Consider the following 57,671-nt stretch of genomic DNA (forward strand, 5'->3'; position numbering starts at 1 on the left):
GTCTCCCACCTATCCTACACAAACCGAACCGAATATCAATACCAAGCTATAGTGAAGGTCCCGGGGTCTTTTCGTCCTGCCGCGCGTAACGAGCATCTTTACTCGTACTGCAATTTCGCCGGGCCTGTGGTTGAGACAGCAGGGAAGTCGTTACGCCATTCGTGCAGGTCGGAACTTACCCGACAAGGAATTTCGCTACCTTAGGATGGTTATAGTTACCACCGCCGTTTACTGGGGCTTAAATTCTCCGCTTCGCCACCAAAGTGACTAACAGGTCCTCTTAACCTTCCAGCACCGGGCAGGCGTCAGTCCATATACATCGACTTATCGTCTTCGCATGGACCTGTGTTTTTAGTAAACAGTCGCTTCCCTCTATTCTCTGCGACCACCACCAGCTCAAAACCAGTCTGTCACCAGCAGTGGTCCCCCTTCTCCCGAAGTTACGGGGGCATTTTGCCGAGTTCCTTAACCACAGTTCACCCGATCGCCTTAGTATTCTCTACCTGACCACCTGTGTCGGTTTGGGGTACGGGCCAGATGGAAACATCGCTAGATGCTTTTCTCGACAGCATAGGATCACCAACATCCCCCAACAAGGGGTACGCATCACGCCTCACCCACCATGCACAGCGGATTTACCTACCATGCGGGCTACACGCTTACACCACAATCCACTCAGTGGCTCGGCTACCTTCCTGTGTCACACCATCGCTTGGCTACTACCAGATCAGATCCCACGCATCCACACCAACAACAATCCAAAAGACTGCCATCAGGCTTCAGGGCGGTTAGTATCACTGATTCACCACGGGCGCTTCCATCCGGGTACCAGAATATCAACTGGTTGTCCATCGACTACGCCTGTCGGCCTCGCCTTAGGTCCCGACTCACCCTGGGAAGATTAGCTTAACCCAGGAACCCTTGGTCATCCGGCGGATGAGTTTTTCACTCATCATTCGCTACTCATGCCTGCATTCTCACTCGCACACACTCCACCACAACGATCACTCGGCGGCTTCACATTATGCACGACGCTCCCCTACCCACCCACACACAAAMRTRTGAGYGCCGCGGCTTCGGCGGTGTACTTGAGCCCCACTACATTGTCGGCGCAGAACCACTCGACCAGTGAGCTATTACGCACTCTTTCAAGGATGGCTGCTTCTAAGCCAACCTCCTGGTTGTCTTCGCGATCCCACATCCTTTTCCACTTAGTACACGCTTAGGGGCCTTAGCCGGCGATCTGGGCTGTTTCCCTCTCGACTACGAAGCTTATCCCCCGCAGTCTCACTGCCGTGCTCTCACTTACCGGCATTCGGAGTTTGGCTGATGTCGCTAAGATGTTGGTCCCGCTAAACCATCCAGTAGCTCTACCTCCGGCAAGAAACACACGACGCTGCACCTAAATGCATTTCGGGGAGAACCAGCTATCACGAAGTTTGATTGGCCTTTCACCCCTACCCACAACTCATCCCCTCAGTTTTCAACCTAAGTGGGTTCGCGCCTCCACAACCTCTTACAGCTGCTTCACACTGGCCATGGGTAGATCACTTCGCTTCGGGTCCAGGACATGCCACTCATTCACCCTCATTAGGATTCGGTTTCCCTACGGCTACCACACACGTGTTAACCTCGCGACATGCCGCTGACTCGCAGGCTCATTCTTCAAAAGGCACGCCATCACACCACACAAGGGCGCTCTGACGGATTGTAAGCACACGGTTTCAGGTACTATTTCACTCCCCTCCCGGGGTACTTTTCACCATTCCCTCACGGTACTCATCCGCTATCGGTCAACTTAAGTATTCAGGCTTACCGGGTGGTCCCGGCAGATTCACAGCAGATTCCACGAGCCCGCTGCTACTCGGGAAACACAACCATTACCACACACACACTTTCACCTACCGGGCTCTCACCGTCTACGGCGGGACATTCCAATCCACTTCACCTAGCATGCGCGACTATCACGTAACCAAGAACCGGCAGATCCTCGACGTTATGCTCCCACAACCCCACGCACGCAACCCCTGCCGGGTATCACACGCACGCAGTTTAGCCATCATCCACGTTCGCTCGCCACTACTAGCGGAATCACAATTGTTTTCTCTTCCTACGGGTACTGAGATGTTTCACTTCCCCGCGTAACCTCCACACCACCTATACACGTTCAGTGATGGGTAACCGCCCATAACGACAGCTGGGTTTCCCCATTCGGACACCCTCGGATCAACGCTCGTTTGACAGCTCCCCGAGGCCTATCGCGGCCTACCACGTCCTTCATCGGCTTAAGTTGCCAAGGCATCCACCGTGTGCCCTTACAACACACACAAAAAACACTTACAAGGCAAAATCAAAAAATAAAGATGCTCGCGTCCACTATACAGTTCTCAAACAACACACCCCACACACAATCACCAACCACCATCACGGCCAGCAACCCCACATGGAGCAAGAAACAACACGCCACACACAAAGCGACAAGTGCTGTTCCAGACACCCAACAATGCACCAACGCACCCTTTTCTYWAAGCAGTGTGAAACACCAAACAATTTCTTTCCATGCCTTACCGTCTGCTGCAACCCCACCACCACTTGGTGAGGGTGTGCATCCACCCAAAAACAATGCGTGTTCCACACAAAAAAYAATAAACTCCTTAGAAAGGAGGTGATCCAGCCGCACCTTCCGGTACGGCTACCTTGTTACGACTTAGTCCCAATCGCCGATCCCACCTTCGACAGCTCCCTCCACAAGGGTTAGGCCACTGGCTTCGGGTGTTACCAACTTTCGTGACTTGACGGGCGGTGTGTACAAGGCCCGGGAACGTATTCACCGCAGCGTTGCTGATCTGCGATTACTAGCGACTCCGACTTCATGGGGTCGAGTTGCAGACCCCAATCCGAACTGAGGCCGGCTTTCAGCGATTCGCTCACCCTCACAGGCTCGCAGCGCGTTGTACCGACCATTGTAGCATGTGTGAAGCCCTGGACATAAGGGGCATGATGATTTGACGTCATCCCCACCTTCCTCCGAGTTAACCCCGGCAGTCTCTCATGAGTCCCCACCAWAGTGTGCTGGCAACATAAGACAAGGGTTGCGCTCGTTGCGGGACTTAACCCAACATCTCACGACACGAGCTGACGACAACCATGCACCACCTGTATACAGACCACAAGGGAAACTACATCTCTGCAGCGATCCTGTATATGTCAAGCCCAGGTAAGGTTCTTCGCGTTGCATCGAATTAATCCACATGCTCCGCCGCTTGTGCGGGCCCCCGTCAATTCCTTTGAGTTTTAGCCTTGCGGCCGTACTCCCCAGGCGGGGCGCTTAATGCGTTAGCTACGGCACAGAAGACGTGGAAGTCCCCTACACCTAGCGCCCACCGTTTACGGCATGGACTACCAGGGTATCTAATCCTGTTCGCTCCCCATGCTTTCGCTCCTCAGCGTCAGTTACTGCCCAGAGACCTGCCTTCGCCATCGGTGTTCCTCCTGATATCTGCGCATTTCACCGCTACACCAGGAATTCCAGTCTCCCCTACAGCACTCAAGTTATGCCCGTATCGCCTGCACGCCCGGAGTTAAGCCCCGGAATTTCACAGACGACGCGACAAACCACCTACGAGCTCTTTACGCCCAGTAATTCCGGACAACGCTCGCACCCTACGTATTACCGCGGCTGCTGGCACGTAGTTAGCCGGTGCTTCTTATACAGGTACCGTCACAAAAGCTTCGTCCCTGTCGAAAGAGGTTTACAACCCGAAGGCCGTCATCCCTCACGCGGCGTCGCTGCATCAGGCTTCCGCCCATTGTGCAATATTCCCCACTGCTGCCTCCCGTAGGAGTCTGGGCCGTGTCTCAGTCCCAATGTGGCCGTACACCCTCTCAGGCCGGCTACCCGTCGACGCCTTGGTAGGCCATTACCCCACCAACAAGCTGATAGGCCGCGAGCTCATCCCCAACCGAAAAAACTTTCCACCATCACACACTAAAGGATGGTCCTATCCAGTATTAGACCCAGTTTCCCAGGCTTATCCCGAAGTTGAGGGCAGATCACTCACGTGTTACTCACCCGTTCGCCACTCGAGTACCCAAGCAAGCTTAGGCCTTTCCGTTCGACTTGCATGTGTTAAGCACGCCGCCAGCGTTCGTCCTGAGCCAGGATCAAACTCTCCATAAAAAATCAGCCCAAAAGCATCAAAAAAATGACAGAGCCAAAACCTAGCAACCAGTAAAAACTGGCAAAAAACACGATCATGGCGCATCCGACGAGGAAAAACCACCACAACCAAAACAGTTCATATTTACACAGCCAACCACACAAACACACACGTGCAAGCGCAAGCTGCTGGTACACACAAACAACAAACACCACAACACAACCACCACACAGTGACAGAAAAATGCCATGGCGCATGAAAAAAACACTTAAAAAAAGTACATTGGCACACTATTGAGTTCTCAAACAACACCACCACAACCACCAAACCGCACAAAACCGTGCAACCAGCTGCCGTAGCGACCCCGATAAATTTACACACCCCACACCAAACACACAAACCCCCAGGCCAGAGCATTAAAAGAGGGTGTTGCGAAGACACCGCAACACCCTCAGAAGGGACTCACCGCCTATTTAACGGCTACTCACCAGGTACACGCTCTACCTGCGCCCCCAAAGCAGTGAGGTTCTCAACGAAGTGCGGGTACCCACGATCGATGTGATAGACGTCGTGCACTTCGGTAACACCATCGGCGCACAAAGCCGCCAGAACCAAACCCGCCCCAGCCCTAATATCGGAGCTCCACACAGGCGTAGAGCTCAACTGTTTCTGCCCACGCAACACCACATGGTGCCCATCCACTGACGCGTCCGCACCAAGACGCAGCATCTCATCCACAAAGCGGAAACGCGATTCGAAAACGTTCTCTGTAATAACGCTCATTCCGTCAGCGACCGCAGCTAAACCAATCGCCATCGGCTGCAAATCCGTGGGGAACCCCGGAAAAGGCAAGGTCTGATAGTCCACCGCGCTAGCCCGACGATCCATTACCACCCTAAAACCATTCTCGTACGTCTCGACCTCTGCTCCGGCAAGCCTGAGCTTTTGCAGAGGCAAATGGAGATGCTTGGGCGAAATACCGCCGACGGTCACATCTCCCTGAGTCATCGCCACCGCATAGGCCCAAGTACCTGCAACAATGCGATCCCCCACGACGTCATGCTCAGCGGGATGCAAACGATCTACGCCTTCAATAGTGAGCGTGTTCGACCCAGCGCCGGTGATCCGAGCACCCATCTCATTGAGCAATTGGCACAGATCGACAATCTCTGGTTCACGCGCTGCGTTATCCAAGGTGGTGGTGCCCTTGCTCAGCACCGCTGCAGTCAGAATATTTTCCGTCGCACCAACCGACGGGAAATCCAACTTAATGTGTGCACCGTGCAGCTCCCCAGCTTCGGCAACAACACAACCATGCTGGATGTGGGTAGTCGCCCCAAGTTTTTCCAAGCCCGTTTGGTGCATGTCTAAGGGTCGAGAACCGATGGCGTCACCACCCGGCAGCGCAACCTTCGCGCGACCGCATCGAGCAGTCAGCGGACCCAGCACGCAAACGCTAGCACGGAACTGTCGCACAGCATCGAAGTCTGCATCCGCCTCAAGGTTGGCAGGGGTCGTAATGTGCACATCCGAACCATCGACGACAACCTCGCACCCCAAACCACGCAGAACCTCCGCCATCAGCGGAACATCCAAAATCTCCGGGCAGTTGTGCAGCGTCGTAGTGCCCTCCGCAAGAAGAGCAGCCGCCATGAGCTTAAGGACGCTGTTTTTAGCGCCACTCACCTTCACTGCTCCGCTCAGCCGAGCTCCACCAGCGACCAAAAAGCGATCTTTCACGCATCCCAGCCTAGCCGAGCCCCGCGTTTCGTGAACGCCCACGCTCCAGCCCACGCCCCGCGACGCGGCGTCAACAATGTCATTAGAATGGTTTTATGGCTGTGCATCTCACGAAAATCTACACTCGCACCGGAGACAACGGAACCACCGGATTATCCAACTTCGACCGCGTACCCAAAGACGACCCACGCCTCGTTGCCTACGCCGATTGCGAAGAAACCAACTGCATGATCGGGCAGGTTCTGGCGCTCAGTTCCCCCAATAATGACGTCGCGGAGGTCCTGCGCCGCGTACAAAACGAACTGTTCGATGCTGGCGCAGACCTGGCAACCCCCATCGAAGACAACCCCCAATACCCCCCGCTGCGAATCCTGCAAAGCTACATCGACCAGCTAGAGCACGACTGCGATCGCTTTAACGAAAAACTCGGGAAACTGGATTCGTTCATCCTGCCTGGAGGAGCACCCACCGCAGCACTGATTCACACCGCGCGGGTGGTGTGCCGCAGAGCAGAACGGGCCGCCTGGGCTGCAGTAAGGGAATTTCCCGACACCACATCCGCCCTGCCTGCTCAATATCTCAACAGGCTGAGCGACCTGCTGTTTATCGTGGGCCGGGTGGAAAACCTCGATGCCAACGGTGAATCAATGGACGTCCGCTGGGTGCCCGGCTCACACCGGCAAAACAAAACCCAACAGAGCTAAGCAGCACTGCTGGGTCGGTTGGGTCACGAACAGATTGAGTGCGGGATCAGGGAATCGCACCCATGCGGCGTGCCGCATTGACAGCTTCGTACCGGGTGTGTGCGCCGAGCTTACGCATCACCGAACGCAAGTAGCTCTTCACCGTTTCCGCCCCAATGCCCATTTCTTCCGCTGCCTCAACATTGGTGTGACCCAAAGCGACGCAGGCCAGCACATCCAGCTCGCGGGCAGAGAGCTTGGTCGTGGCCTGAATACGCACCGGCGCAACCATCTGGTCGCAGATCTCTTCAAGCTCACCGCGAATGTTGATGTCATCAATCCTGTTGCAAATCATCCGCAGACGCGAGTGGGCGGCACGGATCTGCTCCCACTCGGCACTGTTCATTACGCGACCACTGCGCTGTGCGACGGGGTGCTCGGGGTCCTGCTGCTCCAGGGCATCGGCCACAGCAAAATCTTGCTCGAGCTTGCGTGCGGTCATGGTGACTTCTTCAATCACCTTGTCGCCGAGACGCACGGGTGAATGCACGCCTACGTACAGAACGCCGCGGACACGACGGTTGACAATGACTGGCACAGCGACGATGGAATACAGCCCCTCGTCCTGAATAGCCTTGTCGTATTCGTGGCTAATGACGTTGGCACGCGTGTAATCACTAACGCCCACCGGACGGCGGGTGGCCATCACGCGTCCACCCACACCGCATCCCGACGCGATGGTGAGATTCTGTAGCGCAGGTGTCCGCAAACCCACCCATGCACCAATTTGTAGACGATCCTCGCCAAGGCATTCCGCGTACATAGTTACTGGAATTCCTGTAGCTGTCTTCAACGAAGTAAGCGCGTTTCGAATTGCTTCTTCGTCGCTTTTGACGCGTAGCGCCTCCACACGGGCCTCCTGGGTGCAATTGATCGTGATCAGCACGTTGAGTATAAACCAACTCCGGGGGTAAAGGAGCCGTTTCCAGATGCCCGATTGTTCGCCAGCAATGCCCGTTTTACCCCTCCACACCCCACCCCTACAGCAGTCCTACTACCCCTAGAATGACCGAACGGACATATATGCCCATGTAATCGGCATGTTCACCCCCTAGCACCACACCCCCTGTTCTCAGGTAAATTTCAGGCAAGTCTCGGATCACTACGCCATCCCAACCTCACAACAAGGCCCCTTCATGTGAAAAAAGTCACCTTTATTTGGGCGCCTGGAATGACTACAATCTGCTGTAGCAACATGAGCAACATAATTGAGCGCCAAACAGCGCCCGATAGTCGAGGGAACCCGGTGCAAATCCGGGACTGTCCCGCAACGGTAATCGTGTCTAAACAACACGAAAGTCCGATACCTCCATGTTGTGCCGCCCTTTAACCACAAACACGGCCACAGGCGGCCCGGCTGATGCCCGCGGACAGGCACACACGGGAAGAAATGTGCGAGCCAAAAAATTTAATAGTGACGCCCCGTGCATGCCACACATTGCCCCCTCACGATGGCACTGTGACGGCGGGTCCGCCTCCTTACCGGTGTCTGCGGCTCATACTGATACCCGGCAACAACGCACCCACCGCAACACATCAACGCGGCGTCATTAGATCGCAAAAATTTTTTGGAATTGATTCCCCCTGCCCCGCGGGCACTCAACCACCCACCAGACGCGCGCTAAAGCTAATCCTCCAAAGTGGAGCAGGGAACATAGCGGTCCGGATCCACCAACTTCAGCACTTCCTCGCCCTTACGGGGACGAGAAGAAGCAGGAATACCAACAGCGATATGTCCCGGGGGCACGTCCTTAGTCACCACAGCATTCGCCCCCACCGCACTACCAGCGCCAATAGTGATCGGCCCCAACACCTTTGCCCCGGCGCCAATAGTGACATTGTCACACAGCGTTGGGTGCCGCTTCGTCTGCGTCAACACCTGCCCACCGAGCGTCACCCCGTGGTACAGCATCACGCCATCGCCGATCTCGGCGGTCTCCCCCACCACAACACCCATGCCGTGGTCAATAAAAAAGCGCCTGCCGATCGTCGCCCCGGGATGGATCTCTACCCCGGTCAGAAACCTCGCAAGCTGGGAAATAACACGGGCCGGCCCCTTGATACCCCGCACCCACAGCGCGTGCGCGATCCGATACATCCAAATAGCATGCAGACCCGAATACACGATGGCGTTTTCTACAGCGCCACGTGCAGCCGGGTCATTATCACGTGCATTGTCTAGGTCTTCGCGCACCGCACCCACAATCGAGGCGAGTAGGTGCAGCGGACGGGGAAGCCTGACGGATCGAAACATACAGAAACTTTAGAATTCTGCGCGGATATCCTCAAACAGAGGGGTAGACACGTAGCGCTCGCCGTAGTCGCACGCGATGGTAACAATACGCTTGCCCTTGTTCTCCGGGCGCTTCGCCAACTCCAGTGCGGCGGCAATGTTAGCACCGGTGGAGATGCCACCAAGGATGCCTTCGTCTGCGGCAAGTTTGCGTGATGCAGCAATGGCATCTTCGTTGCTGATAGTCAGGACCTCGTCCAGAATCCCCCGGTCGAGCACCTCGGGAATGAAGTTCGCACCAATGCCCTGAATCTTGTGGGGACCAGCTTTCCCCGTGGTCAGCAGCGCTGATGCTTCGGGCTCCACACCGTAGACCTGCACCCCTTCACGACGCTCCTTCAGCACGCTGCCGACGCCAGTGACTGTTCCGCCGGTACCGAAGCCGGCGACAAAAATGTCGACGTTTCCATCGGTGTCTTCCCAGATTTCCTCCGCGGTGGTCGCACGGTGGATCGCGGGGTTGGCGGGATTAGCAAACTGGCGGGCCAAGATAGCACCGTCACGTTCCGCCACGATTTCATCAGCCTTATCCACTGCGCCCTGCATACCAGCGGGCCCCGGGGTGAGGATGATCTCCGCACCGTATGCCCGCAGCATGATGCGACGTTCCATCGACATGGTCTCGGGCATAGTGAGCACCACGTTGTAGCCCTTCGCTGCGCCCACCATTGCTAGCGCGATACCTGTATTTCCTGACGTCGCTTCAACGATGGTGCCGCCAGGTTTCAGGGATCCATCGGCCTCCGCGGCGTCAATAATCGCATTGCCAATGCGATCTTTGACGCTGTTCGCAGGGTTGAAGAACTCCAATTTGACGAGAATTTCGGCGTCGATGCCTTCGGTGATGGTGTTGAGTCGGACCAGGGGGGTGGACCCGATGGTCTCGGTGATGTTGTTGAGGATCTTTTCAGCCATAGTGGACAGCCTACACCATATATAGACAGATCGGTCACTAATCGGCCGTACTAGTCAGTCTACTTTTAGGCCCTCACGGGGGTAGCACAGGCATATTGTCCCAGCATGCAGGCCAATGAATTCTCCACCACCCGCCCTCATCTGGTAGATTTTAGCCGTTGGCACAACAGGGAATGCCGAACGCTCCGGCCCTACAACCGGGCGCCAGTCGGCAGCGGCCCTCGCCACTGTAAGCCCCGCACGTTTCAACGACGCCGCGTCGACACACCCACTGCCCCACCACCTGGAGGCGGGAAGGGTCCGAGGTCACACCACAGCCGGGCAAGCCAGGACACCTGCAACCAACACGCCTTATAACCACGGCTCGCGAGGTGACGAGCCACATAAGTTCCAGAAAAGAGGCAACCTCTCATGCATATTGCAGAAGGCTTCCTACCTGCCATGCACTGCGTCGGATGGGCCGCAGCGTCCGCCCCCTTCGTCATCCACGGCGCCTACGCAGTCAACAAGCAACTCAAAGAAAAGCCCGAAACCGGCCTCCTCCTCGGCGCAGCCGGAGCATTCAGCTTCGTGCTCTCCGCCATTAAGATGCCCTCCGTTACAGGCTCTTCTTCTCACCCAACCGGTACCGGCCTCGGCGCCGTCCTGTTCAAGCCCCCAGTGATGGCACTGCTCGGCGGCATCGTGCTGCTGTTCCAAGCACTCCTACTGGCACACGGCGGCCTGACCACCCTGGGTGCCAACATCTTCTCCATGGCGATCGTCGGCCCATGGGTAGCCTACGGAGTGTGGCGCGGAATGCGCGGCGCACACCTGCCGGCATCGTGGGCAATCTTCTTCGCCGCAGTTCTCGGTGATTTCTCCACCTACTGTGTCACCGCAACCCAGCTGGCACTCGCCCACCACGCAAACGGCTTCTGGAGCGCATGGTCGAACTTCCTCCTGCTCTACGCCCCCACCCAGGTGCCCCTCGCCCTTGCCGAAGGCATCGTCACCGTGCTCGTTTTCTTCGCAATGCGCACCACCGCTGCCCGCGATCTGCTCACCCTCGGAGTCCTCAAAAAATCCGAACTCACAGCAGCTACCCCCGCAGCAGCACCCGCAGCCTAAAAACAGATACAGCAAAGCGAGCACCCAATGAACAACAACAAAACCAATCCCCTGCTGGTGTGGGGCTTGATCGCCCTCACCGCACTCATCGCCGCCTTCCCCATGTTCTTTGTCAAGACCGACGGAAAGGAAGAAGCCTTCGGCGGAACCGATGACGGTGCAGAAGCCGTCGTCGAAGAACAAGACCCCGACTACGAACCCTGGTTCGATTCCATCGTCGGCGAACTTCCGGGCGAGGTCGAATCCGGCCTCTTCGCACTCCAGGCAGCACTCGGTGCGGGCCTCGTCGGCTACGCCCTCGGTAACTACAAGGGCCGCAGCCGCGCAGAACGCGAACTTGCCGCACCCACGGACACCACCAGCGCCTAAAAACGCAGTAGTCCGCTAAGGCCGCAACAACCATGAACCCTTTGGAAATCGCGGCGTCAACAAGCCCATGGGCCCAAGTCAACGTAGGTGAAAAAGCCTTGTTGATCCTGGGTCTGCTTGTTCTCGCCATAGCACTCCCGCCGTTACCCGCCCTACCGATCATCGGGGTGATCATCCTCGTGGCGGCAGCACGCGCGCAGGTCCCCTGGAAACTCTATGGTGCGCTCGTTGCAGCACCTGCAACCTTCATCATCCTGGGAATCTTCCCACTGGTAGCCACGATCACCACGCATGGGATCGAACGCATCGACGGTGGCCTTACTGACGCAGCAACCGTCCTCGGACGCTCCATCGTCGGCATGAGCGCCACCATGTTATTCGCCCTCACCACGCCGATGAGTGAACAACTACTGTGGTTCCGACGCATCCACGTGCCTGAATCCATCGTGCACGTCACCATGCTCACCTACCGGATGTCGAGTCAGTTGGTAGAAACCTCCCGCACTATGTGGCAGGCCCAAGCCCAACGCCTCGGCCACACCAACAAGCGCCGGTGGCTGCGCAGTTCTGCACATCAAATCGCCGCTCTGTTCGTGATCGCGTTCGCCCGAGCCCGAGCGATGCAGGAAGGTCTCGAATTGCGTGCTGACGCCGCGTGCTACCGCACGTTGACAGTCGCGCGCCCCGTGCGCACCCGCAACATTGTCGGCAGCATCATCATTCTCGCCCTCGTTATGGTCATAGGGCTGAAAGGAGCGCAACTATGGGGCTAGACGCCACAGAAATCCTCCGCGTCGAGGGTGTGTCTTTCGCACACTTCGACGGTCCACCTGTACTCCGCGACGTCAACCTCGCTATCAACCGTGGCGATCGGATCGCTCTGCTCGGGGCCAACGGTGCTGGGAAGTCCACATTGTTCCGACTACTGGCTGGCGCGTGGAAACCCACCGAAGGCCGTGTGCTCCTCGACGACACTGCTTTTAGCTATTCCCGTAAGGGGCGCGACACTGTCCGCCGGCGGGTACAGCTGGTGTTGCAGGAACCAGACGACCAACTCTTTGCCATGACGGTGGCTGCTGACGTGTCCTACGGGCCAGTCAACCAGGGCCTCGATGAGGACGAGGTGCGCACACGCGTGGACGCAGCGATGGACGCCGCAGAAATCAGCGATCTGGCTGAACGCGTGCCGCATCAACTGTCCTACGGTCAGCGCAAGCGTGTGGCTCTCGCAGGTGCGCTGGCGATGCGGCCTGAAGTGCTGCTGCTCGACGAGCCCACGGCCGGGTTGGATCCAGCTGGCGGCCGCCAGCTGCTGCGAACCCTTGAGCGCCTACACGAACAAGGCACAGCGGTTGTGTTGTCCACCCACGACGTCAACTTGGCGTATGCGTTCTCCGAGACCGCTGCGGTGATCCATGACGGTCAGGTGGTTGTGGGGCCTAAGGAGGACATTCTTGGTGACGCCGCGTTGATGCGCACAGCGCGGTTGGAGCTGCCGTGGGCACCCGCTGTCTCTGCCGCCCTCGGCCGGGTGGTCTCGAGGCCCGAGGAGCTCATCGGGGAAGGCTAGATGGGATCAACGAAAAAATCCCCGGAGTATGTTTACTCCGGGGATTTATTGTGGCCAGAGCCGGGATCGAACCGGCGACCTTCCACTTTTCAGGCGGACGCTCTACCGACTGAGCTATCTGGCCGTAACAAAAAATGTTACGCGACCCTGACGGGACTTGAACCCGCGACCTCCGCCGTGACAGGGCGGCGCGCTAACCAACTGCGCCACAGGGCCTTGCTAAAAGCAGTGCGCTTGTGTGGTGAGACACCGCACTATCGCACGAGTTGATAGCTTACACAGCAACACTGAAACGATCAAATTGACTGCTCAGTCATCATTTTTGCGCCAGCAGATTGCGAGCAGGAAGGCTCGAGGAAATGCGAAAACTGCAGTGTTTCCACACATACAAAAACCCGGTGCTTAACTATTGTTAAGCACCGGGCAAATTGCGACCCTGACGGGACTTGAACCCGCGACCTCCGCCGTGACAGGGCGGCGCGCTAACCAACTGCGCCACAGGGCCATATTCTTTATTTCGATCTTTGGGCCACGCACTGTTCATGCGTGGCCCAAAGACTGAGTACTCCCAACGGGATTCGAACCCGTGTCGCTGCCGTGAAAGGGCAGTGTCCTAGGCCCCTAGACGATGGGAGCACTACTGCGTTAAGCAGCTTGTAACACTATAGCCCAGCATCAATAAAGCAACAAACGCGCAGGTTGTTAACGTTTCTGGCCCGCATCTTAAGCTGTTTACAGCGGCCGATTCCCGCCCCGACGCGGACACGGAAACGTGCACAAATATCGGGTGCGCGGGCACCACACCGTCTATTTCCCCAGGTCGCCAAGAAAAGGCGGCCGCTCCACCCGATATTTGCACACACCCACCCCACTGGGCCACCCCACCGGCAGCCCATCGCCCCAGTGAAAACCAAAAAAGATGTCTCGGAACATGCTGTCAAGCATGTTCCGAGACATCACATTTGTGGGCCCTGTGGGGCTCGAACCCACGACCTGCGGATTAAAAGTCCGTAGCTCTACCAACTGAGCTAAAGGCCCAACGGCTGAATATCTTAGCACGGATGCCGACGTAGATCACAATCGGATAAAACTCAAGCCCGGGCCCGGCGAATAACACGCCAGCACCCGGGCTATTACCACGCAACTACACGCTGCGTGCGGGTTCTAGGAGGCCCTAGGACAGCTTCATGCTGCCGGTCTCCTTGAAGCGCTGATGGAAGGAAAGAGCCTCGTCCAACAGATGCGGGGTCTGCATGATCTTGCCTTCCTTGGCGGCAGCCAAGGCGCGATCGTAGTAGTCCTGCAGCATCGGGCGGTAGTCCGGGTGCGCCAGGGCAATCATCTTCTCGGCCTTCTGGCGAGGTGCTAGGCCACGGAGGTCGGCGTAGCCGTACTCGGTGATAACAACCTTGACGTCCTGCTCGGTGTGGTCGACGTGAGAGACCATAGGAACGATCGCGGAGATCGCACCGCCCTTGGCATCCGAGGGGGTGATGAAGGAGGAGATGTAGGCGCTGCGGGTGAAGTCTGCGGAACCTCCGACACCGTTCATTATGCGGGAGCCAACGACATTGGTGGAGTTGACGTTGCCGTAGATGTCAGCCTCGATGAGGCCGTTGGTAGCGATCAAGCCTAGGCGACGCACAACCTCGGGGTGGTTGGAGATCTGCTGCGGGCGCAGGATGATCGACTTGGCATACTTAGCGGCCTCGCGGTTCATCCTCCCTGCGTACTCCGGAGACAAGGAGAATGCGGTGGCGGAGGCGACAGTCATCTTGCCTGCGTCGATCAGGTCGACCATGCCGTCCTGGATGACCTCGGTGTAGGCCCTGATGTTCTCGAACTTGGAATCGAGCAGGCCGCTCATCACAGCGTTCGGGACGTTACCGACACCGGACTGCATGACGTAGCCGTCGTAGGTCAGTCGGCCAGCGCGAACCTCACCCTCGAGGAAGTCAAGGAAGTGTCCAGCGATCTGCTTGGACTGGTCATCGATCGGCTTGAAGGGTGCGTTGCGGTCGGCGGCATCGGTCTCGACAACGGCAACAACCTTGTTGATGTCAATGTCGATGTAGGTGGTACCGATGCGCTGGCCAGCTTCGGTGATCGGAATCGGCTGGCGGTTCGGCAGCGCGGCGATGCGGTAGATGTCGGCCATACCTTCGAGTTCTTCAGACTGCCAGGTGTTAACCTCGATGATGATCTTGTCCGCGGCGTCAAGGTACTCAACGTTGTTACCGATGGAGGAGGAAGGAACGATGTGGCCTTCTTCAGTGATGCGGACGGCCTCGACGATGGCGACGTCCATCTTGCCGAAGAAGCCCTGCTGGACGTACATGCCGGACTCGGAGAGGTGGTAGTCCATGTACAAGGTGGTGCCGTCGTTGATCTTGTTCCGAAGGATCGGATCCGACTGGTAGGGGGTGCGGAACTTGATGGCGTCAGCCTCGGCGAGGACACCGTCGCAGTCGGGAGCGGTGGATGCGCCGGTGAAGAGGCTGATCATGTATTCGTCACCGCGAGCGTGTGCTTCCTTAGCGCGCTCTGCGATGGCGGTCGGCAGTACCTTGGGGTAGCCGGAACCGGTAAAGCCAGAGATGCCGACGTTGTCGTTGTTGTTGACAAACTGTGCGGCTTCCTGGGCAGACATGACTTTGCCGCGCAGGGTGGCATTAGCGATGCGATCAGACATCTAATTCTCCTTCAGAGTTTTTAAAAAAGGTGCCAGGCGTGACCTAACACCCGCGTCGGTGTGATGTTACCTACCCATCAACACCTGCGTTACGACCACCACAATAGAGCAATCCCCCCCGATCTGCCATATAAGGGCAATAACCCCTCAAAACCCGCTGCACACATCCACTAATTACTCCCAAACCACCCCCATTAGGGTAGTTTCGACGCCACCTTACATCCTGTCGATTAAGTTGCCGTTGACCCTGCAGGTGGGATTGAATGACCAGGTGTTAAAGATCGGATCTTTGAGCCTGAACTCCCCAGTCGTCCTCGCCCCCATGGCCGGCGTGACCAATGTTGCTTTCCGCACGCTGTGCCGCGAACTCGAACGGGAGAAAATGGGCAGTGTCGCCGGTCTGTACGTGTGCGAAATGATCACGGCACGCGCCTTGTGCGAGCGCAATGAAAAAACAATGCACATGACGACCTTCGCCCCGGACGAAGATCCGCGCTCTCTTCAGCTCTACACCACGGATCCTCACTGGACCTACGAGGCCGCGAAGATGATCGTGGAAGAAAACCTCGCTGATCACATCGACATGAACTTTGGTTGTCCGGTTCCGAAGGTCACCCGTCGCGGAGGCGGCAGCGCTCTGCCTTATAAACGTCGCTTGTTCGCCAACATTGTTGCGGCCGCAGTCAAGGCAACCGAGGGAACCGATATTCCCGTGACCGTGAAGTTTCGGGTTGGGATTGACGCCGAGCACCATACCCACCTCGATGCAGGGCGCATCGCGGCAGAGCAGGGTGCGGCAGCCGTTGCATTGCATGCACGCACGGCTGCCGAACGCTATTCGGGCACGGCGCACTGGGACGAGATCGCGCGCCTGAAGGAGCATATGGTGCAGCACGCCGGCGAGGACTTTCCCGTACTGGGCAATGGGGATATTTTTGCCGCTGATGACGCCGCGAAAATGATGTCCCAGACCGGCTGCGACGGTGTGGTCATTGGGCGCGGCTGCTTGGGACGGCCGTGGCTTTTTGCCGCTTTGTCAGCTCAGCTTCAGGGGCTACCCATTCCGCCAGAGCCCACATTGGGTGAGGTCACCAGGATTATTCAGCGCCATGCGGAGCTTCTAGTGGCCCACGATGGGGAGAAAAAAGGTTGCCGGGATTTGCGCAAGCATTCTGGCTGGTACCTGCGTGGATTCCCGGTCGGTGGAGATGTTCGGCGCGCCCTGTCTGGGGTGAAGACGTTGGACGAGCTCGCAGACATCCTCGCCCCATTGTCCGATTCGACAGCGGTAGCTGACGATGCGGAAGGTCCCCGCGGCCGCCAGGGTTCCCCGGGCAAGGTTGTTTTGCCGGAAGGTTGGTTGGATGATCCGGAGGATGAGTCCGTTCCCGAAGGCGCCGACATCATGCACTCCGGCGGATAGCGCCCGACCAATCTCGCACCGTTAGCGGGGGTACACTTTCTCCCATCCGTGGCGGCGGTCACAGAGCCTCTGTAGTATGTGCGGTACTGGCACACCCCGTTTCACACCAGGAGACCCTCGTGACCCCACCCCAAGAGCACAACAGCACCCCCCGCGACGTCATCATTGTTGGGGCAGCACGCACCCCCCGCGACGTCATCATTGTTGGGGCAGCACGCACCCCCATCGGCCGACTTCTGGGGGCACTATCATCAGTTCCCGCCACAGAGCTGGGCAGCACCGCCATCGCCCGCGCACTCGAACAAGCGCATGTAGACCCCACCGAGGTCAACGCCGTCATCATGGGCCAGGTGCTCCAGGCAGGTGCCGGACAAAACCCCACCAAACAAGCAGCCCTGGGCGCCGGCATCCCCCGTAAGGCCCACACCGTCACGGTCAACAAAGTCTGCCTCTCCGGACTCACCGCAATTATTGACGCCGCGAGAATGCTGCGACTAGGAGACGCCGAGGTTGTCGTCGCCGGAGGCATGGAATCAATGTCCCAAGCACCACACCTGCTCAAAGGCTCACGCAGCGGCACAAAATACGGCGCCACCCAACTAGCCGACCACATGGAAGTCGACGGCCTCAGTGACGCAGGCACCGGGATCTCCATGGGAGTGCTCACCGAAGAATACCTGGACACCTACCCAGTCGACGCGTCAGAGCGTGACTCCTGCGTTGTGGATTCCCACAACAACGCGGCATCCGGCTGGGAACGCGGCGTCTTCGATCAAGAAATCGCGCCCGTGACCGTCCGCGGACGAAAGGGTGACACCATTGTCGAGCGCGACGAAGGCATCCGCGAAGGCATGACCGTGGAAGCCTTGCAGAAGCTGCGCCCCGCATTCAACCCGGACGGCGTACTCACCGCAGCACACGCCTCCCAGATTTCCGATGGCGCAGCGGCAGTAGTGATGTGCACCCGGGCTTACGCTGACGAGCACGGACTCCAACCGCTGGCAGTACTACGCGCCCACGGACAGGTCGCCGGACCGGACGCAAGCCTCCAAGCGCAACCCGGCAACGCCATCAACCAGGCACTATCCCGGCAAGGCTGGCTGGCCGAAGACCTCGACATGATCGAAATCAACGAAGCGTTCGCTGACGTCGTCGTGCACTCCGGCCGCATGCTTGGGGCGCTCGGCAGGGGCGGCGTCATCAATCCCGATGGCGGAGCCATCGCCATGGGGCATCCCATCGGAGCCAGTGGCGCGCGCCTGGCCGTCCACGCAGCACATGCGCTGAACTCGGGACGCGCTACACGCGCAGGCATCGGCCTGTGTGGCGGCGGTGGGCAAGGCGAAGCATTGCTACTGGAAGCACCCTAAAACCATCAAATCGCCACAACCCAACACTCGATAAATCCCGATAAATAAGGACTAATACATGAGCACTTTTGAGAACATCCTCATCGAACGCCGCGGACGCGTCGCACTAATCACCCTGAACCGTCCGAAGGCACTGAACGCCTTGAACAGCCAGACCATGGAGGAGCTGGTCCAGGCAACCGGCGAACTAGACGGTGACACCGGTGTGGGCTGCATTGTTCTGACCGGCAGTGAAAAAGCTTTCGCCGCAGGCGCAGACATTAAGGAAATGTCTAGCCAATCCGCGACCGAGATGTACATGTCGAACTTCTTCGCCCACTGGGAAAACTTCACCAGGGTCAAGACCCCCATAATCGCGGCAGTGTCCGGCTACGCGCTGGGCGGTGGCTGCGAGCTCGCCATGATGTGCGACATCATCATCGCCTCCGAGTCAGCCAAGTTTGGCCAGCCAGAAATCAACCTAGGTGTCATCCCCGGCATGGGCGGCTCCCAGCGACTGACCCGCGCTATTGGCAAATCCAAGGCCATGGAGATGTGCCTAACCGGCCGCATGATGGGAGCCGAGGAAGCTGAGCGCTCCGGCCTGGTCTCCCGTGTCGTGGCCAACGACGAGCTGTTGGATGAAGCGCTGAAGACGGCTGAAACCATTGCGTCCAAGTCGAAGGTGGCGGGCGTAATGGTCAAGGAAGTCGTCAACGCAGCCTACGAGATGCCCCTGGCCCAGGGCATCAACTTCGAGCGTCGTGTCTTCCACTCTGTGTTCGCCTCCGAGGACCAGAAGGAAGGCATGTCTGCCTTCGTCGACAAGCGCGAAGCCGAGTTCAAGCACCGCTAAAACACACGCTGCTTAGTGCACACACAAGCGCCCCGCCGTCGCAGTACATGCTGTACTCGCGAAGGCGGGGCGCTGCCAGTTGTAGCCTCTGTGACTTGCCGTAGCTACAACACCAACGTGCGCCCTTCGGCCCTAGCCACGCAGGCTCGGGAAGTCGCTGTCTGCAAACTCCGTGCCAGCCTTGTTAGCACCTTGGTCCTCCGCATGGATAACGTCTTCGCGCTTGCGTAGCTCAACGCGACGAATCTTGCCAGACACCGTCTTCGGAAGATCAAAGAACTCAAGACGACGGATGCGCTTGTAGGGAGCCAGCCCCTCGCGGCAGTGCTTCAGAATAGATTCGGCAACCTCCGCAGTCGGCTCGTGCCCCGGCGCCAAAGCGACATAGGCCTTGGGCACAGCAAGACGCAAGGGGTCGGGAGACGGCACAACCGCAACCTCAGCAACCGCAGGATGCTCAATCACCACGGACTCCAATTCAAACGGAGACAATCGGTAGTCAGATGCCTTGAAGACGTCGTCGGAGCGACCAATGTAGGTGAGGTAGCCGTCTTCGTCCCGCTCTGCAATGTCACCTGTGTGATAGAAGCCGTCGCGGAAGGTTTCCGCATTCTTGGCCTCGTCGCCGTAGTAGCCCGGGGTCAGGCCGACGGGACGAGGATCCAGGCGAAGGCAGATCTCGCCATGGTCGCCGATCTCATCGGTCGCGGGATCAATCAACACCACGTCCATTCCCGGCAACGGCCGACCCATAGATCCAGGCTTCAAAGGCTGGCTCGGGGAGTTAGCGATCTGGACGCTCGACTCTGTCTGTCCAAAGCCATCTCGAATGGTTGTCTTCCACGACTTTTCGACCACCGAAATTAGCTCGGGATTCAGTGGTTCACCAGCAGCAACCACCTTCTTTGGAGGGGTTTTCAATCGGCTCAGATCGGCCTGCACCAGCATGCGCCACACCGTTGGGGGCGCACAGAAAGAGCTCACGCCTTCTTCATCCATCTTCGCCATCAGAGCCGCGGCGTCGAAACGGGCGTAGTTGTACAGGAAGATAGTGGCTCCAGCAATCCACGGAGCGAAAAAATTCGACCATGCGTGCTTAGCCCAGCCGGGTGCCGCCACGTTAAGGTGCACATCACCGGGTTCTAGGCCGATCCAGTACATGGTGGACAGGTGTCCCACAGGGTAGGAGGTGTGGGTGTGCTCCACCAGCTTCGCTTTCGAGGTGGTACCCGAGGTGAAGTACAGCAGCAGCATCTCATCCGCCTTGGTCGGCTGGGAAGGAGTGAACTCCACGGGCGCGTTGAAGGAATCGTCGTAGGCGAGTGTGGGGTGCCCATCCTGCGCCGGCGGCTCTTGACCCACCTGAATCACGGTGAAGTCACCCGGCACCGCCCCGAACTTTTCCGCGTCCTCGGGGTTGGCAACAACCCAGGAGATATTTGCGCGTTCGGTGCGGTCAGCCAAGTCCGCAGGGCCCAGCATGGCGGTCGCCGGGTTGAGGACAAAGCCTCCCTTAATGCAAGCGAGCATGGTTTCCCACAGCTCGACCTGGTTGTTGAGCATGAGCATCACGCGGTCGCCTCGCTTGACGCCAACGCTGGCCAACCAGTTGGCTAGCTGCCCGGAACGTGCGGACAACTCCGCAAACGTGCGTCGTGTTTCGCTGCCGTCCATCTCGGAGATAACGAGCGCTTCGTTGTCCTTGGTCTCGGGGTCTGTGCCGAGGTGATCAAACCAGTCGAGGGCAAAGTTGAATTCTTCAAAACGGGGCCACTCGAAGTAGTCGCGGGCGGCGTCGTAATCTTCGCGCAGCTCAATGAGCTTGTCGCGGACCTCCTTGAATTTCTGTGTCGTGGGGTTCGTGGGGTTCATCGTATGCGCGGTCATTAAGACTCCCTTCCAAAGTGTGACGCGTGGCTCACAGTGTAGTGGCCGTCAACACATTGCGCTTGCGATCACTGAAAAAATTTAAAGTGAGTGCCCCCACTGGGGGTACCCACTGTGCTTTCAGACACATGAATGCTGATTCGCTTGTACACTGCAACCACGACAGCCCACACAGACTGCCGAACGGATGAACACCGCGCGCAGTTACCCAAACGAAAAGGACGGTCACACGCGATGAACGACGATCACGCCCCATTCCCAGGCCCCCACGCCGCAGCACCGCTCGCGGACTCCCCCATCAACACCGAGCTCCTTGCAAACGTGCCTTTCCCCAACGCGGACATCCTAGAAGTCGAGCGCCTGCTCTCCGAGGAAGAGCGCGCACACCTGCACAAAGTCCGTAACTTCCTCCAAACCGAGATCCGCCCAGTCGTCGGCCCCTACTGGGACCGCGAAGAATTCCCCTTCGAGCTATTGCCCAAACTAGCCGAATACGGCCTGGGCGAAATCGAATTGTCCGGCTTTTCCCGACTGCTCAAAGGCCTGCTCTACGCTGAAGTCACCCGCGCAGACGTCTCTCTGTCTGCGCTCGTCGGTATCCACAACGAACTCGTGGTTGGTGCAATCGATCAACTCGGCTCAGAGGAGCACAAAAACACCTGGCTCGACGGTCTGCGCAACTTCACCAAGGTCGGCTGCTTCGCGTTGACCGAGCCTGACCACGGTTCCGATATCGCCGGCGGCCTGGCAACCACCGCTAAGCGCACCGAGGACGGCTGGGTGATCACTGGTTCCAAACGCTGGATCGGCGGCGGCACCTTCGCCGATTTCGCTGTGGTGTTCGCCCGCGACGTCGACGATAACCACGTCAAGGGATTCATCGTTGAACTCGACCGCGACGGTGTGTCGAAGACGAAGATTTCCCGCAAGATGGGTCTTCGCATCATGCAAAACGCAGACCTCGGATTCGACAATGTCCTCGTCCCCCATGCCGCGCTTTTGCCCGGCGCAACGACTTTCGCCGGCACCAATGTGATGCTGCGGAACTCTCGTGCTTGGGTGGGCTGGCAGGCTGCTGGCGTGCAGTTGGCGATCTTCGAACGCGCACGCGATTACGTGCTCACCCGCGATCAGTTTGGCAAGAAGTTGGCGAAGTTCCAGCTGGTCCAGGAGCAGTTGGCCCGCATGGTGGGCAATGCTGCGGCGTCGATCTCGATGCTCGCGCAGGTGGCGTGGCTGCAGGAAAACAGTGGTTTTGATATGCCGCATGCTGCGTTGGCGAAGGCTACGGCTACCCGTTTTGCCCGCGAGTCTGCTTCCCTTGCTCGCGCGATGGGTGGCGGCAATGGAATCCTCACGGATTTCGAATTGTCCAAGCTTTTTAACGACGTGGAGATCCTCTACACCTACGAGGGCACGTATGAGATCAACTCCCTGATTGTTGGCCGCGCTGTGACCGGCGTATCGGCGTTTGTTTAGGGAAAGGGGTTTTGTTGTGAGTGTTCGTTCTTTGCTTGATGACGCCGCGGGGGTTTCTGCTGTCGTGACGGGTGCGGCATCCGGGTTGGGTGCCGCGACGTCTGCGATGTTGGCTGATGCGGGTGTGCAGGTGTTTGGTCTGGATCTTGAGGCAGGTATTGATAAGGTCTGCGATACTGCGCCGGAGGGTATTCGGTTTATCGCCACGGATGTGACCGATCATGCGGCGGTGCAGGAGGCTGTGGCTACTGCTGCTGCGGCTGCGCCTCTACGTCTCGCGGTGACCTGTGCAGGTATTTGCCCGAGTAAGAGAATTCTGGGGCATTCGAGTGAGCTCTTTTCCACCACGTTGGCGGTGAACCTCACGGGTACATTCAACGTGATGCAGGCCGCTGCGGCGGTGATGGCGGAGCAGGAGCCTGTGGATGCGGATGGGCAGCGCGGCTTGATCGTAACGACGGCATCCGTGGCTGCCTTCGAAGGGCAGATGGGGCAGGCTGCCTACGCGGCGTCCAAGGGCGGGGTGCATGCGTTGACCATTTCTGCCGCCCGCGACCTGGCGTCGAAGGGTATTCGTGTCAACAGCATCGCCCCGGGCATTGTGACGACTCCGATGATGGCTGGCATCACCGAGGAGTTCCGTGAGGCGTTGGAAGCCCTGGTGCCTTTCCCGAAACGGATGGCGCAGCCGGAAGAATATGCCCAGTTGGTGAAGTCTTTGGCGGATAACCCCTACCTCAATGGCGAAACTATCCGCATGGATGGTGCGCTGCGCATGCCTCCTCGTTAAGTTCCTAGCGGCCTCGGGGTGTGGCTAAAGCTCAGCCCAGGCGTGGGTCAAAGGCAGTGCCTGCAATGCTGCAGGCACTGCCTTTTCTAGTGGTAGGGCACGAGCCCCCAGTAGGGGAAGATAGCCCGCGACGTGGCGACGATGGGGCCGCAGGGGTTGTCGCTTAAGACCCTCTCTGGGTGGTATTCCTTGAGCACATTGCGGGCGCCGATGTCGCCAATGGTGTCAGAGGTTTCGCAGCGGGCCTCATCTGCCCACCACCCTGGCATGGGTGCTTCGGGGTCAAGCTTTTCCCCAAGTATCGCTGCCACAAGGTGGGTCCAGGTGCGTGCAACGGAATCACGCTGGTAGCCTCCCCCACCGATTGCCACCCATTTGCCGCCGCAGAATCGGTCCGCCCAGCGAGACATCGAACGGTAGGCCTTAGCCAAGGCATCGACGCTGACGTCGAGGTCTGTGAGGGGGTCACGCCTGTGCGCGTCCGCACCGTGCTGCGTGATCACGATCTCGGGTCGGAATTTTTGCAGCAGCGGTGGAACTATCCCGTGCACCGCGTACAGCCAGTCGATGTCGGAGGTGCCTTTGGGCATGGCCACGTTGACTGCGGTCCCGGCCGCGTGCGGCCCACCAATATCGTTGGCGAACCCTGTGCCGGGGAAGAGATAGAGCCCGGATTCGTGCACGCTGATGGTCAGCACCCTGGGGTCATCCCAAAAGGCTTGTTCCACCCCATCACCGTGGTGTGCGTCAAGGTCGACGTAGGCGATCCGTGTGGCACCGTGATCCAGCAACCAAGAAATCGCCACCGCGGCGTCATTAAAAGTACAAAAACCGCTTTGTTTGCTGGGCCCTGCGTGGTGCAGCCCTCCGGATAGGTTGACCGCCCGCTTCACTTCCCCCTCCCACACTGCGCGGGTTGCCTCGACGGTGCCGGAGACAACATGTCGCGCGATGGTGTGCAGGTTGGGTGCGAGGGGGTGGTCGTCGTCGCCGATGCCGAATTCCGGCCGGGGGCGGCCTTCTTTAAGTGCTTCGAGGTATTCGGGGGTGTGGATGCGCAGCAACAGGTCTTCGCTTGCGGCTGGTGCCGGGGCGATATCGACGCGATCGAGCAGGTCAAAATGCTCGGAGAGCTTCATCGCTAGGCGCACACGATCGGGCCCCATGGGGTGCTCGGGGCCGAAGCTGTAGCGCTCGAGGGTGTCGTCGTGGAGCACAAGTGGACGTGTGTTCATCGCGGACTCCTTAAAGGTTGCGGACTAGTTGTTCGCGATAGGCGGGTTCGGCCGAGCACACGAGGCTTGCTTCGATGACGTCGCCTTGGTTCAGGTCACACACAAGGTTCATGTCGACGAGTGCTGCGTGTTCGTCGTTCATCACGGAGGCCCGGACGATGGTGTCCGCTAGGGCGTCGGCTGCGTCGGGGTGGATGTGCTGCCCGCAGATGTCTGCGATCATGCTGAGTGCTTCGGTTTTCTGCCGTGACGGCACCCGCCAGGTTTCTTCCTTCGTTAGATCGAAGGTGACTTCACGCGGGATGAGCCCGGTCATGGGGCCCAGCACCGGGTCTTCTACTGTGCGGATGATTATTACTGGTTGCGGGTAGGTATCGGCGATGTCATCGACTACGGTGTGCGCGTTGATGCCGTAGCAGTCCAACAGTTGCGCCGGGGTGGCTGTTGGCGTGCCCTCGATGAGCTGCTCGATGAGTTTTTTGGCTTGCTTGGTGTGCGCCGTGACAACTGGTTCGCTATCGCTGGCGTGGTGGGTGGCTCGGTTGCTTTGGTTTCGCACGATCGCACCCAGAGCTTCGAGCGCTTCGGCATAAGCGGGGAACACTGGAAGCTGGCCTTGTTGTTCCGGGTGGAGGCCTGCGGGGCTGAGCTGTGGTTGGAGTTGTTCTGGGGTTCGGAAGCCGATGAACACACCTACGACGGGTGCTGTGCTGTGTGCCGCGAGTTCACTCAGGCCCGCTTGGACTTCTTCGAACAATGGCTCGCTGATCTCCACGACTGCTGCGAGCACTGTTTTTCCTTCTTCAACCGCGTGCTGAGCTGCGCGGACAACCCCACCTGCGGGGTTGATGTCGGTGACGGGTCGGGATTCGGGCACGAGGCCGAAGCGGTAGGCGGCTTGCACCATTTGCGCGTTGAGACCGACGGAGTTAGAGATCAGCACGACCTCCGGCCCGGTGGGTAGAGGTTGTCGGGCGAGGATTTGTGCGATGTCGAACATGGCGTCGCGCCTGCTGACGACCATTACGCCGGCGTGTCCAATGATGTCGTCGATGATTGCGGGGTGGGCGGAGGGGCTGTTTTCCAGTTGGTAGCCGTGCCCTTTTGCGGAGTTCAGTGCGCGCGAGGGGGCGAAAATGACCACGGGTTTGTCGAGCGCAAGGCGTTGCAGGACGCGGAAGAATTTTCGCGGGTTTCCGATTGCGTCGAGTGATAGCAAACAGATGCGCGTGTCCTCGTCATCGATCCAAAAATGCATGACGTCGTTTGCTGTGACGTCTGCAAACGAACCTGAGGCTATGAAGCTGCGCACGCCGCAACCCCGGGCGACGGCGTGAGACAACACCAGGGTGGATATGCCTGCGGTTTGAGTGAACATGCTCACGGCGCCTGTGCGCGGCATGGGTGCCGGTGTGGTGTTCAGTTGTACCTGCGCGTCTGTATTGATGACGCCGAGGGATGCAGGCCCGAAAGCCCGCAGCCCGTGTGCACGTGCGTGGGAGACGAACTCTGATGCTTCCTGTGGGGTCAGTGTTGGATTGTGGCCGCGCGCCAACACCACGACGCCTTTGGCCTGGCATGCTGCTGCGGCCTGCATGATCGCGTCCAGGGTGTCGGGTGGTTCTGGGTAGGACACCACCGCGACGTCAACACTTGTGCCGTGGTCTGCGAGCTGCCGCAGCATCTCAGAGGCCTGTGCCCCGGGTGTGGTAAGAACATGGACCTGCCCGCGAAAACCGCCGGCAGTCAGGGAATCGGCGGAGGTCTGCATGCGTGATTGTTCACCCGCGATGGCGATGCTGCGTGGGTTGAGCAGCCTTCGGATTGCGGCGGCCTCGCTGCGGTGCTCCCGCTGCAGCATCACTTCCCAAGAGCGATCTGTTGGGGCAATGGGGAAATTGACTTCGATGACGCCGTCTGCGAACTGTGGTTTGAGCTCGTACCCGGCGCGCACAAATACTTGCACCATCGTGCGATTGTTGGGCAGCATTTCGGCGAAGAACCTGGTTATTCCGCATTCTCGGCCGGCTTGGGCTAGGTGTTCGAGCAGGATGTTGGCTACGCCGTTGCCGTGGTGGTCGTCTTGGACCAGGAAGGAGACATCGCCGACGCGTTCGGGAAGGAAGGCCTGCACGAGTTCGTAGCGGGCGGTGCCGACAATGTCTTCCTTGTCGAGTAGTACGAGTGTGACGGCGTCATGCATGTCGACGTTAACCCATGCATCTATATCGGAGTCTTCTAATTCCGGATGTGCGCCGAAGAAGCGCAGGTACTTGGACTCTGGGCTGACGCGCCCGTAAAAGGCTTTCAGTGCGTCGACGTCATCGGGGTGGACGGGGCGAACGACTGCTACGGAGCCGTCGTAGAGCACGACGTCTGCTTCCCATCGGTGTGGAACGGTGTGCTCGTTGCTGTGCTCATCGTTGGGGGTCACGGGTGGGCCTCCTAGCGCCGATAGTCGTTGCTCATTACTCAAAGGTTTGGGGTCAGGGTGAACGAGAAAAGAACAGTGGCTGAACCATTAAACAAAGCCTACGAAATTCTTAGGCAATAAGTGGGTGAAATGAGTTTTTCGCCCCCCGAAGTCACTAAGCTTGCACGTATGCGAAACGCATACATTGACCATTTTGATGCTTTTCCCAGCCGTCCGGTGCCTGCGTATTGCACAATGTAGAAGGCGGATGTGTCCGACAGGCGGCGGGAAAGTGAACAAAAGGTTAACTTCCCACGAACTTTAAAAAGCCCTGCTAAACGCTCTGATACGGGTAGACGACGTGCCTTTCGATGACCTCAAACCCAAGGTTTTCGTAGGCCTTGACGGCAGCTTTATTGTCTTGTTCCACATAGAGGATTGTCTCCACCATGGGGTCCCCGCCCACCATGTGCGCGATGCCTGCGGTCAGCAGCGGCGTGCCCAGACCTTTACCGCGGGCGGCATCAGCCAGTCCCACAACATAGACTTCCGCGCGATGATCACTGTGGCGCTTGAGCCAGTGAAAGCCCACCAAGGTCGCGTCTTGCCACAGCATCAGCACATCGTCGGGGTTGAACCACTCTGTGTCCATGGCTTGTTCCAACTGCTGCTCATCCCAGCCGCCTTGCTCTGGGTGCCAAGAAAATGCCTGGTTGTTAACATCCAACCACTGTTTCATAATGACGTCGCGACCGTAGCGTTGCACGGATTGTTCCAGGTTCAGCAGCTCATATCCTCCCTCGGGAAACTCGGGTGAGGGAAGCTCCACAGCGGCTGCCCCCGGTAGGGACATCACCAGCAGCGTTCGTGAAGGCTCGAGCCCTTTTTCCTGGGCCAGGGCGCGCACCGGGCCGATGTCCCCGTGGGCCCACAGCTTCAACCCACCTGAATGCGGTGCAATGAGCGCTTCGGTGAGCGTCGCGGCGTCATCACTAAATTGGGGATCGAGGACAACCTCAGTGTTCCCGTCCTCCATGACGACGGCCGCAGCAATCACACGCCCCTGGGTGGACAACACGTACACGGTGGCGTTGCCCCGGCGCTCATCGAGCTCGCGGACAAACTGTTCACTAAACGATGCCACACCGTCAGTTAACTCTACTCTGCGCAGCACCTCGTGGATCTGCTCGACCGGAACAGTCGCATCGCCGCTGGAAAAAACATCGGGTGAAAGTGCTTCAGGCATCATGGTTTACCAGGGTAGCGCGGGTAGGCACGGTCGCGCATGGGGTACAAATAATAACGTGAAGAAATACCAGATCGCCCTGCTGTCCATCGCAGCCCTAGGCGCGCTCGGCTGGTTGGTCGACACGGGCATCTCAACCACCTTCGAACACCGCCTGTCTACCCAATTGGAGGATTCCTTCAACCTGGAGGTCGAGCCCGCGGTCTACATCGGTGGTTTCCCCTACCTGCTTGCGGCGGCCACCGGAGATATCCCAATGATGTCCTCGGAAGTCCTTGACGTGGATGTTCCGGGGTTCGGGATGATGAACTCCCGCACAGAGCTGCGCACCATTGAAGTGACCCCCGAACAGGTTTTTAGCGGCGACTACACCGGGGCGGACGTGGAGATCGCTAAACGTACACTGCGCCTCGACGGGGTGGCCCTGGGTGCACAGTTGGGCATCACCGACCTGGACATCACCAATCCGAAGGACATCTCCCCGCAGGCTTCGCCGCAGGCACAGGCGCAATTGAAGGGCACACCCGTCGGGTTCGACCAGCCCGTGGTTGTCCTGGTTGACCTGCGCATTCACAATGCTGAAATAACTATGCGGCCGGTGTCGATCATCGACTCCCCCGACATGGAGCAGGCACAAGACCCAGAATCTGTGCGCACAAAAATCATGAACTCTTTCACCTGGTCAGTCGACAGTCGCGACCTGCCTCTACTCAAACAGGCAAGCCAGGTGGTGTGCGGCGGCGGATCGATTTTTATTTCCAGCGAACTCAGGCAAGTCCAATTCCGCCCAGAGCTGTTGTCTCCCGTGGGAGTGCGTTAATCCCCGGGCACTATACTGGGGCCCATGACTGATTCTTCCGAGAACACCACCACCCCCGGTTCCCCCTTGAGCGGCGCCGCCAACGCCGCCATCGACTTGGCTGCGGAGATCGCCAAAGAAACCGCCGGCCGAAACATCCCTGGCCTGGGTGAACTGCCTGTCCCGGATGACACCGCCAACCTTCGCCTTGGCCCCAACCTCCATGACGGTTTGCTGGCCCTGCTGCCCCTGGTCGGCGTATGGCGCGGTGAAGGCCAGGCAGATAGCCCCATCCACGGCGCCTTCAACTTTGGCCAAGAGCTCATTTTTGCCCACAATGGCCACAACTATTTGAGCTACGAATCCCGCCAATGGAAGCTCGACGAAGAGGGCAATCACGATCCTTCCATGGAGGAAATCCGCGAGAAGGGCTTTTGGAGGATTTCCGAGAAGGACGAAATCGAATTCACCTGCGTTAATTCTTTGGGCGCGGTGGAGATTTTCTACGGCGAGCCCTTCAATGAGCGGGCGTGGCAGCTGGAGAGCTCCTCGACCATGGTGACCGCAACAGGTCCTGAGAAGCTGGGCCCGGGCAAGCGCCTGTATGGTTTGATGCCGACCGCTGACCTGGGGTGGGTCGACGAGCGACTGATCGACGGAGAGATGAAGCCCTACATGTCAGCCGAGCTACGCCGCGTTATCGGCTAGTCGTCGTTTCTCGCTGGCTAGAAGCCTAGCGCTGCATTCAGTAGCGCTAGGGCTTGTTTATTTGCAGCCTTGTGTGTACTGGTGGGGTGTTCCTCGACTGCTGTGACCAGCACCGGTCCGCGAGAGGAGCTCACCAGCCACACGCTATCTGCACCGAGGATGTGCTCCAATTCCATGGGTCGCTGTTTGACCTTCCACCCATGCTTTTCGGCGTAGTCAAATACGCGGCGTTGGGTAGTGGATTCCAGGATCCCTTTGGCTTTGGGGGTGCGCAGCTTTTTGCCTTTGACGGTAATGAGCGAGGACGTGGAGCCTTCCAGCAAAAGGCCTTTGTGGGTGAAAATGACGTCGTCGTAGCCCTGCGATTGCGCGTATCGCACGGCCGCCATGGTGTCGACGTATGCCAGCGTTTTTGCACCGAGTGCGCTTGCTTGTCCCTTGGGCAGCAGCATGCAGCGCACCCCATGTTCACGCTGGTGGAGTGTGCCTTGGTCTATGGGGTAGATGACGCACCATGCTGTCGCTACCCCGGTGCTGGCGCGCCCACGTGACAGTGTCCAGACCATGCGGCCTTCTTCTTCGCCCCATTGGCTTAGAGCGAGGTCAGCGGCTTTCTTCCACAGTTGAGCATCGGGGTGCGGCAGGTCGAGGGCTTGGGCCGAGCGTGCGAAGCGCTTGGCATGCGCGTCGAATTCGCAGGCCTCATTGTTTTTGACGCGCAGCGTTTCGAAGATGCCGTCGCCACGGGTGACGCTGGCATCGTCGAAGAAGATATGGGGCATGGTGGGGTTGTGTAGTCGCATCGATCCGCCGAAGGGTTCGACAAGCACAATCACCGGGGGTTTTTGCATACTTTCAGTATGTCAAAAGCCAGCGGTTTACACTGGCCGGGTGACTATTATCTCGCCTGAGTACCGTTCCGCACTATTGGACCCAGAGGTTGCGCGCCGCATACCGGGGGTCAAACTGCCTGTGGATAACCAGGATACCCCGCGGGGCGTCGCCTGGCATTATGGGGATCCGCTGGTGGAGCAGCGCGCGCCTTTCGTGGTGGATCGTAGCGATCGAGTTGTTGCGAAGGTCAGCGGCTCTGATCGGCTTAGTTTTTTGAACAATTTGCTGAGCCAGAAGCTCGACGATCTTGTATCGTCCGACAACAGTGATGACGCCGCGTGGGTCCAGCGTCGGGAGGCATTAAATCTGGATGCACAGGGCCGGGTGCTGCAGCACATGACGGTGTGGGCCGTGGGGGATGAGGTGTATGTGGAGTGTGCCCGTGCAGGCTCCCAAGAATTGTTCGACTACCTGCAGAAAATGATCTTCTGGTCAGATGTTCAGATTGAGATCACTGACCTAGCAATCGTGACTACCGTGTCCGACTCCCCTGCTGAACCACTGGATTGCTGCGTTGCCAGCGCCTCTTACCCCCTTGGGGTGGCCTCTGGGCCGTTGGTCACCGACCTGCTTGTTGAGCGCAGTGCGTTGCTCGACGCGGCGTCATTGTTGGTGGAGCAGGGCTACCGCCTGGCCGGTTTGATGGCCTGGGAAGCAGAACGCGTGATGGCCGTAATGCCGGAGGTCGGTGTGGATACCGATACGACAACCATCCCGCACGAAACTTATGCCTTTGTTAAAGACCAGCGTGCCGTACATTTCGACAAGGGCTGCTACCGGGGGCAGGAAACTGTTGCCCGCGTGCACTTCCTTGGCCGTTCACCTCGAACACTTGTGCAGGTGTATCTGGATGGATCCGTACCCAAACTTCCTGCTCCAGGTACGCCGATCACTGCGGGCGGCACGCGCTCGGTCGGCGTGCTAGGCACCGTGGTCGACCACGCCGATTTTGGCCCCATTGGGCTGGCTCTGCTGAAGCGGTCCGCGGTGGGCAAGCAACTGGCGGCTGGGGAGTGCGCGCTGAGTGTGGAAACGGACACGGCAGATTTGGAAGAGACGAAGGGCGCGGGCCGCGAAGCTATCGAAAGGCTCCGTGGCGGCAAGTAGTTTGTGCTGGTCACACTCCTAGATGGGGGCATGTTAGCGTTGTGGGCACTTGTAGGCTATTGTGTTCCCTAGGAATAAAACGTATTGAATCTCTCATCCGGGACGCGTATAAAGCCCACGCGTTCCGCTCATGCCAAGGGGGTTTAGCCCATGGGTCGCGGTCGCGCGAAGGCAAAGCAGGCCAAGGTAGCACGCCAGCTTAAGTACAACATCCCTAATATGGACCTGGATTCCCTCCAGCGTGAACTCGCTGGTAAGTCTGAAGGCAACAACAGCTCTTACGCTGATGATTACGAAGCCCCAGATTTCGATCAGGCCCTGTACGAAGAATGGGCAGACGTGATCGAAAAAGACTAGGTCTGTTTTAAAAAGGGGAGCAGCTTTTTAAAGCTGCTCCCCTTTTTTGCTGCCTTTAGATCAGTTCTGCGCGGGCTTCGCCTTCGGCAGCTTCACGCACGGTTCCTAGCTCCCAGGCATCCATGTGGCGTGCGGTAAGCATAGCTAGCGCGCGGTCGCGGTCCTCGGGTGCGACAATGGCGACCATGCCGACGCCCATGTTGAAGGTTTTTTCCATCTCTTCCTGCGGCACCTTGCCATAACGGGCGATGGTGCGGAAGATCTGCTGTGGTTCCCAGGTGTTGCGGTGCATGGTCGCCACGAGACCTTCGGGGATGATGCGGACCATGTTGCCGACCAATCCCCCACCGGTGACGTGGCAGAAGGTTCGCACATCGCATTCGGCGGCGAGCGCCAGGCAATCCTTGGCGTAGATGCGGGTGGGCTCAAGGAGTTCTTCGCCCAGGGTGCGGCCGAGCTCGTCCATGTATCCATCGAGTGGCAGTCCGGCCTTTTCCAGCAGGACGTGGCGGGCCAGGGAGTAGCCGTTGGAGTGCAGGCCGGAGCTCGCCATCGCGATGATGGCATCCCCTGCGCGCACGCGCTGCGGGCCGAGGACTTCGTCTTCCTCAACGACGCCGACTGCAGTGGCGGAGACGTCGTAGTGTCCGGCTTCCATCACGCCGGGGTGCTCTGCGGTTTCGCCACCGAGCAGTGCACAGCCGGCTCGAACACAGCCTTCTGCAATGCCTTCGACGATTTCCGCAACGTGCTCGGGCACGACCTTGCCGATAGCAATGTAGTCCTGAAGGAACAAGGGCTCAGCGCCGCATACGACTAGGTCGTCTACGCACATGGCGACCAGGTCGATGCCGATGGTGTTGTGCACATCCATGGCCTGCGCGACTGCAAGCTTGGTGCCCACGCCGTCACTACCTGCTGCGAGGAGGGGCTTGTTGTACTTGCCGAGGGCGAACAGTCCTGCGAAACCGCCGAGTCCACCCCGAACCTCAGGTCGGGTCGCACGCTTGGCGTGGGGTGCAAACAGCTCTACCGCGCGGTCGCCGGCTTCGATATCGACACCGGCTGCAGCGTAAGACACGGACTGGTCAGCGTTGAGTTGGTTTTCAGACACGGTTGTTTTCTTTCTGCATTCGGTGAACAAGTTCAGCGTTCGCATCCCCTTGGGGCATGCCTAGCGGGTAGACCCCGTCGAAACAGGCGCAGCACAGTTGCGCGCGGTCTTGGCGGGAGGCCTCCACCATGGAATCCACGGAGACGAAGCCTAAGGAGTCCGCGCCGATGGCGGTGCATACAGCGTCCACCATGGCGTCATAGTCATCGCCGTCAACGCAGTTGGCCAGCAGCTCGCCAGGTGAGGCGAAATCGATGCCGTAGAAGCACGGCCACTTCACCGGCGGTGAGGCAATGCGGACATGTACTTCCGCTGCGCCGGCTTCGCGAAGCATGCGGATCAGCGCACGCTGGGTGTTGCCGCGCACGATCGAGTCGTCGACAACAACAAGACGCTTGTCCCGAATGACCTCGCGCAAAGGGTTGAGCTTCAGACGGATGCCCAGCTGGCGGATGGTCTGGGAGGGTTGGATGAAGGTGCGGCCAACGTAGGCGTTTTTCACCAAGCCTTGACCATAAGGAATGCCGCTGCCTTGGGCGTAGCCCACGGCCGCAGGAGTACCGGAATCAGGCACGGGGATGACCATGTCACCTTCGGCAGGAGCCTCCTTGGCCAACAAGCGGCCAATATCCACGCGGGTAGCGTTAACAGCGCGCCCCCGGATGACGGAGTCGGGGCGGGCGAGGTAGACATATTCGAACACGCACCCCTTGTGGGTGGTTTCTGCGAAGCGCTGCGTGTGCACGCCCGCCCCGTCGATGCGGATAAGCTCGCCGGGCTCTACCTCGCGGACGAAGGAAGCACCAACGATGTCCAATGCCGCGGTCTCCGAGGCGACAACCCAGCCGCGCTCCAGTCGGCCGATAGCCAGGGGCCGCACGCCGAAAGGATCACGAGCAGCATAAAGAGCCGTGCCGTCGGTAAAGCACAGGCAGAAAGCACCCTGGAGGCGCGGCAAAAGATCCATTGCAGAATCAATGACGCTTCGGCCGTCGCGCACACCATCGGACAAAAGTGCACACATCACGTCCGAGTCACTGGGCGCGGTGACCTCATTGGCGCCATCAGCCCCGCGTGCGCTCAACGCCTCCGGGTCGGCCCAGCGCTTATCAACCAGCCCCTTGGTTGCGGCTTCTACCAACAGCTCGCGGAAATTCACGAGGTTACCGTTGTGGCCCAAGGCAATATCAGTGCCGTCTGGCGCCATGCGGAACATCGGCTGGGCATTTTCCCAGCACGCACCTCCGGCGGTGGCGTAACGGGTGTGCCCCACCGCCACATGCCCCTTCAAAGCATCCAAGGTTTGCTCATCAAAGACTTGGGAGACCAGACCGAGGTCTTTAAACACCACGATCTGGTCTCCGTCGCCTACAGCTAAGCCGGCTGCCTCTTGCCCACGGTGCTGGAGGGCATACAAGCCGTAGTAAGTCAGTTTGGATACGTCTTCACCCGGCGCCCACACCCCAAAGACACCGCATTCCTCGCGTGGAGGAGCCTCAAGTTCATCAACTGTCGACACAAAAACACATCGTATAGCCCCCGCTTCACTATTGCGACTTGATACCCCCCGGCTAACCCGCCATGTGATCCAGCACCGACTGCACTTCACCCGCGCGCGTGCCGGACAGTGAGGCCGACGCGGCATCATTAATTGTCTGTTCGCCCAGCACACACAGGATCCAATCCTTGGGCGAGATTTCAACAACATTGGGTGGGGTTCCGCGCTTGTGCGCCGGGCCGTCGATCAATTGAGCGGCAGCAAAAGGAGGAACGCGCAGCTCAACTGACTTTCCCGGACGCAATGACGCCGCGTAGGCCACTGTCTCACGCACCGCGGAGGCCAGCAGGCTACGCGAGGGGGTCTCGGCGGCGCCACGGGCCCAAGATGCGACCTGTTGGTTGATGGAAGGAGTGTTGTGCGCGGACATAGCAATCAAAGATAGATAGACTATTGAGCTATGTCTACGCGCTCCCCCGAAGTGACTCTTCGTTTCCTCGCTGCCCCCACTGACATCATCATGGCTGGCGCCCACGGTGTCGGCGGTGGACGCGTACTCGAATGGATCGACAAAGCAGCCTATGCCTGCGCCGTCGGCTGGTCCGGGGCCTACTGTGTGACCGCTTACGTCGGCCACATTCACTTCACCCGGCCGATCCCGTCTGGGCACATCGTCGAGGTGCGCTCGCGCATCGCGATGACCGGTCGCTCATCTATGCACATTATTAACGAGGTGCTCTCGGCCGACCCGAGGGAAGGAGTGTTTACCAGAGCATGCGACTGCCTGGTGATCTTCGTCGCCAAGGACACAGTCAGCGGCAAGCCTATGCAGGTGCCCACATTCACCCCCCGCAATGATGAAGAACAGCGCGTGTTTGAGGCGGCCAAGTCCCGTATTGAGCTGCGCAAAGCCATCGAGGCCGAAATGGAGAAGCAAACCTACAACGGCCCCTCTGATGCTCCTAGAATGATCACCCGCTTTTTGGCCAAGCCCACCGACGTCAACTGGGGCGGCAAAGTCCACGGCGGCACGGCGATGGAATGGATCGATGAGGCCGCAACCGCCTGCACCATGGAATGGTCGGGGGAATCCACGGTGGCAGTTTATGCGGGTGGTATCCGCTTCTACCGCCCCATCCAGATCGGTGACTTGATCGAGGTGGACGCCCGCATGCTGCGCACCGATGCCCGATCTATGCAGGTCAGCGTGCATGTGCGCAGTGGGCTTCCCGCGGACGGCCGCACTGGGCTGCAAACCGCCATCCACGCATCGATCACCTACGTCGGTATTGATATCGACGGCAACGCACTTCCCGCGCGCCAATTCGTGCCGCGAACGGAGGAAGACCAGCGCCTTTCCGGGCACGCCGCAGTGCTGCGTGAACTGCGGATGGAATACCGCCCATTGCCATTGATCAGCAGGAAAGAAAAACTGATCTACGAAGCAGAAATTGGGGAATAGTCCATGGAAACCGCATTCATGATCATGGGGATCATCTTCGCCACCATCGTCCTGGTGCGCGAACTTCAAGATAAGTCGAGCACTCTGCGTTGCGTCGTTCTGTCCTTTTTGGTGCTGATGACCGGTGTGCTGGGTTTCATCGGGTGGCTTGCGTTCCGCTACTGGGAACTGCGCACTGGCCGCCATATCGACTAAACCGAAAGCCCCGGCACTCTGACCGCTGCTTGTGGTCGTGTTGAGTGCCGGGCTACGTCGTAATCGGGTTGCCCGCGCTTATCTATGGAATATCGTCGTGGGCAACTGACCCCGCCCCCTATCTATCCCCACCACTGGTAGACGTCGGCGCAAGTATGCTCATCGCCGCCACCCTGGATAAGTTCCTACCAATCACCGCACACAAGCAAGACCACTCCAGCACTTAAGTGCACAAAAAGAGCAGCCCACCAGCTCAGTGGGCTGCTCCTCTCTTTCGTCCTAGCGACTAAACGCCTCCAGCAGTGCGGTTACACCACCGAGTTCGCACCAGCAGCGTGACCAAAGAGCTCAGGCAAGGTGTTCTTCCACGCAGACTCCAGCTCATCCATCGGAATGGACACACTAGCAACGTCGTAGCTGTCGCCACGCAACTCGCCAATCAGTGTCGCAGGCACACCATGCTGCTCAGCAGCGGCGAAGAAACCACCAACATTGTCCGCATCCATTGCAACAACCACGCGGGACGCCGACTCAGAGAACAATGCAGTGAAAGCATCATCGGCAACCTCAGCCAGGTCCACAACCACGCCGCAACCAGCGTTGATAGCCAGCTCCACCAGCGTCTGGTTCAAGCCACCCTCCGACACATCGTGAGCAGCCGCAACCACACCGCGGGAATCCGACAACAAAGCAGCAAGCCGCTGTTCATTACCCAAATCCACCGCCGGGGGCATACCGTTCAGACCAGCATCCGAAACCTGCTGCCAGATCGAACCACCGAACTCATCGAGCGTCTCCCCCAAGAGCACCAACTGCTGACCCGCAGCAGCCTTCGTGCCGATCGACGACGCGACGTCATCAATCACGCCGAGGACACCCACAACTGGGGTCGGCAGAATAGGCTCCGCACCAGTCTGGTTATAGAAGGACACGTTGCCGCCGGACACCGGAATACCTAACTCGTGGCAGCCATCCGCCAAACCATGCACGGCCTCCTTAAACTGCCACATGACATCCGGGTTTTCCGGCGAACCGAAATTCAAGCAGTTCGTCACCGCAATCGGCGTGGCACCAGTGCAGGCAACATTGCGGTAGGCCTCCGCCAAGGCAAGGCGCGCGCCCATGTTCGGATCAAGCTTGGTGTAGCGACCGGAGCAGTCCGCAGACACAGCAACACCCGCACCCGTTTCTTCATCAATGCGCAGCACGCCAGCATCCGCATCCTTGGCCTGGACGGTGTTGCCACGAACGTAACGGTCATACTGCTCCGTGATGAACGCGCGCGAGCACAGCGCCGGCGAGGACACCATGTCGATAACAGCCTGGCGGATCCCGGCTGCGTCCTCGGGCTTGTTGACGCCGCGGAACTGCTGCAGCTCATCCTGCCATTCCGGCCGCGCGTAGGGGCGCTGGTACTCCGGCCCCTCATTGGCAATGGTGTGCGCAGGAGCATCCACCACGACCTCGCCCTTGTGGGTGATAACCAAGTGATCGTTGTCGGTCACCTCGCCGATCTCGGCGACAGTGACATCCCAGTGGGCACAGATTTCCTTGAAACGCTCCACGTTTTCCGGGGTCACAACAGCACACATGCGCTCCTGGGACTCGGAAGACAGGATCTCCGCTGCCGTCATGTTCTCCGCGCGCAGAGGCACAGCATCGAGGTTGACCATCATGCCGCCGTCGCCCGACGCCGCGAGCTCAGAGGTCGCACACGACAAGCCCGCGCCACCCAAGTCCTGAATACCAACAACCACACCAGCGCGGTAGAGGTCCAGGCAGCACTCGATCAAGACCTTCTCCGCGAAGGGGTCGCCGACCTGAACCGCAGGAAGCTTGCGCTCGGCACCATCTTCGAAGGTGTCGGATGCCAGCACGGACACGCCACCGATGCCATCAAGGCCGGTGCGAGAACCGAACAACATCACCTTGTTGCCCAGACCCGAAGCGAACGCCAACTTCAAGTCTTCAACCTTCAAGGTGCCCACGCACAGCGCGTTGACCAGGGGATTACCAGCGTAGGACTCATCAAACACGGTTTCGCCGCCGATGTTCGGCAAGCCCAGGCAGTTACCGTAACCACCGATTCCGTCAACCACACCCGGCAGCACACGCTGCGTATCGGGGGCATCGGCGGGCCCGAAACGCAACTGGTCCATCACAGCGATAGGACGCGCGCCCATAGCCATAATGTCGCGGACAATACCGCCCACACCCGTCGCAGCACCCTGATGAGGCTCCACATAAGAGGGGTGATTGTGGGACTCCACACGGAAAGTCACCGCATGGCCGCCGCCGACATCCACCACACCAGCATTTTCACCAATGCCGGCGAGGATCTTCGAACCCATCTCCTCCGTCGTGGTCTTACCGAAGTAACGCAAGTGAGTCTTCGAGGACTTGTACGAGCAGTGCTCGGACCACATCACCGAATACATCGCCAACTCAGCATCCGTGGGGCGTCGACCCAGGATTTCCTTGATACGGGCGTACTCGTCGTCTTTCAAACCCAAGGCAGCATAGGGCTGCTCCAGGTCCGGCGAAGCAACCGCATCCGCCACGGTGTCATTCAAGCCACCACTCACGCTATTGTGGGTCACTTTTCAAGCTCCTTCACGACAGAGACAAACAGCTCCAAGCCATCCAGCGAGGGGCCAGTGAGCAGCTCACACGCATGCTCGGGGTGCGGCATCAAACCAACAACGCGACCGTTGGCAGAACACACACCAGCGATCGCGTTAACAGAACCATTGAAATTATCCGTGTAGCGGAACACCACCCGGCCTTCGTCCTCAAGCTGGCGCACAGTCTCCTCAGACGCCTGGAAACGCCCCTCACCATGCTTCGCCGGGATCAAAATCTTTTGGCCCTTATCCAAAGTGGACGTCCATGCCGTGGAGTTGTTCTCAACCTCCAGGTAGGTATCCACACAGTGGAAATGCAGCCCCTCATTGCGGGTCAGCGCACCGGGCAGCAAACCAGCCTCCGTCAAAATCTGGAAACCATTGCAAATGCCCAACACCGGCATGCCCTTGTTCGCGGCATCCACCACCGAACGCATCACCGGAGCCAACGCAGAAATAGCACCCGAACGCAGGTAATCACCATAAGAAAACCCGCCGGGCACCACTACAGCGTCCACACCCTTGAGATCAGGGTCCGCATGCCACAAGTCCACAACCTTCGCCCCCGCGATGCGCGACGCACGCGCGGCGTCAACATCATCCAGCGTGCCGGGGAAAGTGATCACACCAATCGTTGCGCTCACTGCTGCCCCTCAACAATGATCTCGTAATCCTCAATCACAGTGTTCGCCAGCAACTTCGACGCAAGCTCCTCGAGCTCAGCGGCGGACAGCTCCCGCTGCGCATCAATCACAAAGCGCTTGCCCTGACGAACATCACTGACCCCATCAACACCAATGCGGCCCAGCGCACGCTGGACCGCCTGGCCCTGAGGATCGAGGATTTCTGCCTTCGGCATAACATTGACAACTACACGGGCCACGGATGACTCCCTTGAATTTGGGCAGCTAGATACGCCCGCAAGCATACCCTTGTCCGTGCAGCAATTCCCCCCGCTAAAGGGGTAAGTTGTCCTCAATCAAATCCAACAACTCATCCGCGTCGAGATCCACCCCGGCCCCAAACTGGGCAAGCAGCTCACCGTCCTTGCCGAACACCTCCGCAGACCCGTCGGCCAACGCGGCGTCATCAAGAGCAAAAAATCCACGCATCGAATAGTCATCCACCAGGGCGGACACGTCCCTACCCGGCGCGGTCACCAACACAACATGGCCAGCGTAAGGGGCCAAATCCACAGTGCTACGACGCTGCATGCTACACCTCCAATCCAGTGGCCTGGTTGATAATCCACGCCCGCTCGAAACAATCCTGACGCCACGATTCGTAACGCCCCGACACCCCACCGTGGCCTGCTGCCATCTCCGTCTTCAACAAAAATTCGCCCGCCGTGGCGAGGTCACGAAGCTTCGCGATCCATTTGGCCGGCTCCACGTACAACACGCGCGTGTCGTTCAGGGATGTGGTCGCCAAAATATTGGGGTACGGCTTGGCCTCAATGTTTTCATAGGGCGCGTAGGTGGCCATGTAGTCGTAGACCTCCTTGCTGTGCAGCGGGTCGCCCCATTCCTCCCACTCCGCAACCGTCAGCGGCAGCTCGGGCATGAGCATCGAGGTCAAAGGATCGACGAAGGGCACATTCGCAGAGATCGCCTTGAATCGATCGCCGCCCATGTTCGCCACGGCACCCATCAGCAGTCCACCTGCAGAACCACCATCTGCCACCAATTGTTCACGGGTGGTGACGCCGCGTTCCAACAACGCATCAGCGACGTCAATGAAGTCCGTAAAGGTGTTGCGCTTTTTCATGATCTTGCCGTCGTCGTACCACAGGCGCCCCATCTCGCCGCCGCCACGCACGTGGGCATAAGCGATGATCATCCCGCGGTCCAACATCGACAAACGTGCACAGGAAAAACTGGGATCCACGCAAGCCTCGTAGGAACCGTATCCGTACAGCATCGTTGGCTGGGCAACCGAGACATCCAGGTCTGCACGCCGCACCAAGGACACCGGAATCTGGGCACCGTCGCGAGCACTCACCCACACGCGTTCGGCCAGGTAGTCAGCCGGATTGTATCCGCCCAGCACTTCCTGTTGCTTGAGCACGGTGCGCTGTCCGGTCGCGACGTCAAAATTCATCACGCATGCGGGCGTAGTGAAGGAGCCGTACACCATGCGCAGCACGGGGCTGTCCCACTCGGGGTTTTGGGCGAAGCCAGCCGAATAGAGTTCCTCATCGAACTCGATCGGGGTAAAGCTGCCGATGTCTTCCACCCGCTCGGGCAGCTTCAAGAGGGCGACTTTGCCAACGCCGGATTCGCGGTAGCCCAAGATAGCTTGCTTTTTGAATGTGTCTACCCCCTGCAGGCGCACATCGGGGCGGTGTTCAACCAGCACTGTGAGCTGCTCGAGGTCGACCTGTGCAAAGGAGCCATCGGCATCAAAGATGGGTGCCAGCCCAAGTTCACTGTTGGGGCCATGCGCATTGTGGGTGACCATCCACCACCAAGTGTCGCCGATGTACACTTCGCTGACGTCGTATTCGACGCCCTCTTCGCGCGGCTTGACCACGCTAAACGTTCCGGTTGGGTCTGCGAAATCCAGCACGCGGGTTTCACTGGTCAGCTTGGACCCGGCGACGATGAACATGAACTTTTCACTTCGCGAGGCCCCGACACCTATCCAGAAACGCTCGTCGGGCTCCTCGTACACCAGCTGGTCTTCGCTCGCCGGCGTTCCGAGAACGTGGCGCCACACTTGGTAGGGGCGCCACGATTCATCACAGCGGGTGTAGAACAGATAGTTGTCACCCAACCAGTCGAAATTACCCGTCATGCCGTCAATCGCATCAGGCAACAGCTCCCCGGTGTTCAGGTCTTTAATCCGCAAGTCGTAGCGTTCGTCGCCGCTGGTGTCGGTGGCATAAGCCATGTAGCGTCCGCCCTTGGCCACGGATGCCCCGCCGAGGGAGAAGAACTCGTGCTCTTTGGCTAATTCTTCGCGGTCCAGCAGCACCTCTTCGCCATCGATGGGTGCATCTGCGCTCACCTCCGGGGGATTCCACTGGTCCTGCCATCGGGGGTCAAGGTCTGCGCGCACGCGGCAGGAACGGCCATAGGACTGGCCTTCGTCAATCCGGTCGTAGTACCAGAATTCTTCGACCCGAACCGGCACAGACATGTCTGTTTCCTGCACCCGAGATTTCAATTCTGTAAACAGGTTGTCTTGCAGGGTTGCAAGATGCGCTGTTTTGAATTCCGTGTAGGCGTTTTCCGCCTCTAAGTATGCCTGCGTATCAACGCTGTCTTTGTCACGCATCCACTCGTAATTGTCGACAAACTCGTAGTCGTGGGCGCGCCGAACGTGGGCTACTTTTTTAGCAACTGGGGCAGCTTTAGAGGCATTGTGATTCACGCTGCCCCATCCTAATCTAGGGTGCGATCCACTCACCGAAGCTCTTGCCGGAAATCAGCTCGTAGGCTTCGATGTAGCGGGCACGGGTGGCCGCCACGACGTCCTCAGGCAGTGCTGGCGGCTCGGATTGCTTGTCCCACCCGGATTCTTCGCTGGTGAGCCAGTCGCGCACATATTGCTTATCAAAGCTGGGCTGCACCTTGCCAGGCGCGTAGCCTTCGGCTGGCCAGTAGCGGGAAGAATCAGGGGTGAGCACTTCGTCACCCAACACGAGCCTGTCGCCATCGAGGCCGAACTCGAATTTTGTATCCGCAAGAATGACGCCGCGTTCAGCTGCGACGTCGGCGGCGGTGCTGTAGATCTCGAGCGTTGCGTCGCGGAGCTGTTCTGCCCGCTCACGCCCGAGGTCTTGAACCACGCGATCGAAGGTGACATTTTCGTCATGGTCGCCGACCTCTGCCTTGGTGGCGGGGGTGAAGATCGGCTGGGGTAGCTTGGAAGCCTCCACGAGACCGTCCGGCAATACCACGCCGCATACTGCGCCGGTGGCTGAGTATTCTTTCATCCCGGAGCCGGTGAGGTAGCCGCGGGCAACGCATTCAAACGGAAGCATCTCAAGGGACTTGCACACCATGGCCCGGCCCAGAACTTCTTGCGGGATGCGGGGGTCGTCGGGGCCGCCGGCAACGTGGGTGGCGTAGCCGGTGCGTGCGGCGATCTCCTCGAAGAAGAAAAAGCTCATCGCCGTCAGAATCCGCCCCTTGTCTGGGATCGGGGTGGACAGGATGTAGTCGTAGGCGGAGATCCGGTCGCTGACGACCAGCAACACGTGATCGTCGTCGATCCGGTAAATATCGCGGACCTTGCCCGCGCTGACATGAGTGTAATCGGACAACTGCGGGCGAAGATTGCTCATGAAAAGCAGTTTAACCCTGCGCCCACACTCGTGCCACGTGAACCGCCTGGCCCGCCCCAATTCGGGGAACGTAGGCCTTGCTGACAGCCACACCAATTGACGCCAGGGATAGTTCGTCCTGGTAGCACAGTGACCATGCAACGTGCTCCGGGTGGAACTTCTTTTTGAAAAAGGCCAAAGACCTAAACCCGTAGAGGGGTTCGAGGTACTGGCCGACCCGGTCGAGTACGTTCAGCAGAACGTCCTCTTTATCGTCCTGGCTGTCCGGACCGCCATGGGCCAGCGGCGCACCCGATAGCGACACCCATGGCACTCCTGCCTCGTTGGCTGCCACGATAGCCTCGGCGATGAGGAACTCCACCACTGGCCGGAAACCTGAGGGGTCGCGGCGCATGAAGTCCAGCACCCAGCCGTCAATCTCGCCGTCACGGTAGGCGGGCAGCCAGCTGGTGACACCGTGGACGCACTCGTGTTGATCCAGCGCAACGAGCAGACGCACCTGCGGGTCTTGGAGCTCGTCGATACCGCCCAAGGTGAAGCCCATTTCCGGCAGCGCCTTGTCCGACACCCACTCTTCACTCAACGCTACGATGCGTTCGCGCAAGGCGGGCCCGGCGCTGTCCCACGTGAGCCATTCCGCGCGGATGCCTTCTTTTTCGGCTCGGTTTCTGGCGGTGCGAACATCTTGGAATTTCTTGCCCGTGAACTTCACTTCGTGGCAATCAACCACTGATTCCTGGGCCACCTGCACGCTATGCCATCCCTGTTGTTCCAGTGCATCGCGGAACTCTGGTCGCACGGAATACCACGCCACAGTCCACCCGTTGTTTTGGGCGAATGCCTCAAACTGGCGGGCTAGCTCGTCCCTATCGCCTTGCGCACCACACACGGGTTCACCCAAGGTCACGGCCACGTTGGCCGATAGCCGGTAGGCAACATAACCATCTGCATCGTCAGCACACCAATAGTCGTTGCCGTCCCACAGCGTCATCCACGACAAATGGTCACCGCCGCCCGACTGCAAAATGGTGCGCATGCGTTCGCGTAGAGCCTGGTCGGTTGGGTTCGGGTGGGCCACAAGCGCCATGTACAAAACAATTGATGACGCCGCCCAAAACAGCACGCAAGGCAAGACCAATGCATCCGCGTTATCGGTGACCGCTGGTGGCAGCACAACATCAACCACGTCGATGAAGCTCGCCCCAGCGGGGCCGAAAAATAGCTGCATGAGTAGCCACAGACCTACCGACAGGACTAGAACAACGAACTCCCGCCACAGCATGGTGATAAGCACCGGTCGGTGCATCGGGATCCTAAACAGGTTCCTGCGCACGATCAGCACGATGCTGCCCACGAGCCACGGCAGCAGCACACCGATGCCGCTGACTATCAGCGCAGGCGACCAACCATATTCACCGCCGACTGCCACGAAACCGACCAGTAGCAGCACGGTAGTTACCAACTGCACGCCCAAGGCCAACCACCACGCAACGCGACGCCCACGGCTCAGCGCGGACAGCACCACAAACACCACAGCGAAAGGCGCCAGGTTCGCAAAAACAGCAACGTTATCCCACGTGATTGCGATGATCGCTGCCTTGGCCAGGGGCCCCGCGGCGTCATGGTTAAGGCCGACCAACAGCGGGCCCACAGCAATCGCCAGAAGAAGCATCGCCACCAAAATGCGGGACTCACGCAATGTAATCCGGGGGAAGGAAAAGGCTTTCACCCCGCCGTGCGCAAGCCACTGACCTGCAGCAACACCGACAATAACTGCAACCAAGCGGGAGAAATCAGCCAGCACACCGGTGTACATAAACAGCGTCAGGGTGATACCCACCAGCACCGCGCGCATACGCCGACGCCACAGCGCCGGCAACCATGCGCTCGCAACCGCGGCCGTGCCGAACAGCCACACAGACGGCGTCAACAATACTTCGCGATCGAGCTCCTCGCCCCACACGGGCGAAGCCTGGGCGACCAGGTAAGCGAGCTCCAAGCCGACCACGCCGGCCCACAGCTGCGTCAGCACAGCCACGCCAATGAACTTCCACGTGCCAAGGGTGCGCTCGGCCATGACTCCGAACAGCAGGATAGATACCGTGTTGAGCACTGTGGTCACACCATTGGATGCGGCAGCACCACTCAGGACAATCCTCAAGGGATTCCACTGCCCCAGAGGGACACCTATCGAAGTATTCAACCCGAGCACATAAAGCACCCAGATGGCTACCAGAGCCACCAAACACACCGGCTCCGTCGCCCAACTACTGCGCAACGCTGTGCCTGCACTTCGCGCAGTACGAGCCAAACCGGCTGAGCGCCCCGTTTTTTGTATAGCGTTCATCGACACGCGCACTTCTACTGGAGGTTTTCTCTTTGGGCGAGGAAGTTCATGACTTCTCGGAAGGCCTCACGCCACGTCTGATAACTGTGCCCGCCACCAACTGTCGCGAACGTAGTGTGCATGCCCGCCGCCTGGGCTAACTCGTTGAGATGTTTGAGCGCCTCAACCGAATCCTTATCCTCGCTACCGGCAATAAAGCGACCATCAATGTGGGCGTACGGGCTTGGCTGCCCCTGTGCCACCAACTGGGCAGCATGTTGAAGAAGGTGCTCGGGATTCACAGCCTGGAAAGCGGCTTCATCCCCACCGAAAAACTGCTCCACGGTCTTGGTGTGGTCGCCGATGGTCGGCTCCGCCTGACCAGAGAAATCCAAGAAGGTGCCGTAGGCCTCGGGTGCATTAGTGATCACCTGCAGCGCGCACGTTCCGCCGTAGCTCAATCCGCCGATCGTCCACCGACTTTGGTCTGGATTCACGCGGAACTTCGACTTGATCTGCGCGGGAACATCCACCGCCAAGTAAGTCTGAACTTTCGCCTCCGGACCATCCACACAAATGGGGTTCGCCGACAAGCTGCCTGTGGCATCGACACTGATCACGATGGGGGCAACACCTTTGTGCTCCGTCTGGTAGTCATCGAGCGTCTGCTCTGCACCACCGGCCCTAAACCACTGCATCGGGGTACCTGGATTACCGGCCATCAGCACCACAACAGGCAGGTCCTTATCGGGCTCTGCGAAGTACGCCGGCGGGAAATACGCCACCGCATCCCGGTGATGGAAGCCCGACACCGGCGCTTCAATATCCACCGTCACCAAGGCGCCGACCTCGCGACCGTGCAGCGTGGGCACGTCTTTCTGCTGCTTAAACTGCGCATAGTCCATCGCAACAGTTTTAGGTTCCGGTACTAGCGAACGCACTGTCGGAAACTGCTTGTACACAGTGTTGGACAAACCCCACGCAAACGCCACCGCAATCACAGCGATAATCACGCCGGTTTTGCGCCGCCTCGTCTGAACAATAGCGCTGAACAGCACAAATGCCGCCAGACCGCCGGAAACATAGATGAACCACGGGACCTCCTCGGGGAAGGGATGCCACCAGACGTCCATCACCAGCCACACCACAAAGGTGAACGCCACCGACACTGCCAAAGCGGCGAGTGTACGGTGACGAATCTTGGCGTGCTTGCGGTGATAGAGGGCGCGCGCCGTAAACATGACGCACAAGGTCAACACAGCGATGATGACGACCCGCGCCGTGGTATCCGTAATCGAGGTTTCCCCGATCTGCAGCAGCTCGTTCATCCCGATCGGCCCTTAGAGAATATCGCCAGGTGTGTAGGCCGCAGCTTCTGGATGCTCATCAACCTTGGCCTGAATCCTAGCCAGCACGCGATCCACCTGGGACTCTGCGGCCCCAACAAAGGCATGGCGATCAGCCAACGCGGCGTCCAGATCCTCCTTGCTCATCGGCAGACGCGGATCCGCAGCCAAACGCTCAATGAGATCCTGGCCGCCACCGTTTTCACGCATGTTCAACGCAACCGCAACGGCGTGCTCCTTGATAACCTCGTGTGCTTCCTCGCGTCCCACGCCCGCACGCACGGCAGCCATCAAAATACGGGTCGTAGCAAGGAAGGGCAGGTAGCGTTCAAGCTCGCGGGCAATCATCGCGGGGAACACACCGAACTCATCCAACACCGTCAGGAAGGTTTCAAACATTCCGTCGAGAGCGAAGAAGGCATCCGGCAAAGCCACGCGGCGAACCACCGAACAGAAAACATCGCCCTCGTTCCACTGCTGGCCCGACAAATCAGCAACCATCGTCAGGTAGCCGCGAAGAATAATCTGCAAACCACCGACGCGTTCGCAGGAACGAGCATTCATCTTGTGGGGCATAGCGGAAGAACCAACCTGCCCCTCCTTGAAGCCCTCCGTCACGGTCTCGTTACCAGCCATCAGGCGTATGGTGTGAGCCAAAGACGAGGGGCCGGCACCCAATTGGACCAGGGCTGACACGGCGTCAAAATCCAGAGAACGCGGGTAGACCTGGCCGACGGAATCGAAAATTCGATCAAAGCCCAGGTGCTCGGCGATACGACGCTCCAAAGCATCGAGGTTGCTCTGGGATCCCGTCAGATCCAGCATGTCCTGGGCGGTACCCATCGGGCCCTTGATGCCACGCAGCGGGTAGCGGCCCAAAAGATCCTCGGCTCGATCAATAGCCACCAGCAGCTCGTCAGCGGCAGAGGCGAATCGCTTACCCAAGGTGGTGGCCTGTGCGGCAACGTTGTGGGAACGGCCAGCCATCACCAGGCTGCGGTTTTCCTCCGCACGCACACCGATGCGGGCGGCGACCGCAATGGCCTTGTCTCGCATGAGCTCCAGGGAGCGGTAAATCTGCAACTGCTCGACGTTTTCCGTCAGGTCACGGCTAGTCATGCCCTTGTGGATATGCTCGTAGCCAGCCAAAGCATTGAACTCTTCAATACGGGCCTTGACGTCGTGTCGGGTCACGCGTTCACGCGCCGCGATCGACTCCAAGTTGACTTCATCAATGTGGGCCTCGTAGGCGGCGATTGCTTCATCCGGAATGTCGATGCCCTGGTCCTTCTGGGCCTTCATCACGGCGATCCACAATTGGCGCTCCAGAACAATCTTGTGTTCGGGGCTCCACAGGCGAACAAGTTCGTCGCTGGCGTATCGGTTGGCTAGTACGTTTTTCATGAATGTTCCTCGGTGTTAAACAGACGCGGTTTAATGCTAGTCGATTTCAGATAGTTGGCCGCGAGAATATCCATCGCCGCGCCAAGTTCCGTGGTGTCGCAGCAAAAACTGATGCGAACGTAGCGGTGGCCATCAACCTCGTCGAAGTCGATGCCCGGCGCGATCGCGATGCGGAAGCGGTCCAAAAGCTCGTTGCACCACGCCTCGGAGTCATCGGTGAGGGATGAGACATCTACCCAGGCGTAGAAAGCGCCCTCGATGGGGGCGTGGGGCAGGGCACCTTCTAGTGCTGTGCTGAGTAGTTCGCGGTTGCGCGCGTAATGAGCGACGTGCGCTTGTGGTTCCTCGGAGTCGAAGGCCCCCAGTGCGGCGTATTGTGAAACTGCTGGCGCGCATAAAGCGAGGTTGCCTTGGATGTCGACGACCATGTCCCGCAAGCTCGGCGGTAGGAGGAGCCACCCGACCCTCCAGCCGGTCATTGAATAGAACTTGGAAAAGGATCCAACGACCACCACGTTGTGCTCCACCACATCTCCACGCATACCCCACGCACTGGTGCAGGTGTGGTCGGTGTATTCCAAACCGTGGTAGATCTCGTCGGAAATAAGGATGACGCCGCGTTGCTGGCAGACGCGCGCAATCGCTTCCAGTTCATCCGACTCGATGATGGTTCCGGTGGGGTTGGCTGGGCTGGTGACAATGACCGCGGCTACCTCAGGGTGCTCTGCGAGCATGCCTTCCACCATTGGGGCGGTGGGCTGGAAGCGGGTGTCCATGCCGCACGGCATCTCGACTACGCCGCATCCGATGCTGCGCAGCAGGTTGCGGTAGGCCGGGTATCCGGGCCGCGCCATCGCCACGGCGACCTGCCCGTCAGCAGAGGCCTCCCCCACGACGTCATTATTGCGTACTTCCCGCGCTTTTAGGGCTTTGAGCGCCATAAATAGGGCAGTTAGCCCGCCGGAAGCCCCGGTGGTTACCACCACGTCATCAGCGGTGGATCCCGGGTAGTCTTCGGCGATGCGCTGGCGGAGTTGCGGGATACCTTCGATGGCTGTGTATCCCAGCGGCAGGCTGCCCATTGCCTCGCATGCCGCATCTAGAGCCGTGCGAGGAGCTCCTGTTGGGGGCTGGCCCACGCACAAGACAATGTCTCTCGGCTGGTTAGCCCGGGAGACAAGATCCATCACGCGAAACTTCATCGGCTAGTCGCTCTCGCCGAATTTCTCGAGCTCGCGCACCGGCCCCGCGGCGATCACCAAATCACCCGGCTGCAACACTGTGCCGGGCTCTGGCAAAGAAAATACGCCCTCAGCCGGTTTGATCGCCACGATGCTCACCGGGCACTGCTCAATAGGCTTGCCGATCATCGACACCGGCGGCGCCAACTTGACCATTGCGAAGTTACGATCGAACTCAATGTATTCCTCAAGGCGGCCGGACATCAGGTGCGCAACGCGACGTCCGGTATCCCTTTCAGGCCGCACCACATGGTGCACGCCGATCTTGTTCAGGATCTTCGCGTGACTGTCGTTATCCGCTTTCGCCCACACGCTGGAAACCCCCAGGTCGATCACAGCGGAAGCAGTCAGAACAGACGCGCCCATGTCGGAGCCAATGGCGATCACGACGCGCTGAGCCTCGTGCACACTGAGTTGCTTGAGTGCCTCGATATTGGTGGTGTCAGCGGTCACCACGTGTGTGAGGACCTGCGCCGCAGCGGAAACAATGTTTTCGTCGGCGTCAACACCCAACACCTCCACACCGGAGTGCACGAGCTCCTCCCCCAAGGCCAAGCCGAAGCGGCCCAAACCGAGAATGATCACCGGTGGGGTCTTGGAACCGCGAGAACTAAACATGTTAACCAATGAGGGGCCTTTCAACAGGGTAGGAGTACTGGCGACGTTGGGAACGCGCCGCCATAGCTGCCACCAGGGTGATGGGGCCGATACGCCCCGAGTACATAAGGACAGTGATCAGTAGTTTCGCGCTCACCGGCAAACTTCCGGTGATACCGGTGGACAATCCGACGGTTGCGAACGCCGAAATCACCTCGAACACAAGTTGATGGGTGGAAAACTCCGGGGCAAGCAACTGCACCAGGCCGATAGCCACCACGACGATCGAACCCGCCAGCACGAACACAGCCAAAGCCTGACGCATGGTGCGGTTGGGGATGCGCCGCTCGGACAGCAGGGTGTATTCGTCACCACGGATTTCGCTCACCATCACCGCAAGCAGTACAGCAACAGTGGTGATCTTCACGCCACCTGCGGTACCACCAGAACCGCCACCGATGAACATCATGATGTCACTCAAAATCAGTGTCGAGGGGTGGAAAGCACCCACATCAATGGCGTTAAAACCAGCGCTTCTTGTAGACACCGACTGGAAAATGGCGTTAGAGATTTTGCCGAGGATACTCAACCCACTCAGGGCGCCGTTCCACTCCAACACGGCAACGCCCAAGGCGCCGACGCTCCACAGAATCAGGGAGCCGGCAACAACAAACTGCGTGGTCAGCGACAGCCGAGGCAGGTGCTTAAACCCTTGGGTGCGGCGGCGCAGACGCAAGGTTAGCTCTAGCAGCACGGGGTAGCCCACGCCGCCGATCATGATGGCGCAGGCGATGGGGAACAGCAGCCCAATGTCGTTGACAAAGAGCACCAGGTTGTTGCTTTCCAGCGAGAAGCCCCCGTTGTTGAACGCAGAAATGGAGTGGAAGGTACCCTGCCAGATCGCGGAGCCCCAGTCGTAGCCGTAGCTGAAGTGGAACTTGGCGATGAGGAACGTCGCGATAACCCCCTCGACCGCAGCGGTGAAACTCAACGTTGCGACCAGCAGGGTCTTAACATCACCCAGTTGGTTGCCGCCGCGCCCCTCAGCCGATGCGTTGAGGCGGGACTTGACACCGATCTGGCCGGCGATCACCCAGCTTGCGATGGTCGCGAGGGTCATGATGCCTAGACCACCCAGTTGGATGAGCATCATGATCACCGCTTGGCCAAAGTGGCTCCAGTAGGTTGCAGTGTCTACCACAATCAAACCCGTCAAACATACTGCTGACGTCGCGGTGAACAACGCGGTCACGAAATCCGCACTGCCGTCGGCGCGCGACATGGGCAGTAGCAGCAGGGTGGTGCCGACAAGAACCAACAGTGCGAAGCTACCGGCAACCAGTTGTGCTGGCGAAAAACTATGTGAATCCTTCATGGGACTAGCTGGGGGCTAATTTGGAATGGTGATGCGGCCTTCGACAGCAGGCAGCGCAATGTCGGTGCGGTAGTGCCCGCCATCCAAGTTGATCTGTTCCAGGCGCTTGTAGGCGGCATCGCGGGCTTGCTCCAAAGTTGCCCCATGCGCCACGACGTTGAGTACTCGCCCACCTGCGGACACCAACTCACCGTTCTCGCCCCGTGAGGTTCCTGCGTGCAGAACCACCGCGACGTCATCACTGTCTGCATTGTCTGTGTTTTCGGCACCGGTGATGACGCCGCCGGTGACAGGCTTTTCGGGATAGCCCGGGGCTCCAAGCACGACGGTAAGTGCGTAGCCTTCGCGCCAAGTCAAGGGCGGCAGGTCGGCGAGCTCACCGCGGGCGACTGCTGCGAGCACGTCATCGAGTGGGGTTTCGAGCATCATCAGCACGGCTTGGGTTTCTGGGTCGCCGAAACGGCAGTTGAATTCGACAACTGCGGGGCCTTCGCTACCCCACGCGAGGCCGGCGTACAGCAAGCCTTGGTAGGGGTTTCCGCGGCGCACCATTTCGCGGGCGACCGGCACACATACTTCGTCGACGATGCGTTGCACACCGTCCGTGGGCAGCCACGGAAGCGGCGTGTAGGCACCCATGCCACCGGTGTTGGGGCCTTCGTCGTTATCGCGCACGCGCTTGTGGTCTTGTGCGGGCAGCAGGGGCACCACGGTTTCGCCATCTACCAGGCAGAACAGTGACACTTCAGGGCCGTCGAGGAAGCTTTCCAGCAACACGGGGTTGCCGGCCTTGTGCACGGCGTTGACGTGTGCGCGCGCCTCGTTAATGTTCGGGGTGACAACAACACCTTTACCGCCGGCCAGGCCATCGTCTTTGACGACCCATGTGGGGCCGAAGCGGTCGAGGGCTGCGTCGATTTCCTCTGGGGTGGAGCCTGCGGGGACCACTTCGGCGTGTGCGGTGCGAACCCCCGCTTCAGCCATGACGTCTTTGGCGAAGGCTTTAGAACCCTCGATTTGGGCGGCCGCCTGGGAGGGGCCGAACACCAGGAAACCCGCGTGGCGCAGCGCGTCGGAGACACCGGCAACGAGCGGGATTTCCGGGCCGACGACGATGAGGTCGGGCTTGATGTCCTGCGCCAGTGCCACCATGTTTGCTTGGTCGTCCACTACCCCCTTGTGGAGGGTGGCGAGGTCAGCCATTCCGGCGTTTCCGGGCACCACGTGTAGCTCGTTGTGTGGGGCTTTCATGCCAGTTAGGAGGGCGTGTTCGCGGGCTCCGGACCCGATGACGAGAATGCGCATGTGTTCTATCCTAGTATTGTCGAACTCATGTCTAGCGTGTTTAGTAAAATCATTGCGGGTGAGCTTCCGGGCCGTTTCGTCTATCGGGATGATTCGGTTGTTGCGTTTTTGACCATTGAGCCTTTCACCCCCGGCCACACTTTGGTTGTTCCGGTGGAGGAGGTCGACAAGTGGACCGATCTCTCGCCGGAGCTTTGGGCTCACCTCAACGCGGTAGCTCAGAAGGTCGGTCGGGCTGTGATGGATGTGACTGGCACGGAGCGTGCCGCTTACATGATCGCCGGCTTCGAGGTGCCTCACACCCACATCCACGTGTTTGGGGCCAACGGTATGGATGAGATCACCGCGCCTCCGATGCCTTCGCTTGATGACGCCGCGATGGATGATCTCGCCGCGCGTCTGGCTGAGGCACTGGGTTAAGCCGCATACAAGCGATGACTATCGTCCAGCAGTTGATGCGTCTGGTTCCCCGGCGGGGAACGTTGCCGGAGCCTCTAGCTTTGGAGGGCCACGATCGCGCTGTTGTGTTTTTGCATGGCAGTTTTGGTTCCTCCGGCAATTTCGAGGCGGCTGCGCGCGCTGTGCAGGCTGCTGGAATACCTACGGTGGGCGTTGATTATGCCCGCCGCGGTTTAGCGGATCTGGGGCACGGTGAGCAACAACTGGCCGAGGCTGTTCGTGATGTGTTGCGCCATGTCCCGGTGGTGGATTTGGTGGGACATTCTTTGGGTGGCTACATGGCGTTTCGTCTTGCTGCTCGGCCGGAGTTTGCGGGGCGGATCCGAAGCATTGTGGGGTTAGGGGCTGCGTTTAAGGGAATGCCTGTGACGGGTACTCGCCTGCAGCGCCGCATGATCCGTTGGCTAGTGGGCCCCAGTTTCGATCAGTTAATTTTCGAGGTTCCGCCCTCACCCGATAAGCACATACATCCGGATTTGATGGTTGTGTCTGTGGTCAGTGATGCTGATACCGTGGTTCCCCGTTCAAGTTCCAATGTGGAAGACATTGGCCGCGTCGTACACGTCGATGGTGTTGAGCACGGGAAGATGACGGACCTAGTGGCGCATATTCTTGAGGCGCTCGATATCCCTTCGGCCCACACGGCTTAGTGCTTGTAAGGAGCGTAGATTGTTATGGCCCAGTGCGTAGTGGAAGTCGACGGCGAAGAATACTCATTCGAGTGGTCTGAGGGCACGCTGCTGCAAGCGATGCTTGATGCTGGTGTTCCGGCGCCCTATTCCTGCCAGGCCGGGCAGTGCGGCGCCTGTCAGTGCTACGTCGAGGGGGCTGCGACGACCATGCTGAACAACAATGTGCTCTTCGATGATGAGATTGCTGAGGGGCAGCGTTTGGCATGCCAGACTGTCCGCGACGGTGACGACGCTGCGGTCGAAGTGAGTTACTACTTTTAGTAGCTCGTGGGCAGGCGTAGTTCAAACACTGCCCCTCCTAGGTAGCAGCCATCGGTGTCGTTATGCACCGTGACCTCCCCACCGTGGGCGACTGCCAGGGATTGAACGATAGCGAGGCCCAGGCCGGAGCCACCGCTGGCTCGGGTGCGTGATTCATCGCTGCGATAGAAGCGCTCGAAGACGTGATCGAGGTCTTTGTCGGGCACTCCCCCACCATTGTCGGCAACAGTTACTCGCACTATGGTGTCGTCGCAGCTGACTTGGATCAGCACGTGGTCGCCGCCGTGGATGAAGGCGTTGGACACCAGGTTGGTGAGGATGCGGTGAATTTGCGCGGGGTCGGTACTCACGACGGGGCAGGTTTCGCAGGTGTTTTCCACATCGAGTTGGCCACCGTATGCGACCCGTAGAGAACCGGCGACGCTCATGGCCTCGTCGAGGACGTCGACGGGTTTACGCACCAGCGTGGATTCAGAGCGGGTCAGTGCTAGTAGGTCTTCCACTAGCAGGCTCATCCGCCCAGCTTCGGCTTCGATTTTGTCGATGACCATGTCCGCGTCCTGTGTGGCCCCGGAGCGGTACAGTTCGGCATATCCCCGAACGCTGGTCAGCGGGGTGCGAAGTTCGTGGGATGCGTCACCGACGAAGCGTCGCATTTGTTGTTCTTTTTCCTGGGCACTGACGATTGATTCCTGCAACTGCCCCAGCATCACGTTGAATGACGTCGCGAGGCTTGCGACCTCAACGGCCATCGCGGCGTCATTGGGGACGCGACGATCCAAGTCACCCGATGCGATTGCGGAGGCAGTGGCCTCGACTTCGCGCAAGGGGCGTAGTGCCCTGCGGACCGCATAGAGGCCGACGACTGCGACGACCAGCAGCACCAGCAAACCGATGACCAGTTGGACGCGGGCAAGACGCCCCAGGATCCAGTTTTCTTTTTCTAGGCTGCGTCCGACGATGGTTGTGGTTGAGCCTTGTTTACCGAGCATGACGCGCCACGGGCTCTTGTTGGGCGAGTTTGACGCGGCCGGCACCGTCTGCGGGGAGGAATGCAGCTGAGTGAGGTCTGGGGAAGAATCCGAATCGTTGAGGATGTAGGTGCCATCGTCACGGATTTTCATCACGTACATGGCAGAAGGCGGCCGGAGAGTACTAACGGCTGAGCCTGTGAGTAGTTCTTGGCGCCCAGCCCACCCGTTGAGGGCTTGGTCTAGGTCTTCATCAACTTTCGAATAGATGTAGTCCTTCATGATGGACTCTACGACGGTAGAGCTGGCCGCCAACCCCGCGCCGCTGATGCTGAGCACCAGCAACACAAGCAGTGTGCGAAGTTTCATTAGTTTCGCGGCAGTCGAAGGACATAGCCGACGCCACGGACGGTGTGGATCAGCTCTTGGTCTGGATCAATCTTGCGGCGGAGGTAAGAGATGTAGGATTCGACGATGTTTCCGTCACCACCGAAATCGTAGTGCCACACGGCGTCAAGAATTTTGGCTTTGCTGAGCACTACCTCCGCGTTAAGCATGAGGTATTGCAGGAGGTTGAACTCGGTGGGCGACAGTTCGACGATTTTGCCGCCCTTGGTTACCTCGTGGGTGGCGTCGTTGAGGGTCAGGTCCGCATAGCTGAGCTCCGTGCTCGGGGTGTCGTCTTCCTGGGTGGCGCTGGACCTGCGCAGGATGACACGCAGGCGGGTGATGACTTCCTCCAAGGAAAAAGGCTTGGTGACATAGTCGTCCGCGCCGATGGTCAGCCCATGGATCCGGTGCTCGACGGCATCTTTTGCGGTGAGGAACAACACGGGGCCGTCGAAGCCTTTGGCACGCAACTGCGGCAGCAGATCGAAACCGGACATTCCGGGCATCATCACGTCAAGGATGAAGGCCTCGGGCTGGAAAACATCAGCCTTTTTCAGCGCTTCAGCTGCACTGCCTGCGGTTTCCACCTCGAACCCCTGGAACTTCAAACTGACGGACAGCAGTTCCACAATGTTCGGTTCGTCATCGACGACGAGTACGCGTGCCATATCCATGCCCTCTACTTAAGACCGTAGCTCTGCAATAGCGCTTCGATACGGCTGTGAATTTCCTGTACATCAACTGCGCTGCTGTCCGGGTGTTGCAGCCATACAACACAGTGTAAAGGGCAGGCCTCGTAAAAGCCTGACCAGCGGGGGTGCTTAAGGCTTGGGAATGTTGCGCAGGTTGGATTCCGCGAGGCTGAGCATGGCCCCGACACCGCCGTCGAATACGGTCTTGGTTGCGGCTTTGGAGAAGCCCAGCAGCATGTCGAAGGTGATGTGGGGCGGAATGGACAGTGCATCCGGGTCGGTCACGACGTCAATAAGAACAGGTCCGGGGTGTGCGAGCGCTTCCGTCATCTGCTGGCGCAGTTGGGCGGGGTCGGTGATGCGCACAGAGTGAATGCCGCAGGCGGTAGCGATGTCGGCGTAGTTGACGTCGTTGACGTCGGTGCCGAAGAAAGGCAGCCCATCGACGAGCATCTCCAGGCGAACCATGCCGAGAGTGGAATTATTGAACACCACGGTTTTGACCGGCAATTTTTCCGAGGCGATGGTCAAAAGGTCACCCATGAGCATGGACAGTCCGCCGTCACCGGACATGGAGATGACCTGGCGGTCAGGTTGAGCAGCTTGCGCGCCGATAGCCATGGGCATGGCGTTGGCCATCGATCCGTGGCGGAAGGAACCCAACAATTCGCGCTTTCCGTTGGGGCTGACATAGCGCGCGGCCCACACGTTGCACATGCCAGTATCGACGGTGAAAATAGCGTCCTCGGCTGCGAGTTCATCTAGCACCCTAGCTGCGTACTCGGGGTGGATAGGCGTGTGGTTTTCCACGTCCTTTGTATAGACTTCGACGACGTCGCTGAGCTTCTTGTGGTGCAGTTTCAACATCTTGTCCAGGAACGCACGGTCCGTTTTTTCCTCGATGGACGGCAGGATGTTGCTGATGGTTGCTTTGACGTCGCCGGCCACCGGGTAGGTGACGGTCGTGCGGCGGCCGAGCGCCGCGGCGTCAATATCAACCTGTGCCACGTTCTTCTTCGGCAGGAAGGCGTTGTAGGGGAAGTCCGTGCCAAGGAGGATCAACAGGTCTGCCTCGTGCATCGCGTCGTAGCAGGCACCGTAGCCGAGCAACCCGGACATGCCCACTTCGAAGGGGTTGTCGTACTGGATGTACATTTTTCCGCCCAGAGAGTGCCCCACCGGCGCCTTGATCTTGTCAGCGAGTGCCATAACCTCTGCATGGGCCTCCTTGCAGCCAGCACCGCAGAACAATGTGACAGTTTTTGCCTTGTTAATTGCCTCGACGAGTGCCGC

General features: G+C 59.1%; 48 protein-coding genes, 5 tRNA genes, 2 rRNA genes and 2 riboswitches (2 of these 57 cut by a window edge). Of the genes, 19 read left to right on the forward strand and 36 right to left on the reverse strand.

Going from position 1 to position 57,671, the window contains the following annotated elements; genetic code table 11:
- From CARG_RS08090 to murA, 3 genes are all read right to left on the reverse strand, one after another.
- A 23S ribosomal RNA gene (locus CARG_RS08090) occupies positions 1-2,329 on the reverse strand (it extends 762 nt beyond the left edge of the window).
- A 329-nt stretch (positions 2,330-2,658) separates the two neighbouring features.
- Positions 2,659-4,180 (reverse strand): 16S ribosomal RNA (locus tag CARG_RS08100).
- Together the 16S and 23S rRNA genes form the textbook arrangement of a ribosomal RNA operon.
- Before the next feature lie 460 nt (positions 4,181-4,640).
- The gene (gene murA, locus CARG_RS08110; protein ID WP_021012158.1) at positions 4,641-5,900 is read right to left on the reverse strand and encodes a UDP-N-acetylglucosamine 1-carboxyvinyltransferase; all 1,260 of its coding nucleotides are present in this window, start codon (positions 5,898-5,900) and stop codon (positions 4,641-4,643) included.
- A gap of 95 nt (positions 5,901-5,995) precedes the next feature.
- Here murA and CARG_RS08115 point away from each other — a divergent pair, with 95 nt between their 5' ends.
- Entirely contained in the window at positions 5,996-6,604 is a 609-nt protein-coding gene (locus tag CARG_RS08115; RefSeq protein WP_021012159.1) for a cob(I)yrinic acid a,c-diamide adenosyltransferase, read from the forward strand.
- A 46-nt stretch (positions 6,605-6,650) separates the two neighbouring features.
- On the opposite strand, the gene ramA is transcribed toward CARG_RS08115, so the two are convergent.
- From ramA to cysK, 3 genes are all read right to left on the reverse strand, one after another.
- Positions 6,651-7,493: an acetate metabolism transcriptional regulator RamA gene (gene ramA / locus CARG_RS08120; RefSeq protein ID WP_041747757.1), complete on the reverse strand. Its 843-nt coding sequence runs from the start codon at positions 7,491-7,493 to the stop codon at positions 6,651-6,653.
- 328 nt (positions 7,494-7,821) lie between these two features.
- A riboswitch (cobalamin riboswitch) is annotated at positions 7,822-7,972 on the forward strand.
- Between the two features lie 298 nt (positions 7,973-8,270).
- On the reverse strand, positions 8,271-8,897 hold the full coding sequence (gene epsC, locus CARG_RS08125) for a serine O-acetyltransferase EpsC (RefSeq protein ID WP_021012161.1): 627 nt from the start codon (positions 8,895-8,897) through the stop codon (positions 8,271-8,273).
- A 9-nt stretch (positions 8,898-8,906) separates the two neighbouring features.
- Entirely contained in the window at positions 8,907-9,851 is a 945-nt protein-coding gene (gene cysK, locus CARG_RS08130) for a cysteine synthase A (RefSeq protein ID WP_021012162.1), read from the reverse strand.
- 132 nt (positions 9,852-9,983) lie between these two features.
- Positions 9,984-10,208, forward strand: a riboswitch (cobalamin riboswitch).
- Positions 10,209-10,262: 54 nt separating this feature from the next.
- Here cysK and CARG_RS08135 point away from each other — a divergent pair.
- Genes CARG_RS08135 through CARG_RS08150 form a run of 4 tightly spaced genes read left to right on the forward strand, consistent with a single transcriptional unit; the run spans position 10,263 to position 12,900 of the window.
- Positions 10,263-10,961: an energy-coupling factor ABC transporter permease gene (locus tag CARG_RS08135; protein ID WP_021012163.1), complete on the forward strand. Its 699-nt coding sequence runs from the start codon at positions 10,263-10,265 to the stop codon at positions 10,959-10,961.
- 27 nt (positions 10,962-10,988) lie between these two features.
- The gene (locus CARG_RS08140; protein WP_021012164.1) at positions 10,989-11,330 is read left to right on the forward strand and encodes an energy-coupling factor ABC transporter substrate-binding protein; all 342 of its coding nucleotides are present in this window, start codon (positions 10,989-10,991) and stop codon (positions 11,328-11,330) included.
- Positions 11,331-11,362: 32 nt separating this feature from the next.
- The gene (gene cbiQ / locus CARG_RS08145) at positions 11,363-12,103 is read left to right on the forward strand and encodes a cobalt ECF transporter T component CbiQ (protein ID WP_021012165.1); all 741 of its coding nucleotides are present in this window, start codon (positions 11,363-11,365) and stop codon (positions 12,101-12,103) included.
- Positions 12,094-12,900, forward strand: coding sequence for an energy-coupling factor ABC transporter ATP-binding protein (locus CARG_RS08150; RefSeq protein ID WP_021012166.1), 807 nt, complete (start codon positions 12,094-12,096; stop codon positions 12,898-12,900). The genes cbiQ and CARG_RS08150 overlap by 10 nt, the downstream gene beginning before the upstream one ends.
- A 51-nt stretch (positions 12,901-12,951) precedes the next feature.
- On the opposite strand, the gene CARG_RS08155 is transcribed toward CARG_RS08150, so the two are convergent.
- The 6 genes from CARG_RS08155 to CARG_RS08180 all read right to left on the reverse strand — a co-directional run bounded on the left by CARG_RS08155 (position 12,952) and on the right by CARG_RS08180 (position 15,592).
- Positions 12,952-13,024 (reverse strand) — tRNA-Phe (locus tag CARG_RS08155).
- Positions 13,025-13,042: 18 nt separating this feature from the next.
- Positions 13,043-13,116 (reverse strand) — tRNA-Asp (locus CARG_RS08160).
- 215 nt (positions 13,117-13,331) lie between these two features.
- Positions 13,332-13,405: transfer RNA gene (locus CARG_RS08165), tRNA-Asp, on the reverse strand.
- A gap of 58 nt (positions 13,406-13,463) precedes the next feature.
- Positions 13,464-13,536 (reverse strand) — tRNA-Glu (locus CARG_RS08170).
- Positions 13,537-13,865: 329 nt separating this feature from the next.
- Positions 13,866-13,938: transfer RNA gene (locus CARG_RS08175), tRNA-Lys, on the reverse strand.
- A 136-nt stretch (positions 13,939-14,074) separates the two neighbouring features.
- On the reverse strand, positions 14,075-15,592 hold the full coding sequence (locus tag CARG_RS08180; RefSeq protein ID WP_021012168.1) for an acetyl-CoA hydrolase/transferase family protein: 1,518 nt from the start codon (positions 15,590-15,592) through the stop codon (positions 14,075-14,077).
- Positions 15,593-15,851: 259 nt separating this feature from the next.
- On the opposite strand from CARG_RS08180, the gene dusB reads away from it, so the two are divergent.
- From dusB to CARG_RS08195, 3 genes are all read left to right on the forward strand, one after another.
- A complete protein-coding gene (dusB, locus tag CARG_RS08185; protein ID WP_390886792.1) occupies positions 15,852-17,015 on the forward strand; it encodes a tRNA dihydrouridine synthase DusB in 1,164 nt (387 codons plus the stop codon).
- Between the two features lie 164 nt (positions 17,016-17,179).
- Positions 17,180-18,385: an acetyl-CoA C-acyltransferase gene (locus CARG_RS08190; RefSeq protein WP_041747761.1), complete on the forward strand. Its 1,206-nt coding sequence runs from the start codon at positions 17,180-17,182 to the stop codon at positions 18,383-18,385.
- Between the two features lie 58 nt (positions 18,386-18,443).
- Positions 18,444-19,220: an enoyl-CoA hydratase gene (locus CARG_RS08195; RefSeq protein ID WP_021012171.1), complete on the forward strand. Its 777-nt coding sequence runs from the start codon at positions 18,444-18,446 to the stop codon at positions 19,218-19,220.
- Between the two features lie 132 nt (positions 19,221-19,352).
- On the opposite strand, the gene CARG_RS08200 is transcribed toward CARG_RS08195, so the two are convergent.
- Positions 19,353-21,107, reverse strand: coding sequence for an AMP-binding protein (locus CARG_RS08200; RefSeq protein ID WP_021012172.1), 1,755 nt, complete (start codon positions 21,105-21,107; stop codon positions 19,353-19,355).
- Positions 21,108-21,341: 234 nt separating this feature from the next.
- Here CARG_RS08200 and CARG_RS08205 point away from each other — a divergent pair, with 234 nt between their 5' ends.
- A complete protein-coding gene (locus CARG_RS08205; protein ID WP_021012173.1) occupies positions 21,342-22,586 on the forward strand; it encodes an acyl-CoA dehydrogenase family protein in 1,245 nt (414 codons plus the stop codon).
- Between the two features lie 16 nt (positions 22,587-22,602).
- A complete protein-coding gene (locus tag CARG_RS08210) occupies positions 22,603-23,376 on the forward strand; it encodes an SDR family oxidoreductase (protein ID WP_021012174.1) in 774 nt (257 codons plus the stop codon).
- Positions 23,377-23,462: 86 nt separating this feature from the next.
- Here CARG_RS08210 and CARG_RS08215 read toward each other — a convergent pair whose 3' ends face one another.
- The 3 genes from CARG_RS08215 to mshD form a co-directional block, all read right to left on the reverse strand.
- Entirely contained in the window at positions 23,463-24,611 is a 1,149-nt protein-coding gene (locus tag CARG_RS08215; protein ID WP_021012175.1) for an acetoin utilization protein AcuC, read from the reverse strand.
- 10 nt (positions 24,612-24,621) lie between these two features.
- Entirely contained in the window at positions 24,622-27,045 is a 2,424-nt protein-coding gene (locus tag CARG_RS08220) for a GNAT family N-acetyltransferase (RefSeq protein ID WP_021012176.1), read from the reverse strand.
- A 313-nt stretch (positions 27,046-27,358) separates the two neighbouring features.
- Positions 27,359-28,273 carry a mycothiol synthase gene (gene mshD / locus CARG_RS08225; protein ID WP_021012177.1) on the reverse strand — a complete coding sequence of 305 codons (915 nt, stop codon included), beginning with the start codon at positions 28,271-28,273 and terminating at the stop codon, positions 27,359-27,361.
- Positions 28,274-28,328: 55 nt separating this feature from the next.
- Here mshD and CARG_RS08230 point away from each other — a divergent pair, with 55 nt between their 5' ends.
- A complete protein-coding gene (locus CARG_RS08230; protein WP_169733217.1) occupies positions 28,329-29,090 on the forward strand; it encodes an LmeA family phospholipid-binding protein in 762 nt (253 codons plus the stop codon).
- A gap of 24 nt (positions 29,091-29,114) precedes the next feature.
- The gene (locus CARG_RS08235; RefSeq protein ID WP_021012179.1) at positions 29,115-29,777 is read left to right on the forward strand and encodes an FABP family protein; all 663 of its coding nucleotides are present in this window, start codon (positions 29,115-29,117) and stop codon (positions 29,775-29,777) included.
- Positions 29,778-29,794: 17 nt separating this feature from the next.
- Here the strand turns inward: CARG_RS08235 and CARG_RS08240 are convergent, their stop codons facing one another.
- Positions 29,795-30,628, reverse strand: coding sequence for an aminodeoxychorismate lyase (locus tag CARG_RS08240; RefSeq protein WP_041747121.1), 834 nt, complete (start codon positions 30,626-30,628; stop codon positions 29,795-29,797).
- A gap of 40 nt (positions 30,629-30,668) precedes the next feature.
- Here CARG_RS08240 and ygfZ point away from each other — a divergent pair, with 40 nt between their 5' ends.
- Together ygfZ and CARG_RS08250 are read left to right on the forward strand one after the other, a co-directional pair.
- Positions 30,669-31,778, forward strand: a complete 1,110-nt coding sequence (ygfZ, locus tag CARG_RS08245; protein WP_236620138.1) for a CAF17-like 4Fe-4S cluster assembly/insertion protein YgfZ — start codon at positions 30,669-30,671, stop codon at positions 31,776-31,778.
- Positions 31,779-31,928: 150 nt separating this feature from the next.
- Positions 31,929-32,135, forward strand: coding sequence for a DUF3073 domain-containing protein (locus tag CARG_RS08250; protein ID WP_021012182.1), 207 nt, complete (start codon positions 31,929-31,931; stop codon positions 32,133-32,135).
- 55 nt (positions 32,136-32,190) lie between these two features.
- Here CARG_RS08250 and purM read toward each other — a convergent pair whose 3' ends face one another.
- Genes purM through CARG_RS08265 form a run of 3 tightly spaced genes read right to left on the reverse strand, consistent with a single transcriptional unit; the run spans position 32,191 to position 35,177 of the window.
- Entirely contained in the window at positions 32,191-33,249 is a 1,059-nt protein-coding gene (gene purM, locus CARG_RS08255) for a phosphoribosylformylglycinamidine cyclo-ligase (RefSeq protein WP_021012183.1), read from the reverse strand.
- Entirely contained in the window at positions 33,242-34,768 is a 1,527-nt protein-coding gene (purF, locus tag CARG_RS08260; RefSeq protein WP_021012184.1) for an amidophosphoribosyltransferase, read from the reverse strand. Before purF ends, purM begins: the two co-directional genes overlap by 8 nt.
- A gap of 52 nt (positions 34,769-34,820) precedes the next feature.
- Complete coding sequence (locus CARG_RS08265; protein ID WP_021012185.1) at positions 34,821-35,177, reverse strand: sterol carrier family protein; 357 nt, start codon at positions 35,175-35,177, stop codon at positions 34,821-34,823.
- Between the two features lie 30 nt (positions 35,178-35,207).
- On the opposite strand from CARG_RS08265, the gene CARG_RS08270 reads away from it, so the two are divergent.
- A complete protein-coding gene (locus CARG_RS08270; protein ID WP_021012186.1) occupies positions 35,208-36,209 on the forward strand; it encodes an acyl-CoA thioesterase in 1,002 nt (333 codons plus the stop codon).
- Positions 36,210-36,212: 3 nt separating this feature from the next.
- On the forward strand, positions 36,213-36,404 hold the full coding sequence (locus CARG_RS08275) for a hypothetical protein (RefSeq protein ID WP_021012187.1): 192 nt from the start codon (positions 36,213-36,215) through the stop codon (positions 36,402-36,404).
- A gap of 308 nt (positions 36,405-36,712) precedes the next feature.
- On the opposite strand, the gene purL is transcribed toward CARG_RS08275, so the two are convergent.
- From purL to purD, 13 genes are all read right to left on the reverse strand, one after another.
- Positions 36,713-39,004 carry a phosphoribosylformylglycinamidine synthase subunit PurL gene (gene purL / locus CARG_RS08280; RefSeq protein ID WP_021012188.1) on the reverse strand — a complete coding sequence of 764 codons (2,292 nt, stop codon included), beginning with the start codon at positions 39,002-39,004 and terminating at the stop codon, positions 36,713-36,715.
- The gene (purQ, locus tag CARG_RS08285; RefSeq protein ID WP_021012189.1) at positions 39,001-39,672 is read right to left on the reverse strand and encodes a phosphoribosylformylglycinamidine synthase subunit PurQ; all 672 of its coding nucleotides are present in this window, start codon (positions 39,670-39,672) and stop codon (positions 39,001-39,003) included. The genes purL and purQ overlap by 4 nt, the downstream gene beginning before the upstream one ends.
- Positions 39,669-39,911, reverse strand: a complete 243-nt coding sequence (gene purS / locus CARG_RS08290; RefSeq protein WP_021012190.1) for a phosphoribosylformylglycinamidine synthase subunit PurS — start codon at positions 39,909-39,911, stop codon at positions 39,669-39,671. The genes purQ and purS overlap by 4 nt, the downstream gene beginning before the upstream one ends.
- A gap of 73 nt (positions 39,912-39,984) precedes the next feature.
- The gene (locus tag CARG_RS08295) at positions 39,985-40,242 is read right to left on the reverse strand and encodes a hypothetical protein (RefSeq protein WP_021012191.1); all 258 of its coding nucleotides are present in this window, start codon (positions 40,240-40,242) and stop codon (positions 39,985-39,987) included.
- Between the two features lies 1 nt (position 40,243).
- On the reverse strand, positions 40,244-42,403 hold the full coding sequence (locus CARG_RS08300) for a S9 family peptidase (protein WP_021012192.1): 2,160 nt from the start codon (positions 42,401-42,403) through the stop codon (positions 40,244-40,246).
- Between the two features lie 16 nt (positions 42,404-42,419).
- Positions 42,420-43,319 carry a phosphoribosylaminoimidazolesuccinocarboxamide synthase gene (locus CARG_RS08305; RefSeq protein ID WP_021012193.1) on the reverse strand — a complete coding sequence of 300 codons (900 nt, stop codon included), beginning with the start codon at positions 43,317-43,319 and terminating at the stop codon, positions 42,420-42,422.
- A gap of 10 nt (positions 43,320-43,329) precedes the next feature.
- Entirely contained in the window at positions 43,330-45,522 is a 2,193-nt protein-coding gene (locus CARG_RS08310) for a bifunctional lysylphosphatidylglycerol flippase/synthetase MprF (protein WP_169733218.1), read from the reverse strand.
- 158 nt (positions 45,523-45,680) lie between these two features.
- A complete protein-coding gene (locus CARG_RS08315; protein WP_021012195.1) occupies positions 45,681-46,973 on the reverse strand; it encodes an alpha/beta hydrolase-fold protein in 1,293 nt (430 codons plus the stop codon).
- 12 nt (positions 46,974-46,985) lie between these two features.
- Positions 46,986-48,395 carry an adenylosuccinate lyase gene (gene purB / locus CARG_RS08320; protein ID WP_021012196.1) on the reverse strand — a complete coding sequence of 470 codons (1,410 nt, stop codon included), beginning with the start codon at positions 48,393-48,395 and terminating at the stop codon, positions 46,986-46,988.
- Positions 48,392-49,534, reverse strand: a complete 1,143-nt coding sequence (locus tag CARG_RS08325) for a pyridoxal phosphate-dependent aminotransferase (RefSeq protein WP_236620139.1) — start codon at positions 49,532-49,534, stop codon at positions 48,392-48,394. The genes purB and CARG_RS08325 overlap by 4 nt, the downstream gene beginning before the upstream one ends.
- 66 nt (positions 49,535-49,600) lie before the next feature.
- The gene (locus CARG_RS08330) at positions 49,601-50,254 is read right to left on the reverse strand and encodes a potassium channel family protein (protein WP_021012198.1); all 654 of its coding nucleotides are present in this window, start codon (positions 50,252-50,254) and stop codon (positions 49,601-49,603) included.
- 1 nt (position 50,255) lies between these two features.
- Positions 50,256-51,608 carry a TrkH family potassium uptake protein gene (locus CARG_RS08335; RefSeq protein WP_021012199.1) on the reverse strand — a complete coding sequence of 451 codons (1,353 nt, stop codon included), beginning with the start codon at positions 51,606-51,608 and terminating at the stop codon, positions 50,256-50,258.
- A 15-nt stretch (positions 51,609-51,623) separates the two neighbouring features.
- On the reverse strand, positions 51,624-52,913 hold the full coding sequence (gene purD / locus CARG_RS08340; protein ID WP_021012200.1) for a phosphoribosylamine--glycine ligase: 1,290 nt from the start codon (positions 52,911-52,913) through the stop codon (positions 51,624-51,626).
- 27 nt (positions 52,914-52,940) lie between these two features.
- Between purD and CARG_RS08345 the strand changes: the two genes are divergently transcribed.
- The 3 genes from CARG_RS08345 to CARG_RS08355 are packed head-to-tail and all read left to right on the forward strand — an operon-like array spanning position 52,941 to position 54,325.
- Positions 52,941-53,333, forward strand: a complete 393-nt coding sequence (locus CARG_RS08345) for an HIT family protein (RefSeq protein ID WP_041747782.1) — start codon at positions 52,941-52,943, stop codon at positions 53,331-53,333.
- Positions 53,334-53,347: 14 nt separating this feature from the next.
- The gene (locus CARG_RS08350; RefSeq protein WP_021012202.1) at positions 53,348-54,022 is read left to right on the forward strand and encodes an alpha/beta fold hydrolase; all 675 of its coding nucleotides are present in this window, start codon (positions 53,348-53,350) and stop codon (positions 54,020-54,022) included.
- Between the two features lie 24 nt (positions 54,023-54,046).
- Positions 54,047-54,325 carry a 2Fe-2S iron-sulfur cluster-binding protein gene (locus CARG_RS08355; RefSeq protein ID WP_021012203.1) on the forward strand — a complete coding sequence of 93 codons (279 nt, stop codon included), beginning with the start codon at positions 54,047-54,049 and terminating at the stop codon, positions 54,323-54,325.
- Here the strand turns inward: CARG_RS08355 and CARG_RS08360 are convergent.
- From CARG_RS08360 to CARG_RS08370, 3 genes are all read right to left on the reverse strand, one after another.
- On the reverse strand, positions 54,322-55,665 hold the full coding sequence (locus tag CARG_RS08360; RefSeq protein ID WP_021012204.1) for a sensor histidine kinase: 1,344 nt from the start codon (positions 55,663-55,665) through the stop codon (positions 54,322-54,324). The two genes, CARG_RS08355 and CARG_RS08360, sit on opposite strands and share 4 nt — an antisense overlap.
- Positions 55,665-56,360, reverse strand: coding sequence for a response regulator transcription factor (locus CARG_RS08365; RefSeq protein WP_021012205.1), 696 nt, complete (start codon positions 56,358-56,360; stop codon positions 55,665-55,667). The genes CARG_RS08360 and CARG_RS08365 overlap by 1 nt, the downstream gene beginning before the upstream one ends.
- Before the next feature lie 147 nt (positions 56,361-56,507).
- A protein-coding gene (locus CARG_RS08370) for a pyruvate dehydrogenase (protein ID WP_021012206.1) crosses the window boundary here: on the reverse strand, positions 56,508-57,671 show its 3' portion. Its footprint extends 573 nt past the window's final position; the window shows 1,164 of its 1,737 coding nt (coding positions 574-1,737); its start codon lies off the right edge, out of view; the stop codon is at positions 56,508-56,510.

It is taken from the genome of Corynebacterium argentoratense DSM 44202 (genome assembly GCF_000590555.1).
Classification (GTDB): Bacteria; Actinomycetota; Actinomycetes; order Mycobacteriales; family Mycobacteriaceae; genus Corynebacterium; species Corynebacterium argentoratense.

Coding starts and splice junctions, on each gene's coding strand:
- CARG_RS08115 (WP_021012159.1), top strand. CDS start 5,996: ATGGCTGTGCATCTCACGAAAATCTACACTCGCACCGGAGACAACGGA.
- epsC (WP_021012161.1), bottom strand. CDS start 8,897: ATGTTTCGATCCGTCAGGCTTCCCCGTCCGCTGCACCTACTCGCCTCG.
- cysK (WP_021012162.1), bottom strand. CDS start 9,851: ATGGCTGAAAAGATCCTCAACAACATCACCGAGACCATCGGGTCCACC.
- CARG_RS08135 (WP_021012163.1), top strand. CDS start 10,263: ATGCATATTGCAGAAGGCTTCCTACCTGCCATGCACTGCGTCGGATGG.
- CARG_RS08140 (WP_021012164.1), top strand. CDS start 10,989: ATGAACAACAACAAAACCAATCCCCTGCTGGTGTGGGGCTTGATCGCC.
- cbiQ (WP_021012165.1), top strand. CDS start 11,363: ATGAACCCTTTGGAAATCGCGGCGTCAACAAGCCCATGGGCCCAAGTC.
- CARG_RS08150 (WP_021012166.1), top strand. CDS start 12,094: ATGGGGCTAGACGCCACAGAAATCCTCCGCGTCGAGGGTGTGTCTTTC.
- CARG_RS08180 (WP_021012168.1), bottom strand. CDS start 15,592: ATGTCTGATCGCATCGCTAATGCCACCCTGCGCGGCAAAGTCATGTCT.
- CARG_RS08195 (WP_021012171.1), top strand. CDS start 18,444: ATGAGCACTTTTGAGAACATCCTCATCGAACGCCGCGGACGCGTCGCA.
- CARG_RS08200 (WP_021012172.1), bottom strand. CDS start 21,107: ATGACCGCGCATACGATGAACCCCACGAACCCCACGACACAGAAATTC.
- CARG_RS08205 (WP_021012173.1), top strand. CDS start 21,342: ATGAACGACGATCACGCCCCATTCCCAGGCCCCCACGCCGCAGCACCG.
- CARG_RS08215 (WP_021012175.1), bottom strand. CDS start 24,611: ATGAACACACGTCCACTTGTGCTCCACGACGACACCCTCGAGCGCTAC.
- mshD (WP_021012177.1), bottom strand. CDS start 28,273: ATGATGCCTGAAGCACTTTCACCCGATGTTTTTTCCAGCGGCGATGCG.
- CARG_RS08235 (WP_021012179.1), top strand. CDS start 29,115: ATGACTGATTCTTCCGAGAACACCACCACCCCCGGTTCCCCCTTGAGC.
- CARG_RS08240 (WP_041747121.1), bottom strand. CDS start 30,628: ATGCAAAAACCCCCGGTGATTGTGCTTGTCGAACCCTTCGGCGGATCG.
- CARG_RS08250 (WP_021012182.1), top strand. CDS start 31,929: ATGGGTCGCGGTCGCGCGAAGGCAAAGCAGGCCAAGGTAGCACGCCAG.
- CARG_RS08265 (WP_021012185.1), bottom strand. CDS start 35,177: ATGTCCGCGCACAACACTCCTTCCATCAACCAACAGGTCGCATCTTGG.
- CARG_RS08270 (WP_021012186.1), top strand. CDS start 35,208: ATGTCTACGCGCTCCCCCGAAGTGACTCTTCGTTTCCTCGCTGCCCCC.
- CARG_RS08275 (WP_021012187.1), top strand. CDS start 36,213: ATGGAAACCGCATTCATGATCATGGGGATCATCTTCGCCACCATCGTC.
- CARG_RS08295 (WP_021012191.1), bottom strand. CDS start 40,242: ATGCAGCGTCGTAGCACTGTGGATTTGGCCCCTTACGCTGGCCATGTT.
- CARG_RS08305 (WP_021012193.1), bottom strand. CDS start 43,319: ATGAGCAATCTTCGCCCGCAGTTGTCCGATTACACTCATGTCAGCGCG.
- CARG_RS08315 (WP_021012195.1), bottom strand. CDS start 46,973: ATGAACGAGCTGCTGCAGATCGGGGAAACCTCGATTACGGATACCACG.
- purB (WP_021012196.1), bottom strand. CDS start 48,395: ATGAAAAACGTACTAGCCAACCGATACGCCAGCGACGAACTTGTTCGC.
- CARG_RS08330 (WP_021012198.1), bottom strand. CDS start 50,254: ATGTTTAGTTCTCGCGGTTCCAAGACCCCACCGGTGATCATTCTCGGT.
- CARG_RS08335 (WP_021012199.1), bottom strand. CDS start 51,608: ATGAAGGATTCACATAGTTTTTCGCCAGCACAACTGGTTGCCGGTAGC.
- purD (WP_021012200.1), bottom strand. CDS start 52,913: ATGCGCATTCTCGTCATCGGGTCCGGAGCCCGCGAACACGCCCTCCTA.
- CARG_RS08345 (WP_041747782.1), top strand. CDS start 52,941: ATGTCTAGCGTGTTTAGTAAAATCATTGCGGGTGAGCTTCCGGGCCGT.
- CARG_RS08350 (WP_021012202.1), top strand. CDS start 53,348: ATGACTATCGTCCAGCAGTTGATGCGTCTGGTTCCCCGGCGGGGAACG.
- CARG_RS08355 (WP_021012203.1), top strand. CDS start 54,047: ATGGCCCAGTGCGTAGTGGAAGTCGACGGCGAAGAATACTCATTCGAG.
- CARG_RS08360 (WP_021012204.1), bottom strand. CDS start 55,665: ATGAAACTTCGCACACTGCTTGTGTTGCTGGTGCTCAGCATCAGCGGC.
- CARG_RS08365 (WP_021012205.1), bottom strand. CDS start 56,360: ATGGATATGGCACGCGTACTCGTCGTCGATGACGAACCGAACATTGTG.